The sequence below is a fragment of the Shinella sumterensis genome, assembly GCF_004514425.2.
Taxonomy (GTDB): Bacteria; Pseudomonadota; Alphaproteobacteria; order Rhizobiales; family Rhizobiaceae; genus Shinella; species Shinella sumterensis.
Genome location: NZ_MYFN02000008.1, coordinates 56,491 through 111,211 on the forward strand (window position 1 = coordinate 56,491; position 54,721 = coordinate 111,211).

A 54,721-nucleotide genomic window follows, 5' to 3' on the forward strand; every position below is an offset into this window, starting at 1 on the left:
TGCCGAGCCGTCCCGCCGCCTCGAAACTCCGCAATGCCGTCAGGGGCAGCCGTCCGCGCTTCATTGCATAACCTCAAGTCATTCGAAATCGACGATAAACTCGTTTGAGGCAGACAGGCAAGCGGGCGGACAATCCATGCACATTCAACGCATGGAGCATGAAGACATGTTCGACACCCTTCTCGACATCGCCATGGAGGTGGTTCGCCTTCTCACCTTCCAGCCGGGTCGCGCCCCTCCGATCCGCCGCAGGAAAGCCCCTGTTAACCACTCGGATACCGGCCCGGTGCGATAACGACCGCTCGAAATGATGCGGAAAGACCGAAACGACATGCCGATCCGAAATGCCATGCGACAGAGGCTGAAGCGCGCCGTCATCACGGGCGGGCTGGAGTTCGCGCACCTGGCCGAACGGGTCGGGCTGATGTCCTCGGCCCGCGGCATGGGGGCGATCTTCACGTTGCATCACGTCCGGCCGAAGACGCCACAGAGCTTCGATCCCAATGCGCATCTGGAAATCACGCCCGAATTCCTCGATATGGCCATCCGGCGCCTGACAGAGGAAGGCTATCAGTTCGTCGCGCTTGCCGACATGCCCGCGCGGCTCGCCATCGCGCGCGCCGGCGAGCGTTTCGCCGCCTTCACGCTCGACGACGGCTATCGCAACAATGCCGTTTATGCCCAGCCGGTCTTCACGCAGCACAGGGTGCCGTTCACCGTCTTCGTCGCGCCCGGCTTTGCCGGCAAGACGCATGGTATCTGGTGGGAGACGCTGACCGACCTTCTGCGCGCCGTGCCGCATCTCGAATTCGACTTCGGCTCCGGCCCGGTCACTCTGCCGCTCGCAACACCCATCCAGAAACAGGCCGCCTTCGACCGCTTCGCGCGCTTCATCCATTCCGAAACGGACGAGGCATCCGCGATCGACCGGCTCGATGCGGTAGCGAAGGCGCATGGCGTGGAGCCGCTCATGATCACCGAGCGGCTCGTCATGCGCGAACCCGAGCTGAAAAGCCTCGTGCTCAACCCGCTTGCCGCCATCGGCGCGCATACGATCAGCCACCGGGCGCTGGCGCGCCTGAGCGACGAGGAGGCGCGCGCGGAGATCGACCTTTCGGCCGAGCGCATCGCCGCCATCATCGGTCGCCGGCCGGAGACCCTCGCTTATCCCTACGGCGACAGGCCGTCCGTCTCGCCGCGCGAGCACCGTCTGGCGAAGGAACTCGGCTTCCGCGTCGCCGTGACGACGGAGCCCGGCACGCTCTCGGCCCGCTCCTTCGACACGCCGACGTCGCTGCCGCGCATCTCGCTCAACGGCCTGTACCAGAAGCCGAAATATGTGGGCGCGCTGGCCTCGGGCATTCCCTTCCGGCTGATGCGGCGCTGACGATCAGGGATACATGCGAACCTTCGTCCAGCCCGCGCCGTCTTCCGTGCGGCGGAACTCCACCCGGTCGTGCAGGCGGAAGGGGCGGTCGTGCCAGAACTCGATCGAGGCGGGTTTCAGGCGGAAGCCGGACCAGTGCGGCGGCCGCGGGATTTCGCCGATCGCGTAGCGCGCGGTGTATTCCGCCACCGCCTTCTCCAGCGCGAAGCGGCTTTCCAGCGGCCGCGACTGCTTGGAAGCCCAGGCGCCGATGCGGCTGCCGCGCGGACGCGAGGCGTAATATTCGTCGGCCTCCGCATCGCTCACCACCTCGATATCGCCGCGAATGCGGACCTGTCGGCGCAGCGTCTTCCAGTGGAAGCACATGGCGGCCTTGCGGGCAAAGAGAAGTTCCTCGCCCTTCCGGCTTTCGAAATTGGTGTAGAACACGAAGCCGCGCTCGTCGAAGCCCTTGAGCAGGACCATGCGCACATTGGGCATGCCCGTCGCGTCGACCGTGGAGAGCGCCAGCGCGTTGGCATCGTTGAGCTCGGTCTTGCCGGCATCGTCCAGCCATTGGCCGAAAAGGATGTAGGGTTCGTTTTCCTCGGTGAAGTCACCGCTTGTTAACGCATTGTCACTCATATTTAACTCAATGCCGATCTATCTAGCTGTATGAGGCAGGCTGGAGTGAAAGACATAACAAAAACGCGACCGTACACAAAGCGATACTGGGTGCGCGGCCTTGGGGTTCTTGCCGTCATGATGTCCGGCACCGTCCTTTCCGGCTGCATGAGCGGCCTTGACCTGTTTTCCGACAGCAAGGTCGACACGTCGCTGCGCACCAGCACCGTATCCAACGGCAACACGGAACGTCTGACCGACGAGATCACCGTGCGCAACGCCGTGTCGTCCGCAGACCTCGCCCGCACCGGCGGCAACGCGATCCCGTGGGCGAATTCCGCCTCCGGCAGCGCCGGCGTCATCAGTTCCATCGCCGAGAACCAGGACCGGTCCGGCCGCACCTGCCGGGATTTCGTGACCACGAAACATTCCTACCAGGGCATCGCCAACTTCACCGGCCGCACCTGCATGGGCAATTCCGGCGAGTGGATGCTCCTGGCCTTCGACCGCCAGGGATAACACTTTCTAAACCCTGATCCGTAAGGGCCGATTAGGACGTTCGCCACTACCATGGCGCCACAACGGAAACGGGTAGAAGTTATGCGTGATCCCTATTCGATCCTCGGCGTGAAACGCAGTGCCGGGCAAGAGGAAATCAAGGCGGCCTGGCGCTCGCTCGCGAAAGCCGTGCATCCCGACCAGAATCACGACGATCCGCTCGCCACCGTGCGCTTCACCGAGGCCGGCCGCGCCTACGACCTGTTGCGCGATCCCGACAAGCGCAGCCGCTACGACCGCCAGCAGCGCGAGGCGGAAATGCGCCGCATGGAGCAGATGCGCCGCCAGCAGGCCGAGCGCAAGGCGCGCAGCGAGCCGCCGCGCGCCGGCAACGAGGACGCGGAGGACATGATCGCCCGCATCTTCGGCGTCGATTCGCGCAACGCGCAGGCAGATGCCGGCGCGCAGCCGCGCCCGCAACAGCAGGCCCAGCCGCAGCAGACCCAATCGAACGCCGCGCCCGCGCAGGATGCCCGCAAGGCCGCGGACGAGAGCGACGAGGCCAATACCGCACCCGCCGCAGCGCCGGGCGCCACTCTCATTTCGGCAATTCTTCGCCGTATCCGCGGCAGCCGCGCCAAGATGGACAAGGCGCCCGATCTCGTCACGGATGTCAGCGTTTCCGTCGAGGACATCCTGAACAAGGTGCGCCCGACGATCGAGACGCCGGAAGGCCAGACGATCCGCATTCCCGTCGGCGCCGGCACGACGGACGGCCAGGTGATCCGCCTCAAGGAGGCCGGTTACCGCATGGAGGGCCTGCGCCGCGGCGATGTCGTCGCCACCGTGCGTGTGACGTCCGGCCGTTTCCGCGTCGACGGCTTCGATCTCAAGGTCGACCTGCCCGTCACGATCGAAAACGCGGTCCTCGGCTGCGAAACGACCATCGAAGGGCCGCTCGGTCCCCTTTCCGTGACGGTTCCGGAATGGTCCGGCTCGGACCAGACGATCCGCATTCCGGGCGAAGGCCTGATCATGGAGAACGGCGAACGCGGCGATCTCGTTGCCGAAATCCGCCTTCTTCTGTGGGACAAGCCGGACGCGAGGATGATCGACCTGATGCGCTCCCAGCGCGAAGGCCTCTACCTTTAAAACGATTTGTGACGATGCGGTGAAACATGCACCCATTGTTACGAATGCTAACAGTTCCTGAACCCGAGCGCGCTTGAACCGCATAGCCGCCTATGCCATAGGCAGTCTCGACTTTAGTTTCAGGGGGCATTCCATGGTTCAGGCATCTGGTCTGATGAAGGGCAAGCGCGGCGTCATCATGGGCGTCGCCAACAACCGTTCCATCGCCTGGGGCATCGCAAAAGCCATCCACGCACAGGGCGCCGAGATCGCCTTCACCTATCAGGGCGATGCGCTCAAGAAGCGCGTCGAGCCGCTGGCCGCCGAAATCGGCGCCGTCCTGGCCGGTGACTGCGACGTGTCCGACGAGGCATCCATCGATGCCGTCTTCGACAATGTCGAGAAGATGTGGGGCAAGATCGACTTCCTCGTGCACGCCATCGGCTTTTCCGACAAGGACGAGCTGACCGGCCGCTACGTGGATACGACGCCGGGCAACTTCGCCAAGACCATGCAGATCTCGGTCTATTCCTTCACGTCGGTCGCCCGCCGTGCGGAAAAGCTGATGACCGATGGCGGCTCGATGCTGACGCTCACCTATTACGGCGCCGAGAAGGTCATGCCGAACTACAACGTGATGGGCGTCGCCAAGGCTGCGCTGGAAGCCAGCGTGAAGTATCTGGCGGTCGATCTCGGCCCGCAGAACATTCGCGTCAACGCCATCTCGGCCGGCCCGATCAAGACGCTTGCGGCCTCGGGCATCGGCGACTTCCGCTACATCCTCAAGTGGAACGAGTACAACGCGCCGCTGCGCCGGACCGTCACCATCGAGGAAGTGGGCGATGTCGGCCTCTACCTGCTGTCGGACCTGTCGCGCTCGGTCACCGGCGAGACGCATCACGCCGACAGCGGCTACCACGTCATCGGCATGAAGGCGGTGGACGCGCCCGACATTTCCGTCGTCAAGGACTGACGCAGGGTTTTCAGCTTGCTCATTTACATGATCCGACACGGCCAGACCGCGTGGAACGCAGAGGGCAGGCTGCAAGGCCAAAAAGACATTCCGCTCAACGAGACCGGCCGCAAGCAGGCGGCCGGCAACGGTCTGGCCCTCAAGGGCTTGCTCGGCGACACCGTGTCCGATTTCGACTTCGTGGCAAGCCCGCTCGGGCGCACGCGCGAGACCATGGAGATCATGCGCGGCGCCATGGGCCTCGATCCCCTCGCCTATCGCACCGATCCGCGCCTCGTCGAAGTGTCCTTCGGCGATTGGGAGGGCTTTACGCTTCCCGAACTCAAGGAAAGCACGCCGGAGCGGGTCGAGGAACGCGCCCGTGCGAAGTGGAACTTCATCCCGCCCGGCGAAGCGGCGGAGAGCTACGAAATCCTCTGCTGGCGCATCGGCTCATGGCTCGCCGACGTGACGAAGCCCACGGTCTGCGTCAGCCATGGCGGCGTTTTCCGCGCCGCTTTCCGGCTCAATGGCATGGATGAGGAAGAGGCGGCCAATACGCCGATCCATCAGGATCGCATCCTGCGCATCGACGCCGCCGGCATGCACTGGCTGTGAGGCAGGGCCTTACTGAACGACCTCAAGGTCGTTGATGACGCGCTTGCCATCGACTTCCGTGTAGAACACCACGACTTTCACGCCCGGCGCCAGACCCTCGAAGTTGAATTCTTCTGGCGCCTGATACTTCTTGCCGTCATCCAGCGACAGGCTGAGACTGTTCGTATCGACACCGGTGATCGTCGCCTCGACATCCGCGCTTTCGGCGGATGCGGCAAGCGGCGACAGGAAGGTGGCCATGGCCATCAGCGCGGCGATCATCAAACGCATTCTGCGAACCCCTGGAAATGAATCAGTCTTCTTACCGGACACGTCAGATGCTCCCCAAATATGGCGAAATTCGCCCGCTTTTTGACTGCCCGTGACATGGATGGCCGGAAAGGCAGTGCGAATCAAGGCTCCCGCCGGCATCATCCCCGCTATTATCGGCAGCCCTGCCGGCATCCGCGCCGCGTCAACGCCGCCTGGAGCCGCAAAGCCCGGAATTCCAGCCGCTCATAAAGGCTATCTTAAGGGAAGACACCCTATTTTCCCTCGATAAACGAGGGCTTGCGCGTTGCCATCGACTGCCTCCATTCGCCACCGCATCGCATCCATCGCAGAATGGGCGCGGCCGTCACTCGTTCCCGCCGCAATCGCAGGCTGCGTCATTTTCGCTGCGACCGTCTTCTACGAGCGGCAGAACGAGCAGGTCTATCGCAACGACCTCCAGATGCGCGTATCCGGCGATCTCGCCCTGACGGTCGCGCGGCTGCGCAGCGAGATGAACAGCGACGCGGCCGCCCTGCGCAGCGTCGCGAACATGATCTCCGTCGCGACCGGCCATGCGGCGGAGCAGTTCAGTGGCATTGCCGGTCGGCTGATGCTGCAGAACCGCCATATCCGCCGCATCGGCCTCGCGCCCGACAGCAAGGTCAGCCATGCCTTTCCGACAAGCGGCAACGAGCGGTATCTCGGCACCGATTTCAATCGTTTCCCCTCCTTTCGCCACGCGGTGCAAAGCGAGCGCGGCCTTGCCGAACCCCGGATCTTCGGGCCCGTGGAATTCGCCAAGGGTGGCCGGGGCTTCAACCTCTTCGTTCCTGTCTTCACGCAGGTCGGCGGGCGGCAGCACCTGTGGGGCTATGTCGATGGCGTGATCGACGAGCGCAAGCTGCTCATCGATGCCGGCCTGATCACCGAAGGCCAGCGCGTGCGGCATGGAATCTCGCAACACGCCACGGACATGGAGCTGGCGATCCGCGACGTCAGCGTGCCCGACAACATCAACGATCCCTTCTTCGGCAATGCCGAGGTTTTCGAAAGCGATCCGGTGGTGCAGGTTCTGAGCTTTCCCGGCGGCAGGTGGGAGGTGGGGGCGATCCCCGCGCAGGGCTGGCACCATCCGCCGGAAAACCTGGCGCAGATCCGCCTCACCGCTCTCGCCAGCGCGCTGGTCATCATCATACCGATCTTCCTGACCGGCGGCCTCATTTCCGAACGCCAGCGCAACCTCGCCCGGCTCCGGGCCCGTGACCGGCAGGTGCAGACGCTTTCGCAGCGTCTCGACATCGCGCTCGACGCCTCCAAGATCGGCATATGGGAATACGATTTCATGAGCGGCGCCCGCCAGTGGGACGCCCAGATGCATCGCCTGCACGGCTTCTCGCAAAGCGTGGCGCTTACCGACGATCTCTGGAACGCCGCGTTGCATCCCGACGATATCGCACCCGCACTGGCCCAGATGGAGCTGATCCGCGCGGGCGCGAGCGATTACCGCGCGCAGTACCGCATCCGCATGCCGGACGGGTCATGGCGGCACATCCGAAGCATCGGCTCGCGCCTGGCGGCCCCGAACGGCAGCGAGACGCTGACCGGCATCTGCTGGGACGTCACCGAGGACGTCCTGCTGAACGAGGCCCTGAAGACGGCCAAGGAGCAGACCGAGGTGCAGAATGCCGAGCTGGCGCGCCTCACGCAACGTCTCGACCTCGCGCTCGACGCCTATCAGTGCGGCCTGTGGGAAAGCGATCTCGAAGACGGGTTGACGCTTTGGGACGAGCGCATGCACCAGCTCTACGGCGTTCCCAACACCGGCGAGCGCATTCCGCGCGCGGTCTGGCTGGCCGCGCTTCATCCGGACGATCGGGCAGAGGCTCTTCGCAAGGTGGCGGACACCACGCAGAGAGGCCTGCCTTACATGCGTACCGCCCGTGTCCTGCTGCCCGGCGGAAACATCCGTTACGTCCAGTCGGTCGGCAAGCTGCATGTCGAGGATGGCCGGCGCAAACTGGTCGGCCTTGCCTTCGACGTGACCGAAGACGTTCACATGACCGAAAGCCTGAAGGAGGCCAAGGAGCGCTCCGAGCGGCAGAATGCCGAATTGGAGCAGACGACCCGGCGCCTCGACCTGGCGCTCGATTCCTACCAGTGCGGCATGTGGGAAGCGGATCTGGATGGCGGACGCACCTTCTGGGACGTGCGCATGCACCAGCTCTACGGCCTTACCTTCACCGACGGCATCGTGACGCGCGAGGCATGGCTCGCCGCGATACATCCGGATGACCGCGACGCGATCGTGGACAATGTCGACCGGTGCACGGCGCTGGAGCAACCCTATGTGAACGAGGCGCGCGTCGTGCTGTCCAACGGCGAGCTCCGTCACGTCCGCTCGGTGGGCAAGGTTCACCATGGGCATGGCGGCAGCCGCAAGCTGATCGGGCTTGCCTTCGACGTGACCGAGGACGTGGTGCTGCGCGACCACCTCAAGGCCGCCAAGGCGCAGGCGGACGCCAAGAACATCGAACTGGAACAGGCGCGGGTGCGCATCGAGCACAATGCGCTGCACGATCCGCTGACCGGGCTCGGCAACCGCCGCAAGCTCGACGACGTGCTGACGGCGATCTCCAAAAGCAGCGAGACGGACGAGGCACAGGTCGCCATCCTGCATATCGATCTCGACCGCTTCAAGCAGATCAACGACACGCTGGGCCACGCCGCCGGCGACGCGCTGCTCGTTCACGCCTCGCAGGTGCTATCCATCTCCACGCGCGAAAACGACCTCGTCGCGCGCATCGGCGGCGACGAATTCGTCGTCGTGGTTTCCGACACCACCGATGAGAACTATCTGAGCGGGCTTGCGCGCCGCATCATCGCCCTGATGCAGCAGCCCGTCGATTACGAAGGCCATCTCTGCCGCTTCGGTGTGAGCATCGGCATCGCGTTTGCATCAGGACAGGCCATCGACACGGCGAAGCTGCTGGTCAACGCGGACATCGCGCTTTATCGGGCCAAGGCGCTCGGCCGCAACCGCCACGAATTCTTCACCGAGACGCTGCAGGCTGAGATCATCTCGACCAAGCGCATCGCCGACGACATTCTCGCCGGCATCGAGAACAACGAGTTCGTGCCCTACTACCAGCCGCAGATCGATGCCGGCACGCTGAAGCTTGCCGGCGCGGAGGCGCTGATCCGCTGGAACCACCCGCGCGATGGCCTGCTGACGCCCGATCGCTTCCTCAAGATCGCCGAAGACCTCAACGTCATGGCGACGCTCGACCGGATCGTGCTGGAAAAGGCGCTGCTGGATTGCGCGCGCTGGGCGGCCAAGGGCCTGATCATGCCCAAGGTGTCGGTCAACGTCTCGGCCCGGCGCCTGCGCGACGAAAGCCTGATCGACAGCCTCACCGGCCTGTCGATCCAGCCCGGCCAGCTCTCCTTCGAACTCGTGGAATCGATCTTCCTCGATGAGAGCGACGACGTGGTTCTCTCCAACCTCGCGCGCATCAAGGCGCTCGGCATCGACATCGAGATCGACGATTTCGGCACCGGGCACACCTCCATCGTGAGCCTGCTCAAACTGAAGCCCAAGCGGCTGAAGATCGACCGGCAGCTCGTCTCCCCCATTCTCAAGTCGCGAAACGAGCAGGCGCTGGTGCGCTCGATCATCGAGATCGGCCGCTCGCTCGGCATCGAGATCGTCGCGGAAGGCGTGGAAACGATGCAGCATGCCGAGATGCTCAGCATGCTCGGCTGCGATCTCCTGCAAGGCTATGCCTTCGCAAAACCGCTGTCGCGGGATGCGTTTCTCGCCTTCAGCACGGAGATGCGCTGGAAGATGGCATCGTAGGGTGTGAAACCCTTGTCCCGGCCGTGCCTTTTCCACTAAGAGAAGGCACACTTTCCTATCGGTCCGGTTCCGCTCATGTCGCACAACACTTTCGGTCATCTCTTCCGCGTCACCACCTGGGGCGAAAGCCATGGGGTAGCGCTCGGCTGCGTGGTGGACGGCTGCCCTCCCGGCATCCGCTTCACGCTTGCCGAAATCCAGGCGTGGCTCGACAAGCGCAAGCCCGGGCAGTCGCGTTTCGTGACGCAGCGCCGCGAGGACGACCTCGTCAAGGTGCTCTCCGGCGTGATGCTGGATGACGACGGCGAGACCATGATCACGACCGGCACCCCCGTCTCCATGCTGATCGAGAACACCGACCAACGCTCCAAGGATTATGGCGAGATCGCGCGGCGCTACCGACCCGGCCATGCCGACTATACCTATGACATCAAATACGGCATCCGCGACTACCGCGGCGGCGGACGTTCCTCCGCCCGCGAGACGGCCGCGCGCGTCGCGGCCGGCGGCCTTGCCCGCAAGGTCGTGCCTGGGCTGACCGTGCGCGCCGCGCTGGTGCAGATCGGCAAGCACAGGATCGACCGCAACAACTGGGATTGGAACGAGGTCGGCAACAACCCGTTCTTCGCGCCCGATCCGGCCATCGTGCCCGTCTGGGAAGACTATCTCGACGGCATCCGCAAGGCGGGTTCCTCCGTCGGCGCCGTCGTGGAAGTCGTGGCAGAGGGCGTGCCCGCCGGCATCGGCGCGCCGATCTACGCCAAGCTCGACCAGGACATCGCCTCGCTTCTCATGTCGATCAACGCCGTGAAGGGCGTGGAGATCGGCGAGGGCTTCGCCTCGGCGGAACTCACCGGCGAGGAGAATGCCGACGAGATGCGCATGGGCAATGACGGCAACCCGATCTTCCTGTCGAACCACGCCGGCGGCATTCTCGGCGGCATCTCGACCGGCCAGCCGGTCGTGGCGCGCTTTGCCATCAAGCCGACCTCCTCCATCCTCACCGAGCGCCGCTCCATCGATGCCGACGGCAACAATGTCGACGTGCGCACCAAGGGCCGGCACGATCCCTGCGTGGGCATCCGCGCCGTGCCGATCGGCGAAGCCATGGTCGCCTGTGCGATCGCCGATCATTACCTGCGCGACCGCGGCCAGACCGGACGCCTGGCGTAACCGGCCGGCCATCCTGGTGGCGGATGAGGGGCCGCGCTACGCGCCCTCGCCCTGCCAGCCGTCCAGATAGCGCACGTCCTCCACGCCCGCGAACCGGGCCACGCGCGCCAGTTCCGCCTCCAGCCGCTCCAGACGACCGGCGGAACCGCGGACCTTCGGCTCCCACCACAGGCGCCGGACGGCGAGAACGCCCGCCTTGCGGTCGGCCTTCATGTCGATCCGGCCGACAAGGCGATCGCCTTCGAGCAGCGGGAAGACATAGTAGCCATATTGCCGCTTCGGCTCCGGCACGAAGATTTCGATGCGGTAGAAATAGCCGAAAAGACGCTCCGTGCGGTTGCGGTCCCGGATCAGCGGATCGAAGGGCGAGAGGACGCGCAGGCGCGCAGGCGGCTCGGGCACATCACGCAGGCTTTCGGCCGAATGCGCGAAGGCATAGGCGGCGCGCGGCTTGCCGCCATCGGCGGTCTCGATCAAGACCTGACGCAACTCCGCCTTGTTGGCATCGACCCAGGCCTTCGCTTCCTCCGGCGTGACCAGCGCCCAGAAGGCGGCGATTTCGCCGTGGGTGGCAAAACCCAGCCGTTCCAGCGCGCTGCGGCAGGCCCAGTCGATGAAGACGTCATGCTCGACTGCGGGGTCATGGTGGTGCTGCGGCAGGACACGCTCGGCGAGATCATAGACCTTCTGGAAATTCTCGCGCCGCGCGATGGCCAGCTTGCCGGTGTGCCAGAGATATTCGAGCGCCGTCTTGTTCGGATGCCAGTTCCACCAGCCGCCGGACTTGTGATCCTCCACCTTGAGGTCGCGCGACATCACCGCCCCGCTTTCGGCGATGCGCCGGTAGGTCTCCTCGAAGGTCGCGTCGAACCCCTCGCCCTGCCATTTGCGCCAGTTCGCCAGGATGGACGCCTCCTTGCGGCGGAAACGATGCTTCCAGTAGCGGAAGAAGGCGCTGGGGATGATGGAGGCGTCATGCGTCCAGTGCTCGAAGAGCTCGCCGTCCTTCTCCAGGAGTTCGGCAAGGTGCTCGCGCCGATAGGTCTGGTTGCGCGAGAAGAGGATCTGGTGATGCGCCCGCTCGACGGTGGCGATGCTGTCCACCTGCACGAAACCGATATCGTGGATGAGCTGAAGCAGCCCCGTCTTGCCCAGCGCGCGGCCGGGCGGGCTGCTCAGCCCCTGTCGCGAAAGGAAGATGCGCCGGGCCTCGGCATTGGAAAGCAGAATCGTCATGGCCGGATCATAGACACATATTCCCGGTTTGTTCCACCCGGTTTTCTTTGCGCCCCGTCATGTTATAGGTCCCGTCGACTTTCGCGAACCGGGAACCTGCTCTTGGACATCGTCTTTTCCGCCGCCACGGTGGCCTATGGCGCGCGCATCGCGCTCCAGCCGCTGACGCTCACGCTGTCCGAACGGCGCATCGGCGTCGTCGGCCTCAACGGATCGGGCAAGACCACCATGGCGCGGCTGATCAACGGCCTCGTCAAGCCGACCGCCGGCACGGTGACGGTCGACGGGCTCGACACCGTTACGGACGAAGCGGCGGCGCGCGGAAAGACCGGCTTCATCTTCCAGAACCCGCAACACCAGATGATCCTGCCGATCCTTGCCGAGGACATCGCCTTCGGGCTGAAGAACCGCAAGCTCAGCAAGGCGGAGATCGCCGGGAAGACCGACGCCATCCTTTCCCGCTTCGGCATTTCGCATCTCGCCCGCCGGCGCGTGCATGAGCTTTCCGGCGGCGAGACGCAGCTTGGCGCCATTGCCAGCGTGCTCGTCACCGGGCCCGACCTGCTGATCCTCGACGAGCCGACCAACCAGCTCGACCTGAAGAACCGCGGGCTGATCGAGCGCACCATCGCCGGCCTGCCCGAACAGGTGCTCGTCATCAGCCACGACCTCGCTTTGCTCGAAAGCTTCGACCGCGTGCTTGTGTTCCACGAAGGCCGGCTTGCCGCCGATGATACGCCGTCGAACGCCATCGCCGCCTACCGGAACCTGGCGTCATGCTGAACGGGCTCGACATCGAGGGCAACTCGCCACTGCACCGCCTGCCGGTGCGCGGCAAGCTCATCCTGCTGTTTACCGCCGCGATCCTGCTCCTGCTGATCTCGGATTTGCGCGTTCTCGTGCCCGCGCTGGCGCTGGCCGCCCTTCTTTACCTCTCGACCGGCATCGGGCTTGGGGAAGCCTTCCGGCGCACGCGCTTCGTGCTGTTCACGGTGCTGCTCGTCGCGCTCGCGAACTACCTGTTCCATTCGTTGCACGAGGCGCTCGTCGTGTTCTGCCGGCTGTCGGCGCTGGTGTTGCTGGCCGCCGCGGTGACGGCGACGACGGGCATATCCGCCTTCATGGACGAGATCACGCGGCTGATTACCCCGCTCGAACGCTTCGGCTTCGTGCGGGCGGCCGATGTCAGCCTGGCGGTGGGCCTCGTCATCCGCTTCGTGCCGGAAATCTTCGCGCGCTACGGCGAGATTGCCGATGCGCACAGGGCGCGCGGCCTGCGTGTGCGGCCATTCACGGTGCTCGTTCCGCTGATCATCCTGACACTGAAGGATGCCGACACGATCGCCATGGCGATTGACGCCCGCGGTTTTCGGCGGCACTAAACCTTCTCTTTACCGTTTTTGGGGATTCGGACGTGACCACAAGAGACATCGTGCTTGTTGCCCTCTTCGCCGCCATCATGGTGGTTCTCGGCCTGCTGCCGCCGATCACGCTCGGCTTCATTCCCGTGCCGATCACGGCACAATCGCTCGGCCCGATGCTCGCGGGATGCATTCTCGGGGCACGGCGCGGTGCCGCTGCCATGTTGCTGGTGCTTCTTCTCGTCGCCATCGGCCTTCCGGTGCTTTCGGGTGGCCGCGGCGGGCTCGCAGTCTTTGCAGGACCGAGTGCCGGTTATATCTTCGGCTGGGTGGTCGGCGCCTTCGTCTGCGGCCTGATCTCAGAACGTCTCGTGAAGCAAGACCAGTCGGAACTGTCGCAGTTCCTGTCCTTTCTCCTGGCGTCGGTCGTCGGCGGCATCGGCATCGTCTATCTCTTCGGCATGCCGTGGCTTGCCTATATGAGCGGCAAGGCCTTTTTCGAAACGGCGGCGGCCTCGCTGGTCTTCCTGCCGGGCGACCTGATCAAGGCGTTCGTCGCCATGCTTGCCGCGCGCGCGGTGCTTGCCGGCTATCCGCTTCTGCCGCAGCGCGCCTGAGCCCATGCCGCTTTCCGGCGCCATCGAACGGCACGCCGCACGCAATCCGCAGAACCCGGCTTTCCATCTGGAGGACCGGGTTCTTTCCTATGGGGCTCTCGCCGCGACCGCCCGGGCCTGCCACGGCGCCTTCACGAGCCTCGCTTCGCAAGGCGAAAGCGTCATCGGCCCGACGACGCGCCTGATCGCGCTCGTTTGCGGCAACCATGCGCTCTTTCCGGCCGCCTTTGTCGCCGCCACGGCGGGCGACAATTGCGCAGCGCTGATCGATCCGCATCTGCCCGACGCGATGCGCGGCCGGATGCTGGAGACGCTCGCGCCCGATATCGTCGTCACGGCAAACGGCGACGGCCTTCTCGCCAACGCGCCCCGCACGGGCGCGTCGCTCCGCATCGTCGAAAGCGCGACCACCGCCGCGCCGCCCCTGCCCGAGGGGCGCGATGACGACCCGTTCCTCATCGTCTTCACGTCAGGCACCACGGCCGATCCGAAACCGATCATCCGCGACCGCCGCTCATGGCGCATCAGCCTTTCGGCGGGCGCCCCGTTCTTCGGCATTGATGCCGAAACGCACAGCTATGCCCCCGGCCCCCTCGCCCACGGGCTTGCGCTTTATGCCATGACCGAGACGCTGCTTGCCGGCGCGGCCTTCCATTCCGCAACGCATTTCGAGGCGACAAGCGCCCGCGAAACGATCCGGACAGGCGGCATTCGCCGCCTCGTGCTCGTGCCCACCATGCTGCGCCGGCTCTGCGAGGGGCCGCCGGTGGCGAGCGTCGAGACCATCACCGTGGCGGGCGCCAAGCTGACGGCGGGCGATCATGCGCTCAGCCGCCACCACTTCCCGCAGGCGGCGCTGCGCGAATATTACGGGGCGTCCGAGCTGGGTTTCATCACCGTCACGCGGCCGGATGCCGCCGCATCCTCGACGGCCGTGGGCCACGCCTTTCCCGGCGTCGCCGTCTCTGTTCTCGACGAGGCCGGCAATCCGGTGCCGGTGGGGGAGACGGGCACGATCTTCGTGCAAAGCCCGCTTGTCGCCACGGGTTATCTCGGTGCGGGCGACGGCGCGGGGCTCAAGCGTTTCGGCACGCGCGCGACCGTCGGCGACCTCGGCTTTCTCGATGCGGACGGAACGCTGCACCTGCTCGGCCGGTCCGGCGGCATGGTGCTTTCGGGCGGCAACAACATCTATCCGTCCGAGGTGGAGGCGGCCCTGCTCGGCCTGGCCTGCGTGCGCGCCGCCCATGTCTTCGGCCGCGACCACGCCGATCTCGGCAGCGAGCTTGTGGCCGTGATCGAGCCGTCGGCGGACGGCCTTGCGGCAGACGACCTGCGGGCGGCCATGGCCGCGGTGCTGCCGCGCTACAAGCATCCGCGCCGGATCTGGCTGTGCCCGGCAATGCCGGTCACACCGTCCGGCAAGGTTGAGGCCAAGACGGTGCGACAATGGGTTGCGGAGGACAGCGATGCGCTCGAACGCCTCGTCTGATCCCGCCCGCATTCCCGTCGTCGCGGCGGCGGTGCGCACGCCGATCGGCCGCATCAACGGCACGCTCGCCGCCATCGAGCCGGCAAGCCTTGCCGTACCGCTCATCCGCCGGATCCTGGCCGACACGGGCCTTGCGCCCGATGCCGTCGATGACGTGATCCTCGGCAATGCCGCCAACAGCGCTGGCAACCTCGCACGCCTCGCCGCGCTGGAGGCCGGCCTGCCGGTCGCCGTGCCCGGTCTCACGGTCGACCGGCAATGCGGTTCCGGGCTGGAGGCGATTGCGCTGGCCGCGCGGCTCGTGCAGGCCGGCGCCGGTCGCTTCTACCTGGCCGGCGGCACGGAAAGCACCAGCCGCGCCCATCTGCGCCTGCGCCCGCCGGCAATGCCGGGCGGCGTGCCGGAACCCGTGCCGCGCGCCCGCATGGCGCCCGATGCCATCGGCGACCCGGACATGGGGATCGCCGCCGAAAACGTCGCCGCCCATGCCGGCATCAGCCGCGCGCGGCAAGACGCCTTCGCGCTCGAAAGCCACCGCCGGGCGGTCGCGGCCCGCAAGGCCGGGCGGTTCGACGGCGAGATCGTGCCGGTCGAGACGCCCGGCGGCCTCGTGGCGCAGGACGAGTGCCCGCGCGAAAACACCTCGCTTGAGAAACTCGCCGGCCTGAAACCCGTCTTCCGGCCCGAGGGCACCGTGACCGCGGGCAATGCCTGCCCGGTCAACGACGGGGCGTCGGTCGTGCTCGTCACATCGCTTGCGGCGGCGCGGGCGCTCGGCCTGGCGGTGCTCCTGGAGATCGTGGACAGCGTCACCGTCGGCGTCGACCCCAACCTGCTGGGGCTCGGTCCCGTGCCGGCCGTGCACAAGCTTACGGCGCGCAATGCCGCCCTCGATGCCGCACGCGTGCCCTTCCTCGAATTCAACGAGGCCTTTGCCGCGCAGGTTCTGGCCTGCCTCGATTGCCTCGGCATCGATCCTGCCGCCGTCAATCGCGATGGCGGGGCGCTGGCGCTCGGCCATCCCTATGGCGCATCGGGCGCGATCCTCGTCACGCGGCTTTTCGCGCAGATGCGCGATGCGGCGGAAGGCACCCCGGCGCTGGCGATGATGGGTATCGGCGGCGGCATGGGCATCGCCACGCTTTTCCGAAAGGTATGAGGACCGACATGCGCAAGACGATCTATACCGGCGGCTGCCTGTGCGGTGCGATCCGCTTCGAAGCGACGGCGCCCGCGGAAAAGCCGCACACCTGCTCCTGCCGGTTCTGCCAGCAGCATAGTGGCGCGCCGACCGCCGCCTGGGTGGAGTTTCCGGCCGAGCGCGTGGCGTGGACGGGCACCGGCGGAAAGCCTTCGACCTGGCGTTCCTCCGATTATTCCAGCCGCGCCTTCTGTCCGGCCTGCGGCAGCTCGATCGGCGCCATCGACGACGACCCGGTCGTGGCGCTCCTCATCGGCGGCTTCGATGATCCGCGGGATCCAGCAGTTGCGCCGCAATACCATTCCTTCGAGGATTGCCGGCCGGACTGGCTTTCCGTCGAAACCGCCTCAGGCGAGGAATGACTTCAGCCAGTCGCGCACCCGCTGCGGCACGTTGACCGGCTGGCGGCTTGCGGGGTCGACGGCGACCCAGACGATCTCAAGGTCGGCCACCGGGCGCCCTTCGGATGAAATCGCCACGGTGAAGGTGAGCGAGGTCGCGCCGATCCGTGTCACCGCGACCTTGAACTGCGCGATGTCGTCCAGCTTCAGACCGTAATGGAAGGTGCAGGCGGACTTGCGCACGAAATAGACGGGGTCCTCCGGACCCTGCGGCCGATGGCGCCACAGGGCGGCGACCGCGGCCTCGGCATGGGCGTAATAGGCGGCATTGTGCATGTGGCCGTGCATGTCTATATCGCGGAACGGTATCCTGATATCGCTGGCCGTGATGTCTGCCGCCTGTTCCACGTCGTATCCCGGGGTTAGACCATGCTTCGTGCCGTTGTTAGAGCCTTCGGCGACCCCCGGCAAGTGATTGACCTCGAAGAGGCCGATCCCGCGGCACCCGGTCCCGGCGCGGTGGAAATCCGCATCCGGCGCGCGGCAATCAATCCCTCCGACCTCATCCCCGTCACCGGCGCCTATCGCAGCCGCACCACCCTGCCCTTCGTGCCGGGCTTCGAGGGCGTGGGCGAAATCATGGGCCTTGGTGCCGGTGTCACCGGCTTGTCCATCGGCCAGCGCGTGCTGCCGATCGGCGCGAGCGGGCTGTGGCAGCAGCGGCTCGTGCGGCCGGCGGTGTGGTGTTTTGCCGTGCCGGACGACCTGTCCGACGATCAGGCCGCCATGGCCTATGTGAACCCGCTTACGGCCTTTCGGCTGATCGATGCCGTGCAAGCGCATTTTAGCACCGCCGGCAATCGGCGCGTGGGCGTCACCGCCGCAGCATCCGCCATCGGCCGGATGCTGCTCGTGCTGCTCGCCGAGGCGGGCTTCCATCCCGTCGCGCTCGTGCGCAGCGCCGCAACGGCCGAACGGCTTGCCGAAACCTTTGCCGGCGAGATCGCGCTTGCGGCGGCGCCCGATCTCGATGCCGTGCTCGATGCGGTCGGCGGCGAGGCCGGCAATGGGCTGTTCCGGCAGATCAGGGCCGGCGGCGCGTTCATCCAGTACGGCGCGCTTTCCGGCGCGCAGCTTAACCCGGCACTGGTGGCGGAAAGGCGCGAGGCGGTGGCGTTCTTCTTCCTCTGGCTGCGCAACTGGGTGCATGCCGCCCCGCGCGCCGATATCGTGACCGCCTTTGCGCGCAGCTTTGCGGGCATCCGCGCCGGGGTGCTCGGTTCCGCCATCGACGGGGTGTACCCGCTTTCACAGCTTGCCTCCGCACTCGATCGCCAGGATGACCCGGCGCGCACCGGCAAGCTGCTTCTTGCGCCATGACCGTTGAAAAGGCGTGGACACCGGCCCATTTCCCGTGGACCGCGCCAACCGCAATGGATAGCTTCCGGCCATGACGACGTTCCTTTTCGAGAACCCGATCTTCCTCGAGCATCACACGCCCGAGGGCCACCCGGAGCGGTCCGACCGCATCCGCGCGCTGAACCTTGCGCTGGAGCATGAGCGCTTCGCCCCGCTGGTGCGTGAAAAGGCACCGCAGGCGAACGAGGATTTCGTGCTGCTCGCCCATCCCGAAAGCCATCTGCGCGCGGTGATGGACGCAATCCCCGAGGAAGGCATCAACCATTTCGAGGCCGATACCCATGCCAGTCCCGCAAGCCTTCAGGCGGCGCTGACCGGCATCGGCGGCGCGGTCGCGGCCGTCGACGCCGTCTTTTCCGGCAAGGCCCACAACGCCTTCGTCGCGGCCCGCCCGCCCGGCCACCACGCCGAGCGCGAGAAGGCGATGGGCTTCTGCTTCTTCAACAATGCCGCGATCGCCGCCCGCCACGCGCAGAAGGCGCATGGCGCCGAGCGCGTCGCCATCGTCGACTGGGACGTGCACCACGGCAACGGCACGCAGGACATCTTCTTCAACGATCCCTCCGTGCTGTTCTGTTCGACGCATCAGATGCCGCTCTATCCCGGCACCGGCGCGAAGGACGAGACCGGCGCGGGCAACATCGTCAATGCACCGCTTTCGCCCAACGACGGCAGCGATCATTTCCGCGACGCCTTCAAGTCGCGCGTGCTGCCGCGGGTCGCCGATTTCAAGCCGGACGTGATCATCATCTCTGCCGGCTTCGATGCGCATCACCGCGATCCGCTGGCGCAGATCAATCTCGTCGCCGACGATTTCGACTGGGCGACGGCGCGGCTGATGGAACTCTCCGAAAAATCGGCCGATCACCGCGTCGTCAGCCTGCTGGAAGGCGGCTACGACCTGGAAGGCCTTGCCGAATCCGCCGCCACCCATATCTATCGCCTGATGAGAGGCTGACCATGAACACCCCAACCCCCGCCACCGATGTTTCGGCGCTGTCCTTCGAACAGGCCGTCGAGGAACTGGAAAAGATCGTCGCGGCGCTGGAACGCGGCGACGTGCCACTCGACCGTTCCATCGAGATCTACGAGCGCGGCGAAGCGCTGAAGAAGCACTGCGAGACGCTGCTTTCGGCCGCCGAGAACCGCATCGAGAAGATCCGCCTCGACCGCGCCGGCAAGCCGCAGGGCACCGAACCGCTCGACGGCGCGTAAGCCTTCAGACCTGTGCTGCGACCGCGGCCTTGTCGATGATCGACCAGACGTTGCGGATACGCGCATCCTCGAATTCGTAGAAGACGTTTTCGGTGAACGACACCCTGCGGCCATTGACCGCCAGGCCGAAAAGGTCGCCCACCGGCGTGCAGTCGAAGAGCAAGCGGCTTGCCACGCGCGGTGGGTCGATCACCAGGAAGTCGATGGCGAAATGCAGGTCGGGGATTGCCTTGAAGTCGCCCTCCAGCATGGTGCGGTAGCCTGAAAGGCCGATCCGCTTGCCGTTATAATGCACATCCTCGTGGACGAAACTGCCGAGATCGGCCCAATCCTGCCTGTTGAGACAGGCAATGTAACCGCGGTAGAGCGCTTCGAGGTTCTGTCCGGTCATGATCGTCTCCTGCTTTCGGCGAATATGGCGTGGCGCGGGCCAAAAGCCAGAAATGGCCAAGGCTGACCACACCGTCAACAGCACGCGCCCTATCCACGCTCCGCCCCGCCCGCTAGCATGGAGCCCACGAACCAACGACAGGAGGGTGCCATGAGCTTTTTTCCCGGACAGGATCCCGAAGCCGGTGATGCGCCGGCCTGCGACGCGCTGGAGCTGCTGATCATTCCGCGCACCAGCGATATCGGCGGACTGGAGGTGCGGCGCGCCCTGCCGACGGCCAAGCGCCGGCTCGTCGGCCCGTTCATCTTCTTCGATCGCATGGGACCGGCGTTGCTGCGCGCGGGCGAGGCGATCGATGTGAAGCCGCATCCCCATATCGGCCTGTCCACCGTCACCTATCTCTTCGACGGCGAGATCAAGCATCGCGACAGCCTGGGCACGGAAATGGTCGTGGCGCCCGGCGATGTGAACCTGATGACGGCTGGACGCGGCATCGTTCATTCGGAGCGCTCGCCGGAAAACCTGCGCGGCCGGCCGCAGTCGATCTCGGGTCTGCAAACCTGGCTTGCCCTTCCGGACCATCTGGAAGAGGCCGCTCCGGTCTTTGCCCACACCACCAAGGCGGAGCTTCCGGCCTTCTCCGCCGACGGCATTACCGGCCGCACGATCATCGGCCGCTATGAGGGTCATGCCTCGCCCGTCAGCGTGCCGACCGATACGCTCTATACCGACCTGACGCTTGCACCGGGCGCTTCCGCGCCGCTTGCCGCGGACTGGGAGGAGCGCGCGGTCTATGTGCTCTCGGGAACGCTCGATGTGGCGGGCGATGTCTTCGCGTCCGACCAGCTTCTGGTTTTCCGCCCCGGCGACGCGATCACGCTCAAGGCCGGCCCGCAGGGCTGTCACATCATGCTGTTCGGCGGCGCGGCGCTGGGCTCCAAGCGCTATATCTGGTGGAACTTCGTATCCTCTTCCAAGGAGCGCATCGAGCAGGCCAAGGAGGAGTGGCGCACCGGCCGTTTCGACATCGTGCCCGGCGACGAGGAGGAATTCGTACCCCTGCCCGCAGGCTGACAGATTCGATTGCAAGAGTGCCAGGCAAAACGGGAGGAGATGCATGGCTGACAAGGCAACAAAACCGGACGGCGTCGTCCTTCTCTCAGGCGGCAACCCGCAGATCGCCAAGGGAGAAGGTGACGCGCCGGTAAAGGCCTACATCGCGGCCATGCCAGGCTGGAAGAGCGACGTCGGCCGCAAGCTCGACGCTCTCATCGAAAAGACCGTACCGGGCGTCCGCAAGGCGGTGAAGTGGAACTCGCCCTTCTATGGCGTGGAGGGCGAAGGCTGGTTCCTCAGCTATCACTGCTTTGCGAAATACATAAAGCTGACCTTCTTTCGCGGCACGTCGCTCGATCCCGTTCCGCCGGTGTCTTCCAAGACGGACGAGACGCGCTATTTCCATATCCATGAAGGCGAGGCGCTGGACGAACGACAGCTTGCGGCTTGGATTAGCCAGGCAAGCGCGCTTCCCGGCGAGCGCCTGTAACGCCATATCGAGGACAGCCGCGATGACCGAGGAAAAGAACGGGACCGAATCGCCTTCCGTACTGATCGACCGCCGGATTTCCGAACTGGCGGACTGGCGTGGTGAAACGCTGGCCAAGGTGCGCGCCGTTATCCGTGAGACCGACCCCGATATTGTCGAGGAATGGAAATGGCGCGGCGTGCCGGTGTGGGAACATGGCGGCATCATCTGCACGGGCGAGACCTACAAGGCCGTGGTCAAGCTGACCTTCGCCAAGGGCGCTGCGCTGGAAGACCCGGAGGGCCTGTTCAACGCCAGCCTGGAGGGCAATACGCGCCGGGCCATCGATCTGCGCGAGGGCGATGCGATCAGCGAGGAGGCACTGAAAGACCTGGTTCGCGCGGCCATCGCGCTCAATCGGGCATCGCGCAGTGCCAAAAAGCGGTGAGTGCCGCCGGGGCGTGTCTGCAAAATGCCCCAATGCGCGCAGAGAGTCCGCGCCTGTGACGGATTGAGCGGTATCAATCCGCCGAAAACCAATCTAGACTTGCCGAAAAGGTTGAAATCGCGCTCGGCATTCTGCATTTGACAGGCAAGCGCGGTTGCGAAACCGCATGCCCGGGCCGTGCCTCCGTGAGGGAGGCATCGCCGGCGGGCGCGACAACGAGGCATGAGAGTGACACAGACGCCAGCCACCCCCCTGCTTGACCAGGTCCGCATTCCCGCAGACCTGAAGGCCGTGGACGATCGCGACCTGCCGCAGCTCGCCAGCGAACTGCGGTCGGAAATGATCGACGCCGTTTCGCGCACCGGCGGGCATCTCGGCGCTGGCCTCGGCGTGGTGGAACTCACCATCGCCATCCACAAGGTTTTCGATACGCCGAAGGACCGGCTGATCTTCGATGTCGGCCACCAGTGTTACCCGCACAAGATCCTGACCGGCCGGCGCGACCGTATCCGCACGCTGCGCCAGGAAGACGGCCTTTCGGGCTTCACCCGCCGCGCGGAAAGCGAATACGACCCCTTCGGCGCCGCCCACTCCTCGACGTCGATTTCCGCCGGCCTCGGCATGGCGGTCGCGGCCGATCTTGCGGGCGAACATCGCAATGTCATTGCCGTCATCGGCGACGGCGCGATGTCGGCGGGCATGGCCTATGAGGCGCTGAACAATGCCGGCGCGCTCGATGCACGCCTCATCGTCATCCTCAACGACAACGACATGTCGATCGCCCCGCCGACGGGCGCGATGAGCGCCTATCTCGCGCGCCTCGCCTCCGGCCGCACCTATATGGGCTTCCGCGAACTCGGCAAGAAGCTGACGGCCTATCTCGGCAAGACGGTCGACCGCGCGATCACCCGCGCCGTTGAGCATGCGCGCGGCTATGTGACCGGCGGCACGCTGTTCGAGGAAATGGGCTTCTACCATATCGGCCCGATCGACGGCCATTCCTTCGATCACCTGCTGCCGGTGCTGCGCAACGTGCGCGACAATGCCAAGGGGCCCGTGCTCATCCATGTCGTGACGCAGAAGGGCAAGGGCTATCCGCCCGCCGAAGCCGCCGCCGACAAATATCACGGCGTCAACAAATTCGACGTGATCACCGGCGCGCAGGCCAAGGCGAAACCGAATGCGCCGGCCTATACCTCGGTCTTCGCGGAAGCGCTCGTGCAGGAAGCCGGCTTCGACGAGAAGATCGTCGGCGTCACCGCCGCCATGCCAGCCGGCACCGGGCTCGACAAGCTGGCGAATGCCTTCCCGGCGCGCACCTTCGACGTGGGTATCGCCGAACAGCACGCCGTAACCTTCGCCGCCGGCCTTGCCGCCGAGGGCTACAAGCCGTTCTGCGCGCTCTATTCGACATTCCTCCAGCGCGGTTACGACCAGGTGGTGCACGACGTGGCCATCCAGGGTCTGCCGGTGCGTTTTCCCATCGACCGCGCCGGTTTCGTCGGCGCCGACGGGCCGACCCATGCCGGCTCGTTCGACACGACCTATCTCGCGACGCTTCCGGGCTTCGTGGTGATGGCCGCCGCCGACGAGGCGGAGCTGAAGCACATGGTGCGCACCGCAGCCGCCTATGACGCCGGCCCGATCTCCTTCCGCTATCCGCGTGGCGAGGGCGTGGGCGTCGAGATGCCGGCGCGGGGCGAAATCCTCGAGATCGGCAAGGGACGCCTCGTCAAGCAGGGCTCCAAGGTGGCGCTGCTGTCCTTCGGCACCCGCCTGGCCGACTGTTTGCTGGCCGCCGAGGACCTCGACGCCGCCGGGCTTTCCACGACGGTTGCCGATGCGCGCTTCGCCAAGCCGCTCGACCACGACCTGGTCCGCCAGCTTGCCCGCCACCACGAGGTGCTGATCACCATCGAGGAAGGTGCGGTGGGCGGCTTCGGCAGCCATGTGCTGCAGTTCCTCGCCATGGAAGGCCTGCTCGACCACGGGCTGAAGGTGCGCCCGCTGGTGCTGCCCGATCTCTGGATGGAACAGGCCAAGCCCGACGCGATGTATGCCAAGGCCGGCCTCGACCGCGCGGGCATCGTGTCCACCGTCTTCAAGGCGCTCGGCCAGAAGGCCATCGGGGTCGGCGCGGCCGGCTGACCGGCCCCAGCCTCTCCCCGGCGAGACCGTGGCGCGTCTTTCTCCGGCGCGTCACCTTTTCTCAACCATGCCGTTTTGCAACCGCGTAACCACATCCCTTGGCCGTTCCGAAACCTCCGGCTGCTAGTGTCCCGTCAAAGACAAAAAAGACCGGACAGGGATTTTCACCATGCGTTACGTGCGTCTTGCGGTTCTCGCCGCCACCCTTTGCCATGCGCCGGCGATGGCGGCGGACGAGCGGCCAGTGCATGACCCGGCCATCGAGGCCGCGGCGATCGCCATCCTTCAGAAGAAGCTGCCGGATATCCGCAAGTCGCACGATATCGGCGAGGAACCCGTGATCGTCCGGCGCGAGCCGCCGCAGGCGACCTTGCAGGGTATTTCGGCGCTGATCGATCTCGATTCGGCGCGCGCCTTTCCCGGCCGCATCATCTGGCTGTGATTCCGGGGCTTGCCTCTTTTCGCGCAAGGCGTCATGAGAGGCGATGTCCGAACCCACCGAAACCATCCGCCTCGACCAGCTCCTGCTGAATGCCGGCCTCGTGCCCAGCCGCTCGCGGGCGCGCGATTCCATCGCGCGCGGCACCGTGACCGTCAACGGCCGCGTCGTCACCAAGCCGAGTTCCTGCTTTCCCGCTTCCGCCGTCATCGCCATCGACGACCCCGCGCAGGACTACGTGTCGCGCGCCGCGCTGAAGCTGACGGCAGCGCTCGACCATTTCCGTCTCGATCCCGCAGGCCTCGACTGTCTCGATATCGGCGCCTCCACCGGCGGCTTCACGCAGGTGCTGCTGGAGCGGGGCGCCGCTCATGTCGTCGCCATCGATGTTGGCCACGACCAGATGCATCCGAAGCTGCGCGCCGACGCACGTGTCACCAACCTTGAAGGCCTGAATGCGCGGGCGCTCACCCGCGATGACATTGACCGGGCTGTCGGCTGCATCGTCTCGGACGTGTCCTTCATCTCGCTGAAGCTCGCATTGCCACCGGCGCTCTCCTTCGCTGAAGCCGGCGCCTTCTGCGTGCTTCTCGTCAAGCCGCAATTCGAGGCGGGCCGCGAGGCGATCAGCAAGGCGGGGCTTCTGAAAGACCCCGACAGCGCGCCCGCGGTCGCTGCCGAGCTGGAGCGCTGGCTGGTGGAGGACATGGGCTGGAAGAGCCTCGGCCTCATCCCCTCGCCGATTGCCGGCGGCGACGGCAACGTCGAATTCCTGCTGGGAGGCGTGAAGCCATGACGACCGAGACGCTCACCATCGCGCGGCTCGGCAGCGGCGGCGACGGCATTGCCGACACGCCCGCCGGCCCGGTCTATGTGCCTTTCACCCTGCCCGGCGAGACGGTCGCCGTCGCGCGCGTCAAGAACCACGGCACCGTCATGTCCATGTCGGTCGCCTCGCCCGAGCGGATCACGCCCGCCTGCGTGCATTTCGGCCCTGACGGCAAGAACGGCACCTGCGGCGGCTGCACGCTGCAGCATGCGGGCGACGCGCTCTATCATGACTTCAAGCGCTCGCTCGTCGTCAACGCGCTGAAATCCAAGGGGCTGACGCCGGATGTGGCGCCGCTCGTCACGGCCGCGCCCGGCCAAAGGCGCCGCGTCACCTTCACCGCGCGCAAGACGGAAAAGGGCATGCTGCTGGGCTTCAACCAGGCCGGCAGCCACCACATCGTTTCCATCGAGCACTGTCCCATCGCCAGCGACGGCATCGTTTCCCGGCTGGATGCGATCCGCCAGGTCGCGGCGGCCATCGCCACCTCGGCCGAGCCGTTCCGCGTGACCGTGCTGGAAACGCTGACGGGCCTCGACCTCGCCTTCGAGGGCGTGAAGAAGGTCGGCTCCCGGGAACGCCATGCCGTGACCGAAAGCGTGCTGGCGCTGCGCGGTATCGCGCGCGTGACCAGCGACGGCGAAATCCTGATCGAGCCGATGAAGCCGGAGATCGAGTTCGGCGGCGTGCGCGTCTCCCCGCCGTCCGGCGGCTTCACCCAGGCGACGAAACCCGCCGAGGAGGCCATGGCCGACCTCGTGCTGGCCGCGCTCGGCAAGGCCAAGCGGGTCGCCGACCTCTTCGCGGGCTCCGGCACCTTCGCCCTGCGCATCGCGCGCCAGGCCAAGGTGCATGCGGTGGAAGGCGACGAAAAGGCGATCAAGGCGCTGGACCATGCCGCGCGCAACACGCAGGGCCTGAAGCCCGTGACCATCGAAAGACGCGATCTCTTCCGCCGCCCGCTGATGGCCTCCGAACTGAAGGTCTACGATGCCGTGGTCTTCGATCCGCCGCGCGCGGGCGCGGAGGACCAGTGCAAGGAACTTGCCCGCTCCGGTGTGAAGACCATTGTCGCCGTGTCGTGCAACCCGATCAGCCTTGCCCGCGACCTGGCAATCTTGACCGCCGCCGGCTACCGGATCCGCCTCGTGACACCCATCGACCAGTTCCTCTGGTCGGCCCATGTCGAGGCGGTTGCGGTTCTGGAAAAATAGGGTCGGCTCAACGGCGCGTCATGAACGCCTCGAAGGCTGCGCGCGCCTCCGGGCTCTTCAGCTGCGCGGAGAAATGGCCGAGTTCTTCATCGATGCGCGCAATCACATCCGACCGGTCGCCGCGAACCAAGTTGCGCGCAATGGCCAGCGCCTTCGGCGGCTTGGCGGCAAGGCGGCCTGCGGCAGCGAGCGTTTCGCGTTCGACGGCACCGGGCTCGACGACCGCATAGACAAGGCCTGCCTCCTTCGCCGCGCTTGCGGAAAAGCCGTCCCCGGCAGCCAGCAGCGCGAAGGCCCGTTGGTGGCCCATGAGGCGCGGCGCAAGCAGGCTGGAGGCCGCCTCCGGCACCAGCGCGAGGTCCACGAAGGGCGTGCGGAACTGCGTGCGGTCGGAGGCGTAGGTCAGGTCGCAATGCAGGTGGATCGTGGTGCCGATACCGATGGCAAGCCCGTCCACGCCGGAAACGAGCGGCTTCGTGTAGGTGGCGAGCGCGTAGAGAAAATCGACCGCCTCGCGCGCCATGGCGCCGCCCATCGCGACGGCCATGAAATCGGTGAGATCGTTGCCGGCGGAGAAGCAGCCGTCGGAGCCGAGGAAGACGGTGGCGCGCACGCCCTCGTCCACATCGCCCTCTTTCAGCGCCGCCGTCATGGCCTCGTACATCGCACGGGTGATGGCGTTCTTCTTGTCGGCGCGATTGAAGCGGATCACCTGGACGCCCGGTGCGGCCTCGGGACGCTCGATCAGGATATGGTCGGTCATGCTCTCTTCCTTTCAGCCCAGAACGGCGCGCGCTGCCGCGAGGCTCGCCGCGCCGCCGATCACCCGTTCGCGCAGCGCGGCGGTCTCGCCGATGACATTCTCCGCCGCAAAGCGGCAGAGCGCCGCGCGCTCCTCGTTGCGGCCATCGCCGCCATCGGCAAGCGCGCCCTTGGCGAGATAGGCACCGGTCAACACCAGGCCGAAGAGGCGCTGATAGGGCGTGGCCCCGGCAAGCGCCTCGACCTGCCGGCCTTCGGAGACGGCGGCGAGCAGCCAATCGGTGGCGGCTTCCAGGTCGGCAATGCTGGCGGTAAGCCGTTCGCCGGTCTCGCCCAGCGCCGGCATGTTGCTGGCAGCCGCCTTTGCGGCGATATCCCGCAATTCGGCTATGAAACCGCGGATGTGATTTCCCTCCGACAGCGGCAGCTTGCGCGTCACGAGATCGATGGCCTGGATGCCGTTGGTGCCCTCATAGATCGGCGCGATCCGCGCATCGCGGTAAAGGCGGGCGGCACCCGTTTCCTCGATGAAGCCCATGCCGCCATGCACCTGGACGCCGAGCGAGGCGACATCGACGCCGGCATCCGTGGCGAAGCTCTTGGCGACGGGCGTGAGGAGGCTCGCGCGTTCGGCCCAGTGCCTGGCATCCGCACCATGCGCCATGTCAACGGCGTGGGCGCAGGCATAGGTGATGGCGCGCGCACCCTGGGTCAGCACCTTCATGGTCAGCAGCATGCGAACGACATCCGGATGCTCGATAATGGGGCTCATGCCCGAACCCTGCCAGCCGGGCGCCTTGCCCTGCGTGCGCTCCTTCGCATAGGCGATGGCCTTCTGGGTGGCGGCTTCGGCGATGGCCACGCCCTGCATACCGACGGCGAGGCGCGCATTGTTCATCATGGTGAACATGCAGGCGAGCCCGCGGTTCTCCTCGCCGACCAGCCAGCCGATGGCGCCCGGTTCCTCCCCGAAGCGGCCGTCGCCATAGATCATGGTGCAGGTGGGCGAGCCGTGGATGCCGAGCTTGTGTTCGATGGAATGGCAGTAGGCATCGTTGCGCGGGCCGAGCGAGCCATCCTCGTTGACGAGGAACTTGGGCACCAGGAACAGCGAGATGCCGCGCGTGCCGGCCGGCGCATCCGGCAGGCGGGCGAGAACGAGATGCACGATATTGTCGGTGAAATCGTGCTCGCCATAGGTGATGAAGATCTTCTGGCCGAACAGGCGATAGGTGCCGTCACCGCGACGCTCGGCGCGGGTCTTCATCACGCCGAGATCGGAACCGGCATGCGGCTCGGTGAGGTTCATCGAGCCCATCCATTCGCCCGACACCATTTTCGGCAGATAGGTGTTCTTCAGGTGGTCGGAGCCGTGCGCCGTCAGGGCCTCGATGGCGCCGATGGTGAGTGTGGGGCCAATGGCAAAGGCCATGGAGCCGCTGTTCCACATTTCCAATGCGGCGACGTGCAGCATATGCGGCAACCCCTGCCCGCCGAAATCCGGCGACGCGGTCAGCGAGTTCCAGCCGCCGTCCGCCCAGGCCTTGTAGAGCGCCGGCCAACCAGTCGGCATCGTCACCGTGCCATCGGCAAAGCGGGCGCCCTGCGTGTCGCCGATCGCGCCGAGCGGAGCGATCTCCTCGCTCGCGAAGCGGCCGGCTTCGGCAAGGATGGCGTCGACGAGATCGTCGGTGAGGTCGCCGAGATGGCCGCCGTCGAGCGCGGGCGCGAGGCCCGCCACGTGCTTGAGGGTGAACGCAATCTCCTCGACCGGCGCCTTGTACATCTCTATCCTCCTCTGCGCGCGCTCAGCCGAAGCGCGGCTCCTTGGCGGGCAGATTATTGATTTTTACGTAAACGTCAATGTTTGGCCCGACCCGGCTTGCCGCGCTCGGCAAAAGAAAAGGCTGACCGGTCACCCGGTCAGCCTTTGTCTCGATACCCTTCGGCCGAGTGCGCTCACCGATAGGGCGAGTAGCACTGGCGGCGCGGGCCGTTATAGGGCTGGAACGTGTTGTCATAGGCGCGATACGAGCGGTAGCGGTTGGCGCACCAGCTGACATGGCTGCGGCCGCCGGAATAGACGCGCCGGTCGCGGGCGACGGAACTGCCCACCACCGCCCCCATGCCCAGGATGGCGAGCGGCACCCAGGCATTGTCGCGATGGCGATAGTAGCGACCATAATGGCGGCGATGATGCCAGCGGTCGCGGTAGTAACGCCCGTGGTGGCGGTTCCAGCCGCGATTGCCGCGCCAATGACGGTCGCCACGCCAATGGCGATTGCCGCGCCAGTGCCGGCGCGGATAGACGCGATGGTCGACGAGTTGGGCGCCGGTGCTGGTTTCGGCCGGCTGGACCTTCACGACCGGCAAGGGCATGGCGCCCACTGGCGCGACCGGCGTCGCGGCAAACAGCGCCGAAAGCGCAACGACAAGGCACTTGCTGGTCAGTCTCATGGCGTTTCTCCCTGGTCTCGCCGTCATCATAGGACGGCATAATTGCCAGCGGAACGCGAAAGACCGGCGATTGTTCCCGCCGCCAGGTTTCAACGTTCCTTAACCATGTCTGCCGCAGCATCGGGCTTCGCGAAAAACCAGCGATTCGCGAAGGAGCATCCATGCATTCCGCGCAGTTTTCCGGCCTTGCCGCCCTTCTCCTTTCGACGTCCCTTCCGTTTGCCGCGGCGGCCGCCGACGTCGAACCGTGGAAGAAGCCTGAGAACGCCATCGTCATCGACGCCTATGAGCTGAACGAAATCGACTGGTCCGACATGCTGACGGACAAGCGCATCGCGGGCTTCATCTCAAAGGCGTCCGACGGACTGCCGGAGAGCTACAGCTGCCAGGGCGACCATGGCGGCGATACGTTCGCGCACTGCAAGACCATGTGGCGCAAATATGCGGTCAGCCGCGAACTCTACGAGACGCGGCGGCTGCTCGCCCGCTCCAAGGGCCTGCTCTGGGGCGCCTACCACCTCGCCCGCCCCGGCAACCCGATCGAACAGGCCAATCATTTCCTCGACTATGCCAATCCCCAGGACGACGAGATGATGGTGCTCGATATCGAGGGGCTCGATCCGGACCGCTACATGTCGCTCGAAGACGCCCAGGTCTTTGCCGGCCATGTCCGCACGCGCACGGGCCGATACCCCGTGCTCTACACCAATCACATCACGGCGCTGCACATTGCCGCCAACCGTGACCGCTACCGGATCCTTTCGCGCCTGCCGCTCTGGTATGCCCGTTACAAGCCCGGCATCACCGGCAGCTTCCCGATGGGCAACTGGGACAACTACGCGCTCTGGCAATTCTCGGCCGCCGCCAACTGCACGAAGCGGCGCTGCCCCTACCGGGTGAAGGGCGCGCTGAACGACATCGACGTGAATGTCGCGCCGATGACGAAGGCGGCGCTGAAAGCCATCTGGGCCTTCGGCAGCCTGCTGCCGGAAAAGCCGTTCGAACCCGTCGACAATATCCTGACCGCTTCGATCCCCGCCGCAAGCCTGCTCAAAGCCACCGCCGAGGCCGCCGTTTCGGCGGGCGCGCAAGCGCAGACGAGTGGTGTCGTGACCCTTGCCGGCGGCACGGGGACCACCTTCTCCATCACCGTCTCAGGCGAGGCGAAAGCAGGTCTTGCCGCCGCTGCCGGCGTCATGGCCAAGCCCGGACATCGCCTGGTCGACGTGACGCCGCTGAACTATCAGGACCTCTGAGCTACCAGCCGCCGCCGCCACCGCCGCCACCGCCGCCGCCGGAGAAACCGCCGCCCGACGAGAAGCCGGAGGACGAGCTTTTCGGCGGATCCGGCAGCGAGGATTGCATGGTGCCGGCCATCGACCCGGCGAAATTGCCCATCCGGTCGGAGAAGCGGCCCGACGAGAAACCATCGCCATGATACCAGCCGGGCTGGTAGGCAGCGGCCGCCGCGCCCGCAGCCGCGGCCGACAGCAGCCAGCGGTCGAAGGTCTGCGACCAGGGTTTTTCCACGCCGAGCGCCACCGCATAGGGCAGCAGCGTCTCGAAATGGCGGGGGGACATTTCCGGCGCGCCGGCCATGTTCATGCGGTCCTTCTCGGCAAGCGTCAGATACTGGCGCAGTCCCTCGATGCCATCCATCATCCTGCGTCCGAGCGGCGTGGGTGCGCCCATCAGGAAGAAGAAGACGATATTGGCGACGACGATGCCGCCGACCGCAACGAAAAGCGGCATCTCGCCGGCCGCCTCGGCCTCGGCGAAGACCGCAAGCGCAATGCCTCCGAACACGGTCAGGAGCACGAAGCTGACAAAGGCGATCATGGCCACGGCGAGGATGCGCGCGCCGAGCGTTTTGGCCTGCCGCAGACTGCGGCCCAGCGCCATGGCGAAGATCGAAACGAAGACGGCGGCGAAGACCGGCAGGATGACGAGGGCAGCACCCTCCTCCGGCAGGGAGCCGAAGATCAGCAGCGCGACAAGGCAGGCGAGCGACAGGAGGATACCGCCGATCACCTGCGGCCAGTTCGCCAGATAATATTTGTGGCGGTGCTCCTTTTCCATGGCATCGCGGAAACTGCCGCCGAGCGTCTGCACCCGTTTGCCGTTCGCCTTCTCGATGACGAAATCGCCGCCATCCGACGGCAACGCGGCAAACAGGACAGCCTCGCCGGTGGGCAGCGCGCCGGAAGGCGATTTGCCCGTACGGCTGACGACGATGGATTTCTTGAGATCCTTCAGTTCGACGAGGCCCTTGACGGCAAGGCTGAGGAAAGCCGCGGCGACGGCCGTCCAACCCTGCCCGCCAAAGCCCTTGCCATCGATATAGTTGACGAGTGCCGGCGAAATGCCCTCCGGCGCATCCCAGCGCGGCACCATGACGCCGGGCGGCGGATCGCGCCCCACGGAAAGCCACGCCCAGAGATAATAGCCGACGACGAGCACGAGCCCGCCGAAGGAGAGGAAGAGATTGCGGTTGTCGCTGAAGAACAGCGCGCGCTCCTCCTCGGGCGTCGGTTTGTCGATGCTGCCCGCCGGCATCTTCACGGCGATCGTCAGGCCCTCATAGGGCGCGAGCGCCCGCGTCGTTTCGAACAGCGCGCGGTTGCCGCGGTTTTCGGCGCGCGCATTCTTGTCGCCGGAGCCGAACTCCCCGGTGAAGGCGGTCAGCTCCTGCGCCGTGACGCCCGCAGGCAACGTGACGGCAGCGCTCGCCGCGCGGATGGGGAAGGCCCATTCCGTGCCGGTCACGTTCCAGTAGAGCTCGTCATGGGTATCGAAGAAGCGGATCTGCCGCGTCGTCTCGTAGGTCAGCCGGTATTCGTGAAAGCCCGGCGACAGCAGCCTGTCGCTCGAGCCGAAATAGATGCGCACACCCCGGCGGATGGTTTCCGTGCGATAGGGCTCGGGCTGGCCGTCGCGCTCGACGCTCAGCACCTTGAACCCCACCTCGCGCCCGTGGCCACCGGCATCCGTGAAGGTGAGCGGGAAATCGCGATAGATGCCGCGACGGATCTTGTCGCCCTCGGCATGGACCCGCATCGTCTCCGTCACGGTCAGGACGCCGTTCTTGGCCACCGTGATGTCGGAATGGTAGCGGTCGAAATATTCTTCCGCCTGTGCGGCGCCCCCGACCAGCAGGCACAGCCACAACGTCAGGAAAGCCACGATCCGCGCCATGGGGGTCTCCGGTATCAGAACTTCACGCTCGGCACGGCCCTGTCGGCCGGGTTGTCGATCTCGAAATAGGGCGCCTTTTCGAATTTGAAGACGCTGGCCACGAGATTGGAGGGAAAGCTCTCGACCTTGACGTTGAGGTCGCGCGCCGCGCCGTTGTAGTAGCGCCGCGACATCTGGATCTCGCCTTCGATGGTCTCCAGCGTCTGCTGCAATTCGGCGAAGTTCTGGTTGGCCTTGAGGTCGGGATAGGCCTCGGCGAGCGCGAAGATGCGGCCGAGCGCCTGGCTCAGCATGCCCTCGGCCTGGGCGCGGCCGGCGACATCGCCCGCCGGCACCGCCTGCGCGCGGTTGCGCAGTTCCACGACCTTTTCCAGCGTTTCCTTCTCGTGCGCGGCATAGCCTTTGACGGTTTCGAGCAGGTTGGGGATGAGATCGGCGCGGCGCTTCAGCTGCACGTCGATGCCCGACCAGGCCTCTTCCTTCACCTGCCGCGCGCGCACGAGGCCGTTGTAGATGACGATGGCGTAGATGACGACCACCGCCGCAATTGCCAGACCGATCATGGGCTTCTCCGCTCCTTCATGGCGTTTGCAGCGACCTTAGCATCGAACGCGCGGCTGGAAAGCCCCTTGCGGACGATGCCGGCGGCCTTGTCACCGGGGGAACCGCGCGCGGCGGCACTTTGCCCGATAGTGGCTTCATCGCCAACCGAACCTTGAAGCCGCCGCCATGAAAGCCCTTGCCCTCATGCTCAACGTCCTCGGCTTCACCGCTCTCTTCCTCGCCTACACGATGGGTGCGGCGATCGACCGGCCGACGGGTGTGCGCCGCGCGCTCCAGACCTATGCCGGCCAGCTGCCGACCGGCGCCTTCCCGACGCTCAAGCCGGTCTGGGAACTGGGCGTGAAGGTCACGACCGTCGCCTGAGCCGAAAGAAAAAAGCCATCCGGCCTGGCGGATGGCTTTTTGCTAGGTAGCGCATTTGAGTGTCGCCCGGACGGCGTATCCGCTCTGTCGTCACCCTCGGGCTTGACCCGAGGATCCATCCACATCCGCTGAGTTTGCCGCGTGGATCCTCGGGCCAAGCCCGAGGATGACGGAGGAGACGTACAGTGGCGCCGGCAACAGAGAGACCGACCCTCAGGCCGCGTCCTTGTTCCAGTTCGCCCCGCCGGCATCCGTCAGCAGGAAAGCTTCGCCGCAGGCCTTGGCGAGCGTGCGCACGCGCAGGATATAGCTCTGGCGCTCGGTGACAGAGATCACACCGCGGGCATCGAGCAGGTTGAAGACGTGGCTGGCCTTGATGCACTGGTCATAGGCCGGCAGCACGCATTTATGCAGGGCGTTGCCATCGCCCGGCGCACCGGCGGCGAGCAGGGCCTGGCACTCCTTTTCCGCATCGATGAAGTGGCGGTGCAGCATGGCCGTGTCGGCATATTCGAAGTTGAAGCGGGAATATTCCTGCTCGGCCTGCAGGAAGACATCGCCATAGGTGATCTTCTCGTCGCCCTCGCGGCCATTGAAGTTCAGGTCGTAGACGTTGTCGACGCCCTGCACATACATGGCGAGGCGTTCGAGGCCGTAGGTCAGTTCGCCGGCGACCGGCGCGCATTCGATGCCGCAGACCTGCTGGAAATAGGTGAACTGCGAGACTTCCATGCCGTCGCACCAGCATTCCCAGCCGAGGCCCCAGGCACCGAGCGTCGGGCTTTCCCAGTCGTCCTCGACGAAGCGCACATCATGCAGGAGCGGGTCGAGGCCGATGGCGGCGAGCGAGCCGAGATAGAGCTCCTGAAGGTTCGACGGGTTCGGCTTCAGGATGACCTGGTACTGGTAATAGTGCTGGAGGCGATTCGGGTTCTCGCCATAACGGCCGTCCGACGGGCGGCGCGAGGGCTGCACATAGGCGGCCCGCCACGGGCGCGGTCCGAGCGCGCGCAGCGTGGTTGCCGGATGGAACGTTCCCGCACCCACTTCCATGTCGTAGGGCTGGAGCACCGCGCAACCCTTGTCCGCCCAGTAGTTATGCAAGGTCAGGATCAGCGCCTGAAAGGAGCGGGTCGGGTTCATGTGATCAGGCAGGGCGGCAGAGGTCATCGGTCATGTCCGGACATTCATAGAAGCTGGCGGACTGGTGCCACGATGCGCCGGAAGGGTCAAGGGAAAGAGGATTAGGCGTTGGGCAATAGGCAGTAGGCAATAGGTGTGAAATCGTCCGGCGAAATCTTGTACGAGCCGCCTAAACCCTACTGCCTACTGCCTATCGCCTCCCTTCAATGCCGCTCCAGCGAGCGGAAGAGGCCCGATCCGGCCGTCTGCGTGACGACCTGCACGCGTTGTGGTGCGAGGTCGGGCACCTGTGCGAGGCGGCGGCGTGCGCCGCCGGGAATGCGCGCGCCATACCAAGCGGCAAGCGCCGGCAGTTCTCCGTGAAGCGATCCCTTCGCCTGCCAGCCGAGCGCTTTCAGCGCGCTCGTATCGAGCGGCGGGCGGCTGGCATTCTTCGGGCGGCCGGCAACGAAGCTTACGCCGGCAACCGGGTCCTGCACCGTCTCCAGCACCATGCGCGCGACGGAGAGAATATCGACGGGGTCTTCGCCCGCGACATTGTAGGTGGCGTTTTCCGCGCCGTTGGTGACGACGGTGCGCAGCGCCGTGCAGAAATCCGCGATCGTCAGGAAGCTGCGGCGTTGCAGGCCGTCGCCATGTACCGGCAGCGGGCGGCCGACGGCCGCCAGTTCCAGGAAGCGCGGCAACAGCTTCTCCACGTTCTGGCGCGTGCCGATCAGGTTGACGGGCCGCAGCACGCGGATATCGAGGCCGAAGGAGCGGGTCAGGCCGGCGATCAGCATTTCGGCCGCGGCCTTGGAGGCGCCATAGGGATTGTCGGGCATCAGCGGCGAACGCTCGCCGGCCGGCGCGTTCTCGCCCGATCCATAGACTTCGGCCGAACTGATATGAATCATCAGCGGCACGCTGCGCCGTCCCATCGCCTCGACCAGCACCTGCGTGCCCAGCGCATTGGCGAGCGTGAAGCGCTCGGGAACCGAAAAGGCGCGTTCGACATGGCTTTCGGCGGCGGCATGCACCACCAGATCGGCCCCTTTCAGCACTTCCGTCACCAGGTCGAGATTGCAGACATCGCCTTGCTGGATCGTCACGCGCCCGGAGCGCAGGGCCGCATCGAGATGCGACATGTCGGCGGCATAGGTGAAGGCATCGAGCACGCGGATGCGCGCCATCGGACAATGGGCCAGAAGATCGTCGACGATATGGGAGCCGACAAAGCCGGCGCCACCCGTCACGACGATGGTGCGGATATGGTCGAGGTTGAGCGAGGCCATGGTGGTACTCCGATCAGCGCAGGCGCATTGCAATCCGCCTTCATGGCGGCCATGCCCTCAGGATCGGCCGTTACGCGCGCGGGCTCAACACGCGCCGGCGTTGCACAGCGATAAATGCGGAATTAACCTTACGAGGCTTGGTTAACGTGCAAAAACAACGCGTAAGCCTTGGTTCCATTGCCCCGGAACGGGATGAAACCGTGCCGAAACGCTACTCGTCGTCGCGGCGTACGCGGTATTCGCCCGTTTCGGGATCCTTGACGAGCGTGCCGGTCGCGCCGGTGCGGCGCTCCTCTTCGGTGCGGCGGCGCAGGCGGCTCAAACGCTCGGCGTCCGACACGAACTTGCGGTAGCCGTACCAGGCAAGGCCGACGACCAGAAGCAGAAAGATAATCTGGGCCATGCCCTCCCCCGTTGTTCTACGCGCCTTATCCGGTGAGGCCGAAGCGGCCCCACAGCGCCTTTTCTTCCGCAAGCTCGGCCACGGCCGAAACACCGGCCGACCCTATACGGTCTGCCATGTCGAGGGAAAGCCCCCCGACGCCGGGCGTCTTGCGTCCGAACAACCCCTTCGGGGTGGAAACGAGTTCGAGCCGCGTCGTCGGGCCATAGCGGCGCTTGAGTTCGGAGCGCATATCCGACAGCCCGTCGACAAGCCCGAGCGCGCGGCCGCGGCCACCCGTCCAGAACAGGCCGGAGAAGAGATCGGGATCATCCGCAAGACGCGTGCCGCGCCGTGCCTTCACCATGTCGATGAAGACCTGATGGATTTCGAGCTGCAGCGACTTCAGGTATTCGACGTCGCTTTCGCGCTCCGGCTGGAACGGATCAAGGATCGCCTTGTTGGAGCCGGCCGTGTAGACGCGCCGCTCCACGCCGATCTTCTTGAGCATCTCCGGAAAGCCGAAGCCGCCCGAGACAACGCCGATCGAGCCGACGATGGAGGTCGGATCGGCGAAGATTTCATCACCGGCGAGCGCGATCATATAGCCGCCGGACGCCGCCACATCCTCGACGAAGACAAGGACGTGCTTGTTCTTTTCAACCGCAAGGTCGCGAATGCGCTGGAAGATCAGCCGCGACTGCACCGGCGAGCCGCCGGGCGAATTGATGGAGATCGCGACGGCCGGCGCATCCTTGTAGGCGAAGGCCTTTTCGAGGGCGGGAGCGGCGCCCGCGAGGTTCAGCGCCGGGCGAAACTGGCTGCCGCCGGCCATGATCGCGCCATGCAGCCGGACGACGGGAACGACGACGCCCTCCTTGCGGAACTTCTTCGGCACCAGCCTCTTCAAAAATCCGGCCATGCGGGTCGTGTCTCCTGTTCTTTCGTCCGGCTGATGTATGCACGGGACGGCAAAACGCAATGGCGCGCCGGAAAATTCAGGGGCGGGAGAGGCGCGCATAACTTGCGCGGCCGTTGTTCAGATCGTTGACGAACGGGCTGAAGGCATGGCCGGGCCCGTCATGCATGACGAGCGGCATGCGCAGGTTCAGCCGGGCGCGCGAGCCCTTGATCGCCGTCACGAGGATACGCAGCGCACTCTCGCCGGCGCGGGGATGGATCGGCGTGATCTCGATGCCGCCGAAGCGCCGGCCGCAGGCGGCGATGATCTCGGCGATGGATTGCGGCCGGGCGATCAGCGAGAGCTGGCCGCCGGGCCTGAGGATGGCGCCGGCCGTGCGGATCCACCGCTCGAACAGGTCGTCCTCCATGGCGTGGGCCGCCGCCTTCAGCGCATCCGGCGCGCGGCGGTCCGCGGCATCGTTGAAGGGCGGGTTCATGATAACGTGATCGTGATCGTCATCGGCCAGGCCGGCCGCCACACGGGCCCGGCCGGTCAGCGTCACGTCCGCCTCGAGCACGCTGACACGGCCGGCGAAGGGTGCATTCTCTCCAAGCGCCAGCGACTTGCGGGCGAAGGCCGCCATGAGCGGCGAGCGCTCGACAAGCAGCACCTGCGCCTTCTCGATGCGGGCCGCGACGGCAAGGCCGGCCGCGCCTGCCCCCGCGCCGAGATCGGCGACACGCATGGACCCGTCGCCGCTAACCAGCGACGCCAGAAGCATCGCGTCCATGCCCGAACGATGGCCGACGCCCTTCGGCTGGACGACGTGGAAGCGGCCGTAATGGAAGGCGTCGACGGTTTCCTTGACCGGATTTTCCGGCGCGGGAGACGCCTCGCTCACGGGCGCAGCTCCGCGGCAAGCCCGGCGTCGCGGAGAATGCGGCGCGCCTCTTCCTCCCGGTCGCTTTCCACCAGGAAGCGGCGGGGCAGCATGCCAAGCGAGCCTTCAAGGATGCTCATCCCCTGATCGGCGATCAGGCAGTGGATGCCGGCCTCCTTCATCAGGCTCTCCGCGAAGGAGAGCAGAACGGCGTCGTTGGTGCGGATCAGTTCGATCATTCGGGTCTTTTCCAGCCTTAATTCCGGAGGCGGGACAATTCGCCTCTTGCCGCATGAGGCCCCGCTTTCTATTGTCTTTCAACAAAAATGAACAGGAGTCCGGGCATTTGGGCGTCGTGATACCGCTTGAAGAAGGCAAAAACAAACAGGCATCGGTGAAGCCGCTCGTCGACCTTACAAAAGCCGACATAGAACGGGTGAACCAGCTCATCCTGTCGAAAGCCGGTTCCGACGTGCAGATGATCCCCGAGGTCGCAAACCACCTCATCTCCTCCGGCGGCAAGCGCCTGCGCCCGATGCTGACGCTCGCAGCGGCCTCCATGTTCGGCTATGGCGGCGACCATCACATCAAGCTCGCGACCAGCGTCGAGTTCATGCACACCGCCACGCTGCTGCATGACGACGTGGTCGACGAAAGCGACCTGCGCCGCGGAAAATCCACCGCCCGCATGATCTGGGGCAACCAGGCAAGCGTGCTCGTCGGCGACTTCCTGCTCGGCCAGGCCTTCAAGATGATGGTCGAGGTTGGCTCGCTGGAGGCACTGGATGTTCTCTCGACCGCCGCCACCGTGATCGCCGAGGGCGAGGTTCTCCAGCTATCCGTCGCCAAGAACATGGAGACGACCGAGGACGACTATCTGGAAGTGATCCGCGCCAAGACGGCCGCGCTGTTCGCCGCCGCCGCCGAAGTGGGTCCGATCATCGCCAATACCGGCAAGGCCGAACGCAACGCGCTGAAGTCCTACGGCATGAATCTCGGCCTCGCCTTCCAGCTGGTCGACGACGCGCTCGATTATGGCGGCAAGGCCGCGGACCTGGGCAAGAACACCGGCGACGATTTCCGCGAGGGCAAGATCACGCTGCCGGTCATCCTGGCATGGCGTCGCGGCACGGCCGAAGACCGCGCCTTCTGGCGCGAGGCGATCGAGGGCGGCAAGAGCGACGACGCCAATCTGGAGCGCGCGTTCGGCCTCATCACCCGCTATGGCGGCCTGACGGACACGATCGCGCGCGCGCAGCATTACGGCATGATCGCCCGCGATGCGCTCGCACCTCTTCCGGCAAGTCCCTGGAAGGACGCACTGCTCGAAGTCATCGACTTCTCGATCGCCCGCGTGAGCTGACCGCATTCGGCCAAATCCGGCGTGGCAGGATTATCTTGCCGCGCCGCGCCAAAAAAGCCATTCTCTGCCGTCATGAGTCCATGACTGATTTGGGCGCTATCGTGGCGGGACGTGCCGCGCTGGGCGCCGGGGCGACCTTCATACCTTCCGGTGAAAGGCATTTTGATGCGGCATTTCTTCCTTCTTCGGCTTCTTTCCGGCGTGGCGATTGCTGCCAGCATCACGCTTGCCGGACCCCTGGCCGGTCCGTCCGCCGCTTATGCGCAGGACAAGCCCGCTACCGAGGCAGCCGATGAGACGCCGTTCGATCCGCTGAGCGTCAACACCTTCGCCGGCGCCTTCCTGGCCGCCCGCACCGCGGATTTCGACAAGGATTACGCGACCGCCGTCAAACTCTACAAGATCGCGCTGCAGTTCGATCCGACGAACAACGACGTCAAGCAGCGCCTTATGGTCACGCTTTTGATGAGCGGCGACTTTGCCGAGGGCGTCAAGCTGGCGGACACGCTGAAGAACGACCCGGCGGTCGAGCGCATCACCTCGACCGTTCGCGGCATGGAGGCGATCCGCAAGCGCGAATACAAGTCGGCGGAAAAGATCCTCGCCTACAAGGGGCCGAACGATCTCGACCGCATGATGAACGACCTCCTGCTCGCCTGGGCCAAGTTCGGCGACGGCAAGCCGAAGGAGGCGCTCAAGCTCATCACCGGCATGCAGGGGCCGGAATGGCTCGCCATCTTCAAGAACTACCATGCCGGCGCGCTCGCCGCCGCTGCGGGTGACAAGGCGACTGCCCGCGCGCGCCTCAACGAGGCGATCCTCGACCGCAACGGCGCGGGTGCGGCACCCGACACCTTCATTCGCGCCGTCATGGCGCTGGCCCGTCTGGAAGCCCGCGACGGCAACAAGCAGAAGGCGCTCGACGCCATCTCGGTCGGCGACAGCTTCGTCACCAGCTATGCGCCGCTGAAGGCGCTGCGCCAGAGCATCGAGGCCGGCGAAAAGCAGGACCAGCAGGTCCGCACCGCCGCTCAGGGCGCGGCCGCCGTGCTCTTTTCCATCGGCGGCGCACTGAACCGCGACGGGGCCGAAGACATCGTCGCGCTCTATCTCCAGGCCGCCCGCGCGCTCGATCCTGACAGCGACGACGTTCTGGTGCTTCTCGGCGGTATTGCCGAAAACCAGAAGAAGCCCGACATCGCCATCGATTATTACCGGGCCGTGCCCGAGAAATCGCCGATGCGCCGCATTTCCGAATTGCAGCTCGGCCTCAACCTCGCCGACACGGGCAAGGTGGAAGAGGCCAAGAAGCACCTCCAGGAACTGATCGATGCCGATCCGGCCGACCTGCGCAGCTATCTCGCGCTCGGCAGCGTCCTGTCCGACGCCAAGGACTATCGCGCGATGGCCACGCTTTACGACAAGGCCGTGGGTGTCATCGGCTCGGTCCCGACGCGCAATCACTGGAGCGTCTTCTTCCAGCGCGGCATTGCCTATGAGCGCCTGAAGGAATGGGACAAGGCGGAGCCGAATTTCCGCAAGGCGCTGGAGCTGAACCCCGACCAGCCGCAGGTGCTGAACTATCTCGGCTATTCCTGGGTAGACATGAACCGGAACCTCGACGAGGGCCTGGACATGATCCGCAAGGCGGTGAGCCTCAAGCCCGATGACGGCTATATCGTCGATTCGCTCGGCTGGGCCTATTACCGCCTCGGCCGCTTCGACGACGCCGTCGCGGAACTGGAGCGCGCCGCGGAGCTGAAGGCCGGCGATCCCACGATCAACGATCACCTCGGCGACGCCTACTGGCGCGTCGGCCGCAAGCTGGAAGCGACCTTCCAGTGGAACCGCGCGCTCGGGCTGAAGCCGGAAGACGCGGAGATCGTCAAGATCAAGGACAAGATCGAAAACGGTCTGGCCGATATCAAGCCTTCCGACCCGGCCTCGGCTGAGGCGAAGGAAGACAAGCCCGCGCAGAAGATCGCGCCGGAAGAAAAAGCCGTGGACCGCAAGTCCTGACCGCATGCCCGGCGACACCCTTTCGGGCTTTGCCGTTATCGAAGCGGCGCCCGCCAAGATCAACCTCGCGCTGCACGTGGTCGGCGAGCGCGGGGACGGCTATCATCTCCTCGACAGCCTGGTGACCTTCACAGCCTTCGGCGACCGCATCGCGCTGTCGCCAGCCGAAGAAGACCGCTTCACGCTCTCCGGCCGCTTTTCCGCTACGCTTGCGGCCGAGAACGACAATCTCGTTACCCGCGCGCGGGACCGCCTGCGTGCGGCGCTGGAAACAACCGGGCAATCTGCCCCGCCCGTGCATATCCATCTGGAAAAGAACCTGCCCATCGCTTCCGGTATCGGCGGCGGCTCGGCGGATGCCGCCGCGACGCTGCGCGGCCTGCTTGGCCTGTGGCAGGCGGACCTGCCGGGCGACCAGCTCGACGCCATCGCCATCGGGCTCGGCGCGGATGTGCCCATGTGCCTTGCCGGCCGGCCTTTGCTGGCGCGCGGCATCGGCGAGGACATCACGCCCGTGGCGCTTCCCGCGCTCTCCATGGTGCTGGCCAATCCGCTCGTCGGCGTGTCGACGCCGGCCGTGTTCCGTGCCCTCGCCTCCAAGCGGAATGCGCCGCTCGTTCTGCGGGATGCGTCCGTTCACTGGCTGGATGCCATTGCCGGCCTGCGCAACGACCTGGAGCCGCCCGCCCGACGCCTCTGCCCACAGATCGGCGAACTCGCGGACGGTCTCGCCGCGACGGATGCACGCGTGGTGCGCATGTCCGGTTCCGGCGCCTCCTGCTTCGCGCTATACAGTTCGGACGCGATGGCCGAAACGGCGGCGGCTTCGCTGAAGCAGCAACACCCCGACTGGTTCATCACCGCCACCAGCACGCTGGAGGGACACGATGGCACGCCTTGACGAGACGAGACCGTTCATCCCGGTCGGTATCGCGGTGCTGACCGTCTCGGATACCCGCACGCCCGAGACCGACCGGTCCGGGGACACGCTGGTCGCGCGCATCGCCGAGGCCGGCCACCGGCTCGTCGCCCGCGCCATCGTGCCCGACGATATCGCCGCCATCCGCACGCAGGTCGAAGCCTGGACGCGCGACGATGCGGTCGACGTCGTCATCACCACCGGCGGCACGGGCTTTACCGGCCGCGACGTGACGCCGGAGGCGCTGGAGCCGATCTTCGAGAAACGCATGGACGGCTTTTCGGAGGTCTTCCACCGCATCTCCTACGACAAGATCGGCACCTCCACGATCCAGTCGCGCGCGACGGGCGGCGTCACCAACGCCACCTTCATCTTCGTGCTGCCCGGCTCGCCCGGCGCCTGCAAGGACGCCTGGGACGGCATCCTCAAGGCGCAGCTCGACTACAGGCACATGCCCTGCAATTTCGTGGAAATCATGCCGCGTCTCGACGAGCACCTGAAGCGCTCGGCCGGCTGAACCGCCTCAGCCCGCCACCAGCTGCGCGCGGATCGCCCTGATCGCCCAGGCGGGCACGATCTCGGCAACGAGCGAAAAGGTCTTGGTGCCCTTTGCGATGTCGGACAGGGACATGCCCGTGCGCACGGCGGCCGCAGCCTGCCGCTTGCTGACGAGATAGCCCTGCTCGAGCGGCGAGAGGCGGCGCCCGAAGCGTTTCAGGAACGGCCTGCGGTGATTGCGCGAGCCGGTGAACCGCGCCGGGCCGGCACTGACCGAGACATGGTCGACGATGGCATCGACCCAGCCGGTCATCGGCCGCGCGCCGGGTTCGAGCAGGAGCAGCCAGTCGCCGCGCGCCGCGCGCACCACATCCTTCATGTCCCAGCTGGTGAGAAACCGGCACCCTGCGGCATCGGCCACGCGGGCGGAACCGTCGCGCGAGCCGTGATCGAGCACGACCACCTCCCGCACGACTCCCTCGACCGCGCCCGGCACGAGCGCCGACAGCGTCTGTGCAAGCTCGGCCTCGTTGTCCCGGCATTCGATGATGATCGTCAGCATATATCTCCCTACCGCATCGCAGCATCAATTTCCACCGTTGCAAGGCCGGCACATCGCCGCATGGTTAGGCGATATGGTTAGCGGGTGCGATTTTGTTCTTGCATTGTTCTCGTTTCGATTATAGGAATATAGTCATTGAACCGGGGCGAGACGCTCCGCCGGAGATAGCCATGAACGATCTTGCAAACCTCAGGCAGGGCGCCCTCGCGCCCGGCCATACGAAGGATGTTGCCGAAGCGCTGCTGGCTGATACGGGCATGCGCGTCGATGGAGAACGCCGGCGCGGCCGGGGCGCAGGGCTCAACTTCACCGGCCGCTTCGAGCCGGTGACGCGGGAGAGCTTCGACGACGGCTGGCAGACGCTGGAGGAGCTTCCGCCCTTCCGCACCGAAGTCCAGGTCGAGAAGCCGCGCACCATCATCACCCGCAACGAATCGCCGGATATTCCCTTCGACCGCTCGATCAATCCCTATCGCGGCTGCGAGCATGGCTGCATCTACTGCTTTGCGCGGCCCACCCACGCCTTCATGGGCCTGTCCGCCGGCCTCGACTTCGAAGCGAAGCTCTTCGCCAAGCCGGATGCGCCGAAGCTGCTCGAACGGGAATTGTCCAAGCCCGGCTACAAGCCGCGTGTCATCGCCATCGGCACCAATACCGATCCCTACCAGCCCATCGAGAAGGAATGGCGCATCATGCGCCAGATCCTCGAAGTGCTCGACAAGGCCAACCATCCGGTGTCAATCGTCACCAAGTCGGCGCTCGTCATGCGCGACGTCGACATTCTCGCCCGCATGGCGGCGCGCGGCCTTGCCTGGGTCGGCATGTCGGTCACGACGCTCGACCGCAAGCTCGCCCGCACCATGGAACCGCGCGCGGCGACCCCGTCACGCCGGCTGGAAGCGATCCGCGCGCTCTCCGATGCCGGCATTCCGACCGCCATCATGATGGCGCCGATCATTCCCGGCCTCAACGACCACGAGATCGAGAAGGTGCTCGATTCGGGCAAGGCGGCAGGGGCGATGGAGGCGAGCTATGTTCTCCTGCGCCTGCCGCTGGAGGTGAGCCCCCTCTTCCGCGAATGGCTGCTGCGCAACTACCCGGACCGCTACCGGCACGTCATGTCGCTCGTGCGCTCCATGCGCGACGGTAAGGACTATGACGCGGAATTCGGCAAGCGCATGAAGGGCGCCGGCCCCTATGCGTGGCAGATCGCCCGGCGCTTCGAGATGGCCAGCAAGCGGCTGGAGCTGACGCGGACGCGCCGCAACCTCTCCGGCGACCAGTTCGTTCCGCCCTCGGGCAGCGGCGTGCAGTTGTCCTTGCTGTGATGACGCCAGCGCGACGCGCACACGGGTTCGATGTCACCGGGACAGGCATCGTGCTCTTGAACTGAATGTGTGAGATCCGCGCCGCGCCGGTGCAGATCTTGCAAAACCTCTTCCGGTAGCGTCATCCCCTGGACGCGCCGGGTGTTCCTCCGACCGCCGCCCCTGTCGGAGGACTTGCAGGGAATCGGACGGATGTGCAAGGTCCCCGCATGGCCAAGAGCACATCCTCCGATTCCCGCCTTCTTTTCGATATGCCCGAAGGGCCCGATTTCTCGATGGAGATGGCGGCGAGAAAGCGCGGCCTCTGGCCGGTCGCCGGCACGGACGAGGCCGGGCGCGGGCCTCTCGCCGGGCCCGTCGTCGCGGCCGCTGTGGTGCTCGATCCGGACAACATTCCCGAGGGTCTTCACGATTCCAAGCAGTTGAGCGCCGCCAGGCGGGAAATGCTGTTCGCCCGTATCATGGAAACCGCCTTCGTATCCGTCGCCTCCAGCTCCTCGCGGCGCATCGATACGATCGACATCCGCAAGGCGAGCCTCGATGCCATGCGCCGCGCCGTCGCAGGCCTCGAAGTGGCGCCGAGACTGGTGCTGACGGACGGCCGCGACGTGCCGCCGGGCCTTGCCTGCGAGGGCCGCGCCGTCGTCAAGGGGGATGCGCTTTCCGTTTCCATCTCGGCCGCATCGATCGTCGCCAAGGTGATGCGCGACAGGATGATGGCGCGCGCGGAAGAGACCTATCCGGGATACGGCTTTGCCGTGCATGCCGGTTACGCGACACAGGTGCACCGCACCGCCATCGAATCGATCGGCCCCTGCCGCCTCCACCGCATGAGTTTTCGTCCACTGCGCAAGGAGTGATCCGCCCCCTCCGTCCAGACGCCGATCATCCGCTCCGGGCGGATATCTCGACGCGCGTACGCTTGGCTGCCATCCGGCAGAGGTGCGAAGATTTCGCGTCTGCCTGCCAGCATCGAGGCCCCAGCACAGATCGAGGCTCGGCACAGGCCGGACGCAAAAAAGGCCGGATCGCTCCGGCCTTTTCTAAGACATCGGTGATGGCGGCCTCAGTTGAGGCGGCTCTTCACTTCGCTGATCGCGTTGTTGAAGAGGGCGTTGCCGGTTGCGGCATCGGCCTTGGCGGCGATGACCTTCTCGGCGGCCGCGACGGCCAGGTCGACGGCGGCGGCGCGCACGGCATTGATCGCGTCGGCTTCCGCCTGCTTGATCTTCTGCTCGGAGAGCGCCGTGCGGCGGGTGACGTATTCCTCGGTCTTCTGCTTGGCGTCGGCGGTCAGCGCGCTTGCTTCGCGCTCAGCGGCCGCGACGATGCTTGCGGCTTCCGCCTCGGCATCCTTGCGCTTGCGCTGGTATTCGGCGAGCAGGTGCTGGGCTTCCTCGCGAAGACGCTTGGCTTCCGCCAGCTCGTTCTGGATCTTCTCGGCGCGGGCGTCGAGAGCCTTGGCCATCATGCCCGGAACCTTGAGATAGGCGATGAGGGCAAGGAACAGCAGGAGGCCGACAAAGGCATAGAATGTTGCGTCGAATGCCATGGTATCCTCCTTATTCGCCCGCTGCCGACTTCACGGCCGAAGCGATCTCGGCCTTGCTGGCCTTGGCGCCGATCAGCTGTTCGACGACGGCTGCGGTCGTTTCCTCGGCGATCGTGCCGACATCGGCAAGCGCCTTGGCCTTGATTTCGGCGATGCGCGTTTCCGCACCGGCGATCTTGTCCTGCAGCGAGGCTTCGATCTTGGCGCGCTCGGCGTCGGCCTTGGCCTTGGCTTCGTCGCGCGCTGTCGCGGCGATCGCGTTGCCCTTGGCGCGGGCCGCGGCGAGTTCCTGTTCATAGGAAGCGATCGCTGCGTCGGCTTCCGCCTTCAGGCGGGACGCTTCGTCGAGATCCTGCGCGATGCGGTCGTGACGCGTCTCCAGGATGCCGCCGATGCGCGGAATGACGACCTTCGACATGAGAAGGTAGAAGAGACCGAACGTGATCGCGAGCCAAAGGAGCTGCGATGCGAACGTGGTCTGGTCGAACGGGGGGAAGACGCCGGAAGCGTGCTCGCCGCCATGGGCAACACCCGTTTCGGTGTGCACTTCGCCTGCCGGCTGAGCCGCATGCGTATCCGCAGGGGTCTCATGCGTATCCGCAGGAGTTTCCGCCTGGGCGATTTCGAAGGGGGTGGACTCGGCCGATGCCAAGGTCACAGACATGCTGACCTCCAGGGGGGCACTCTCAGATCATGTACGGAACGTACGATGGACCACGGCCCTTGCGGGCCATGGTCCAGTCCTCAGCCGATATCAGACGGCGAAGAGGAGAAGGAGAGCGATGAGCAGCGAGAAGATGCCCAGAGCTTCCGTAACGGCGAAGCCGAATACGAGACGGCCGAACTGGCTGTCAGCAGCAGACGGGTTGCGCAGAGCGCCGGCCAGGTAGTTGCCGAAGATGTTGCCGAGGCCGAGAGCCGTGCCGGCGAGACCGAACGTGGCAAGACCTGCGCCGATGTACTTTGCTGCTTCCGCTTCCATGTTGAACTCCTTGAATGGGTTGTTGCGGCTTGTGAGCGGCGCCCGGAGGCACCGACGACTTTATTCCCTAGTGACCACCCGGATGCACGGCATCGTTGAGGTACATGCATGTCAGAACTGCGAAGACATAGGCCTGCAGGAACGACACGAGGAATTCGAGACCGGTCAGGGCGACGGTCATGAGAAGGGGCAGGATCGCACCGGCGACGCCGACGGCGCCAAGCGCGCTGAGCGAGGTGACGAAGCCTGCGAAGACCTTCAGCGTGATGTGACCCGCCAGCATGTTTGCGAAAAGACGGATCGAGAGGCTGATCGGACGCGAGAGGAACGAGATGACCTCGATCGAGATGACCAGCGGAAGAAGCGCACCGGGAACACCCGACGGCACGAAGAGCTTGAGGAAGCCGAAGCCATGCTTGTAGAAGCCGTAGACCACGACCGTGCCGATGACGAGCATGGCCAGCGCGAAGGTGACGATGATCTGGCTCGTGACGGTGAAGAAGTACGGCACCATGCCGAGCATGTTTGCCGTCAGCACGAACATGAAGAGCGAGAAGACGAACGGGAAGAACTTCATCCCGTGGCTGCCCGCCCCTTCCCTCAGCATCGAGGCGATGAACTCGTAGGACATTTCCGAGACCGACTGCATGCGGCTCGGCACCAGGCCGCGCTGGCCGGTGGTGAAATAGAGGAAGCCGATGCCGGCCGCGACGGTGGCGACCATGAACAGCGAGGCATTGGTGAACGAGAAATCGATACCGCCGATTTCGATCGGAACAATCTTGTTGACCAGGAACTGATGGGTCGGATCGTTGGACACCGCTTATCTCTCTCGCTTGCCCGCCTTGCGACGGAAGTCACCCACTATGCGGACCGCGTCGTCAGACGCCGTCCTTCTTATCGGTCTCGTCCCGTCCGCTGCCGGCCTTGCCGGGCTCTCGCCCGGCCAGCCTGTCGACCGGATGGGGCGAAGCCACCATGCCGGCGGCGCGCATGACGTTCAGAACGCCGGCACCGAAGCCGAGAAGGAGGAATACGATCATTCCCCACGGCCCTGTACCCGCAAAATGGTCCAAAAGATAGCCCAGAAGCGCCCCGACGATCACGGCAGCGACGAACTCGCTCGAGAGCTTCATGGCGACCGCATAGCCTGAACGGCTTGCTGCTGCCCTCGCCTCGGCGGCTTCTTCCGCCCCGTCTGACTTGCGCTTCTCCGCGAGTTCCGCGTCGAGCCGCTTCAGCCGGTCTTCCAGACTTCCCTTTTGATCGTCGGCCATGGCATCCTCCTGCTTGCTTCCGATGAGGCGTTCGCCCCAATGCGGACATATTGAAGGCTAGGATTCAAGCCATATCCGACCCCTTTCGAAGTCGGGCGCAACATAGTTTTAGGTGCCGGCATAGTCAAGGCGTGGCGGAGCTTTGCGCCGCAGCAAATATATATAATAAAATCAAAGGATTGATCGGAAATTCACGGGAAGCGCGACTCTCTGTCCCGGGAATCGCCTGCGCTGTGGCGCGGACTCACCACAGCAGCCAGCGGGCTCAGCTCCAGCCACCGCCATAGGTGCGGTAGAAGATGTGCTTGCCGATCTTTGCCACGCGCTGCATGGTCCGGCCCCACGGCGGCTTGACGTAGGTGGCGTGATAGTGGGTCGAGGAGCCGACCTCGTCGATCCAGATCTTGCCGGCCGTGACCGCCATGGCGATTTCCTTGGCCGTCTTCCAGTGCCAGGGCGACAGGATGAGATCGGGAATACCGTCGCAGGCGAAGGAGAACTGGCAGCGGTTGCGCCAGTTCTGGTTCTGGTAGACCACGCCGCAGATCGTATCGGGATAGGCGGGATTGCGCACGCGGTTGAGGATGACCTGGGCGACGGCGGCCTGGCCCTTCAGCTCTTCGCCGCGCGCTTCGAAATAGACGCCCTCCGCCAGGCACTTCTGTTCCTTCTCGGTGAAGACGCCCGGTGGCAGCGCGGTCGCGGCCCAGGCATGATCCTCCGGCGCGATTTCCGGGATGAAGCGGCCGGTCTCGTCCTTCGGCTTCAGGATCGAATCGAAGGGCGATTCCCGCGCATAATCCGGCTCGACGCGGGCATAGGCGGTCGCGAGGATATCGGCCTTGTCGCTGGTGACGAGATCGGCGATGACGGGCGATACGCCGGGGTTCTTGCGGACCGGCGTCTTCTTGTAGAACGCCGTGGCGATCTGGATTTCCTTGCCGCGAATGTCGGCCCGCGCGAAGACCATGCGCTGACCGTCGTTGAAGACCGGCGACAGAAGCGAGGACGTGCGTTCCAGGATCGAGCCGGCGGTGAAGTCCTTCGGCGGGCTGACCGGCATCACCGCGACGATACGGCCCTTCTTGTCGCGGCGGTTGATACGGTCCTCGTCGGGAATGCCACCCTGGCCCTTGTGTTCGCTGCGCAGCGCCGCCTTGCCGCCATCGGGCAGGTCGACACCCGCCCCGCTCTCGACGCCGCCGGTGATCATCGCATCGGCAAAGGAGATTTCGATTTCATGCACCGAGCCGGCGGGCGAACGGGTGAGCACCATGTTCTGGTTGCCGCCCTTGCGGTTGAGCCCCGCCAGATAGGTGGCAAGGTCGGTATGCGCGGCCTGGGTCGGCACGCTGGCGACGAGGCCGGCGGCCAGGACCAAAGGCATTTTCCATTCCCGCTTCAGATAGTCGAAGAAGCGGCCTGCCCCGGCATGACGAATGTTACGCTTACGCAACTGACTACTCCGCACGCATGTACGGGCGACCGCGCCGATGAACGACCGGCGTGCCTTGCTGCCCGGATATTTTTGTATGGGAGCCAAGCCGCGCCGAGGCACGGGCCCGAAGCGGCTCGCTGTCAGGGTAAAATGAAGCATTAACCTTGATGGTTGGTTAATGCTGATAAATGGTTGGAGGGAGGCACGGGCCTCCCCTTCACGTTTTTGTCAGAAGGTCGCGAATATGGCCGACCGGCGGCTCAGATGACGACGTGCGATCCGAGTTCCACCACGCGATTCGTCGGCAGGCGGAAATAGTCGGAAGGGTCGGTGGCGAGATCGGCAAGGGCGATGAACAGGCGGTCCTGCCACATGGGCATGCCGGACTGCGCATCGGGCACCAGCTTGCGGCGGCCGAGGTAGAACGAGGTCGACATGATGTCGAACTTGTGCCCCGCCTTGCGCATCACGCCGAGCGCCTGCGAGACGTTCTGCGTTTCCATGAATCCGAACCGCATCTCGATGCGCGAGAAGCGCTCGGAGATGCGCTCCACGGTAAAGCGGTCGGCCGGAGCCACGCGCGGCTTGTTGGCCGTCGTGATGGTCAGCACGAAGTTCTGCTCGTGCAGGACGTGGTTGTGCTTGATGTTGTGCAACAGGGCCGCGGGTGCGAAATCCGGATCGCTCGTCAGGAAGATCGCCGTGCCGGGAACCTGCACGGGGGCATGCGTGCTGTGCTTTTCCAGCGACTTCACGAAGGCCGACATCGGCACCTCGATGCGGCGCGTCTTGTCACGCAGGATGCGTGTGCCGCGCGTCCACGTCCACATGATCACCACCACACCGGCGGCGATGGCGACCGGGACGTAGCCGCCGTCATGGATCTTGAGCAGGTTCGCGCCGAGGAAGGTCAGCTCCAGCAGGAAGAGCGGCAGAAGCACCATGGCAGCGGTGAGAGGCTTCCAGTGCCAGCGTGCACGCAGGAATTCGAAGGCGAGTACCGTCGTCACGACCATCGCGCCGGTCACGGAGATGCCGTAGGCGGTGGCGAGCGATTCGGAGGAACCGAAGAGGAAGACCAGCAGCATGACGCCGAGTAGCAGGACGGTGTTGACGGCCGGCAGGTAGATCTGCCCGGTCTGCGTCTCGGATGTGTGGAAGATCTCCATGCGCGGCAGGAAGCCAAGATGGATGGCCTGGCGGGTAAGCGAGAAGGCGCCGGTGATGACCGCCTGGCTGGCGATGATCGTGGCAGCCGTGGCGAGGATGACCACCGGCAGCAGCGCCCATTTCGGGAACATCAGGAAGAACGGGTTGGAAATCGTTTCCGGCCGGGCCAGCACCAGCGCGCCCTGCCCGAGATAGTTCAGGGTGAGCGCCGGGAAGACCAGGCAGAACCACGCCCACTGAATGGGCCGGCGGCCGAAATGGCCGAGATCGGCATAAAGCGCTTCGGCCCCGGTGACCGTCAGGAAGACCGCACCCAGAACGACGAGGCCGAGATAGCCCTCCGTCGCCATGAAATGCACCGCGTAATAGGGATTGAAGGCCGCGAGAATCCCGAGATCATCGGAAATATGCGTGATGCCGCCGAGACCCAGCACAATGAACCATATGGCGGTGATCGGCCCGAAGAATTTCGAGACGGCGGCGGTGCCGAGCGACTGCACGGCAAAGAGCAGCACCAGGATGACCACCGATATGGGCACGACATAATCGCCGAAAGCGGGTGTTACGAGCGTCAGGCCCTCGACGGCTGACAGCACCGACAGCGCCGGCGTGATCATGGCGTCGCCGATGAAGAGCGCCGCGCCGGCCGCGCCCATGAAGAAGAGGATGGGTGCATGCTTGCCGGCCGTCTTCATCAAGAGTGCCAGCAGCGACAGCGTTCCGCCTTCGCCGTGGTTGTCGGCGCGCAGCAGGAAGAGCACGTATTTGATGGTGACGATGATCGTCAGCGTCCAGATCATCAGCGAGATGAGGCCGATCACCTCCTCGCGCACGAGGCCATCGCTGGAAACCGGACGCAGCGCTTCGCGGAAGGCATAGAGCGGGCTGGTGCCGATATCGCCATAGACGACGCCGACCGAGCCGAGCGCCAGAAGAAACATTGCGCGCGGGCGGCTTTCAGGATGCGCTGCGCTGCCGGTACTTGCGTGCATGGGACGATCAGGCGTCAAAGCCAGCCTTTCCAGCGGAAAAAGAAAAACGGAAGGATCGCCGACAGGACCATCGCCACAAGGGTGAGCGGATAAGCGTAGGCGACATGCAGTTCCGGCATGAATTCGAAGTTCATGCCGTAGATGGAGGCGATGAGCGTCGGCGGCAACAGCACCACCGAGGCGATCGAGAAGATCTTGATGATCGCATTCTGCTCGAGACTGATGAGACCGAGCGAGGCGTCCAGCAGGAATGTTATGTTGCCGGCAACGAAATTGGCATGCTCGGACAGCGACTGCACATCCCGCGTCACCGTGCGGCAGAGTTCCAGGCTGTCGCGATCGGACTGCAGCGCGGGCAGGCCATGCAGGAAGGTCAGGACGCGTGACAGCGACATCAGGCTGTCGCGCGTCTTCGCGATGAGCCGGTGCAGCGCGGAGACCTGCACCACCCGATCCTCCAGGTAGCGCGGCGGCCGGCGCGCAAGATGCCGCTTGTCCCCGAAGACTTCGAGCGAGAGCTTGTCGGCCCGCGTCACGGCGATCTCGAGAATTTCGGCGGTGCGGTCCACGATGGTCTCAAGCAGGCGCGTCACCATGACGGTGGGCGAGGAACAGCCGCCGGGAATGCGGCGCATGGCGGTTCGGAATATCTCGAAGGAGCGCGGCTCCGCATAGCGGACGGTCAGCAGCCGTTCCGGCGTCAGGATGAAGGCGACGTCGGTGAGGAACGGGAGGTCGCTTTCGGCCTTCACCATCAGCGACGCCGTCATGTAGGCGGCATTGCCATCCGTATAGAGGCGGCTGGAGGGCTCGATGTCCTTGAGTTCGTCGCGGGTCGGGATTTCGATGCCGAGCATGCGCTCGGCCAGCGCCTCGTCGGCACGGCTCGGCTCGACCAGATCGACCCACACGGCACCCGCAAGGGCCCCCGCGGCGGCGGAATCGGTCTCAGCGGGCAGGGCCTGCGCCGCGCCATCGGGACGGAAGACGGTGATCACCGGCGAATGGCTCCGAAACGGACCATCGCACACACTCCTGTTACATACCGGCCTGTTACATACCGGCGCGCGGCAGGCTGGGGATATTGCGCGGCGCAACATAAAAATCAAGGCCCCCTCCCCGACCGCACATCCGGCGGCCAGGATCGGAGGCCTTGATCATGGTGTCAGCAACCGCGAGCGGCGTCGGCCGGCCAGCCTATTCGAAGACGATGGCGGGCGCACCGCGGGCGCCCTTGCCCTGCACGGTTTCGAGTTCCTGCCAGACGCGGGTCGCGATCGCGCGATAGGTCTTCGCCGCCGCGCCCTCCGGGTTGGAAACCACGACCGGCGTTCCGGCATCGGAGGTCTCGCGGATGTCCATGGTGAGCGGCACCTCGCCGAGGAAGGGCACGCCGATGCGCTCGGCCTCCTTGCGCGCGCCGCCATGGCCGAAAATGTCGTAGCGGTTGCCGGTGTCGGGCGCGATGAAATAGCTCATGTTCTCGACGATGCCGAGCACGGGCACCTCGACCTTGGAGAACATGTTGAGGCCCTTGCGCGCATCGATGAGCGCAAGGTCCTGCGGCGTCGAGACGATGACGGCACCGGCCAGCGGCACCTGCTGCGCCATGGTCAGCTGGGCATCGCCCGTGCCGGGCGGCATGTCGACGACGAGCACGTCGAGCTCGCCCCAGGCGACCTCCCGCAACATCTGCATGAGCGCGGACTGGATCATCGGTCCGCGCCAGATCATCGCCACCTCCTCGTCGACGAGGAAGCCCATGGACATGACCTTGATGCCGTAGTTTTCCATCGGCTTGATGATGCGGCCCTCGATCTGCTGGGGGCGACCGGAGATCTTCAGGAGACGCGGCATGGAGGGGCCGTAGATATCGGCATCGAGAATGCCGACACGCAGACCGTTTGCCTTCAGCGCGAGCGCCAGGTTGACCGAGGTGGTCGATTTGCCGACGCCGCCCTTGCCGGAGGCGACCGCGATGATGGCGCCCACACCCGGAATGCCGGATTTCGCGCGCTGCGGAGGCTGACCCGGCGCGGCATGGGCGTGGCCAGCATGATCATGCGCAGCGCCGCGGCCGGGCGGCTGCGGGGCCGGAGCGCGGGCGGCAGCCGGACCCGACGCCGCGCGCTTGTCCGCCGTCAGCGCCACCATGGCGGCCTTGATGCCGGGGATTTCCTTGACGACCCGCTCGGCGGCGGCGCGCATGGGATCGAGCTCACGGGCGCGCTCGGCCGGCACGGTGATGGAGAAGTACGCCTTGCCATCGGAGATGAAGACATCGGAAACGAGGCCCATGTCGACGATGTTGCCGTCCATATCCGGGCCGCGCACCGTGCGCAGCCGTTCCA

59 protein-coding genes (2 of these 59 running past the window's edge) are annotated in these 54,721 nt (G+C 65.5%); 32 read left to right on the forward strand and 27 right to left on the reverse strand.

Translation table 11 applies throughout. The features are described from left to right. On the reverse strand, positions 1–64 hold the 5' end (the start) of the coding sequence (locus B5M41_RS15900) for a LysR substrate-binding domain-containing protein (RefSeq protein ID WP_134648884.1). The gene continues 836 nt to the left of window position 1, outside the view; the window shows 64 of its 900 coding nt (coding positions 1–64); it begins with the start codon at positions 62–64; the stop codon falls past the left edge of the window. A gap of 72 nt (positions 65–136) precedes the next feature. Here B5M41_RS15900 and B5M41_RS15905 point away from each other — a divergent pair, with 72 nt between their 5' ends. Together B5M41_RS15905 and B5M41_RS15910 are read left to right on the forward strand one after the other, a co-directional pair. Next, on the forward strand, positions 137–295 hold the full coding sequence (locus tag B5M41_RS15905) for a hypothetical protein (protein ID WP_167719010.1): 159 nt from the start codon (positions 137–139) through the stop codon (positions 293–295). A 54-nt stretch (positions 296–349) separates the two neighbouring features. Next, positions 350–1,387: a polysaccharide deacetylase family protein gene (locus B5M41_RS15910; protein ID WP_230640126.1), complete on the forward strand. Its 1,038-nt coding sequence runs from the start codon at positions 350–352 to the stop codon at positions 1,385–1,387. Positions 1,388–1,390: 3 nt separating this feature from the next. Here B5M41_RS15910 and pdxH read toward each other — a convergent pair whose 3' ends face one another. Then, entirely contained in the window at positions 1,391–2,011 is a 621-nt protein-coding gene (gene pdxH, locus B5M41_RS15915; RefSeq protein ID WP_134648886.1) for a pyridoxamine 5'-phosphate oxidase, read from the reverse strand. Positions 2,012–2,101: 90 nt separating this feature from the next. Between pdxH and B5M41_RS15920 the strand changes: the two genes are divergently transcribed. The 4 genes from B5M41_RS15920 (at position 2,102) to B5M41_RS15935 (ending at position 5,189) form a co-directional block, all read left to right on the forward strand. Next, positions 2,102–2,509: an RT0821/Lpp0805 family surface protein gene (locus tag B5M41_RS15920; RefSeq protein ID WP_230640128.1), complete on the forward strand. Its 408-nt coding sequence runs from the start codon at positions 2,102–2,104 to the stop codon at positions 2,507–2,509. 81 nt (positions 2,510–2,590) lie between these two features. Then, on the forward strand, positions 2,591–3,640 hold the full coding sequence (locus B5M41_RS15925) for a DnaJ C-terminal domain-containing protein (RefSeq protein ID WP_134648887.1): 1,050 nt from the start codon (positions 2,591–2,593) through the stop codon (positions 3,638–3,640). Between the two features lie 133 nt (positions 3,641–3,773). Beyond that, complete coding sequence (gene fabI, locus B5M41_RS15930; protein WP_134648888.1) at positions 3,774–4,592, forward strand: enoyl-ACP reductase FabI; 819 nt, start codon at positions 3,774–3,776, stop codon at positions 4,590–4,592. 15 nt (positions 4,593–4,607) lie between these two features. Then, a complete protein-coding gene (locus B5M41_RS15935; RefSeq protein WP_134648889.1) occupies positions 4,608–5,189 on the forward strand; it encodes a histidine phosphatase family protein in 582 nt (193 codons plus the stop codon). Positions 5,190–5,198: 9 nt separating this feature from the next. Here the strand turns inward: B5M41_RS15935 and B5M41_RS15940 are convergent, their stop codons facing one another. Next, complete coding sequence (locus tag B5M41_RS15940; protein ID WP_134648890.1) at positions 5,199–5,459, reverse strand: DUF1344 domain-containing protein; 261 nt, start codon at positions 5,457–5,459, stop codon at positions 5,199–5,201. A 286-nt stretch (positions 5,460–5,745) separates the two neighbouring features. Here B5M41_RS15940 and B5M41_RS15945 point away from each other — a divergent pair, with 286 nt between their 5' ends. Both B5M41_RS15945 and aroC read left to right on the forward strand, forming a co-directional pair. Continuing rightward, on the forward strand, positions 5,746–9,297 hold the full coding sequence (locus tag B5M41_RS15945; RefSeq protein ID WP_134648891.1) for a bifunctional diguanylate cyclase/phosphodiesterase: 3,552 nt from the start codon (positions 5,746–5,748) through the stop codon (positions 9,295–9,297). Between the two features lie 75 nt (positions 9,298–9,372). Then, positions 9,373–10,470 (forward strand): chorismate synthase, encoded by a 1,098-nt coding sequence (gene aroC, locus B5M41_RS15950; protein ID WP_134648892.1) that lies wholly within the window; start codon positions 9,373–9,375, stop codon positions 10,468–10,470. Between the two features lie 36 nt (positions 10,471–10,506). Here aroC and B5M41_RS15955 read toward each other — a convergent pair whose 3' ends face one another. Then, the gene (locus B5M41_RS15955; RefSeq protein ID WP_134648893.1) at positions 10,507–11,706 is read right to left on the reverse strand and encodes a winged helix-turn-helix domain-containing protein; all 1,200 of its coding nucleotides are present in this window, start codon (positions 11,704–11,706) and stop codon (positions 10,507–10,509) included. A gap of 102 nt (positions 11,707–11,808) precedes the next feature. Here B5M41_RS15955 and B5M41_RS15960 point away from each other — a divergent pair, with 102 nt between their 5' ends. The 6 genes from B5M41_RS15960 to B5M41_RS15985 are packed head-to-tail and all read left to right on the forward strand — an operon-like array spanning position 11,809 to position 16,739. Beyond that, positions 11,809–12,489: an energy-coupling factor ABC transporter ATP-binding protein gene (locus B5M41_RS15960; protein WP_134648894.1), complete on the forward strand. Its 681-nt coding sequence runs from the start codon at positions 11,809–11,811 to the stop codon at positions 12,487–12,489. Further along, positions 12,483–13,088 (forward strand): energy-coupling factor transporter transmembrane component T family protein, encoded by a 606-nt coding sequence (locus B5M41_RS15965; RefSeq protein WP_134648895.1) that lies wholly within the window; start codon positions 12,483–12,485, stop codon positions 13,086–13,088. Before B5M41_RS15960 ends, B5M41_RS15965 begins: the two co-directional genes overlap by 7 nt. A gap of 32 nt (positions 13,089–13,120) precedes the next feature. Then, positions 13,121–13,684, forward strand: coding sequence for a biotin transporter BioY (locus B5M41_RS15970; protein WP_134648896.1), 564 nt, complete (start codon positions 13,121–13,123; stop codon positions 13,682–13,684). 4 nt (positions 13,685–13,688) lie between these two features. Continuing rightward, entirely contained in the window at positions 13,689–15,176 is a 1,488-nt protein-coding gene (locus B5M41_RS15975) for a class I adenylate-forming enzyme family protein (protein WP_134648897.1), read from the forward strand. Further along, positions 15,154–16,335 carry a thiolase family protein gene (locus B5M41_RS15980; RefSeq protein WP_134648898.1) on the forward strand — a complete coding sequence of 394 codons (1,182 nt, stop codon included), beginning with the start codon at positions 15,154–15,156 and terminating at the stop codon, positions 16,333–16,335. Before B5M41_RS15975 ends, B5M41_RS15980 begins: the two co-directional genes overlap by 23 nt. 8 nt (positions 16,336–16,343) lie before the next feature. Continuing rightward, the gene (locus B5M41_RS15985; RefSeq protein ID WP_134648899.1) at positions 16,344–16,739 is read left to right on the forward strand and encodes a GFA family protein; all 396 of its coding nucleotides are present in this window, start codon (positions 16,344–16,346) and stop codon (positions 16,737–16,739) included. Here the strand turns inward: B5M41_RS15985 and B5M41_RS15990 are convergent. Beyond that, complete coding sequence (locus tag B5M41_RS15990) at positions 16,725–17,126, reverse strand: acyl-CoA thioesterase (RefSeq protein WP_230640129.1); 402 nt, start codon at positions 17,124–17,126, stop codon at positions 16,725–16,727. The two genes, B5M41_RS15985 and B5M41_RS15990, sit on opposite strands and share 15 nt — an antisense overlap. Positions 17,127–17,147: 21 nt before the next feature. Here B5M41_RS15990 and B5M41_RS15995 point away from each other — a divergent pair, with 21 nt between their 5' ends. From B5M41_RS15995 to B5M41_RS16005, 3 genes are all read left to right on the forward strand, one after another. Beyond that, the gene (locus tag B5M41_RS15995; RefSeq protein WP_134648900.1) at positions 17,148–18,098 is read left to right on the forward strand and encodes a zinc-dependent alcohol dehydrogenase family protein; all 951 of its coding nucleotides are present in this window, start codon (positions 17,148–17,150) and stop codon (positions 18,096–18,098) included. Between the two features lie 70 nt (positions 18,099–18,168). Then, positions 18,169–19,095 (forward strand): histone deacetylase family protein, encoded by a 927-nt coding sequence (locus tag B5M41_RS16000; RefSeq protein WP_134648901.1) that lies wholly within the window; start codon positions 18,169–18,171, stop codon positions 19,093–19,095. Positions 19,096–19,097: 2 nt separating this feature from the next. Beyond that, positions 19,098–19,352, forward strand: a complete 255-nt coding sequence (locus B5M41_RS16005) for an exodeoxyribonuclease VII small subunit (protein ID WP_134648902.1) — start codon at positions 19,098–19,100, stop codon at positions 19,350–19,352. 4 nt (positions 19,353–19,356) lie between these two features. Here B5M41_RS16005 and B5M41_RS16010 read toward each other — a convergent pair whose 3' ends face one another. Next, positions 19,357–19,743, reverse strand: coding sequence for an ester cyclase (locus B5M41_RS16010; protein WP_134648903.1), 387 nt, complete (start codon positions 19,741–19,743; stop codon positions 19,357–19,359). 150 nt (positions 19,744–19,893) lie between these two features. Between B5M41_RS16010 and B5M41_RS16015 the strand changes: the two genes are divergently transcribed. From B5M41_RS16015 to B5M41_RS16045, 7 genes are all read left to right on the forward strand, one after another. Then, positions 19,894–20,817, forward strand: coding sequence for a pirin family protein (locus B5M41_RS16015; RefSeq protein ID WP_134648904.1), 924 nt, complete (start codon positions 19,894–19,896; stop codon positions 20,815–20,817). A gap of 43 nt (positions 20,818–20,860) precedes the next feature. Next, entirely contained in the window at positions 20,861–21,289 is a 429-nt protein-coding gene (locus B5M41_RS16020; protein ID WP_134648905.1) for a DUF1801 domain-containing protein, read from the forward strand. Positions 21,290–21,311: 22 nt separating this feature from the next. Then, positions 21,312–21,716, forward strand: a complete 405-nt coding sequence (locus B5M41_RS16025) for a DUF1801 domain-containing protein (protein ID WP_134648906.1) — start codon at positions 21,312–21,314, stop codon at positions 21,714–21,716. A gap of 228 nt (positions 21,717–21,944) precedes the next feature. Next, positions 21,945–23,864, forward strand: a complete 1,920-nt coding sequence (gene dxs, locus B5M41_RS16030; RefSeq protein WP_167719012.1) for a 1-deoxy-D-xylulose-5-phosphate synthase — start codon at positions 21,945–21,947, stop codon at positions 23,862–23,864. A gap of 169 nt (positions 23,865–24,033) precedes the next feature. Next, positions 24,034–24,306, forward strand: coding sequence for a hypothetical protein (locus B5M41_RS16035; protein WP_134648908.1), 273 nt, complete (start codon positions 24,034–24,036; stop codon positions 24,304–24,306). 43 nt (positions 24,307–24,349) lie between these two features. Further along, entirely contained in the window at positions 24,350–25,099 is a 750-nt protein-coding gene (locus B5M41_RS16040) for a TlyA family RNA methyltransferase (RefSeq protein ID WP_134648909.1), read from the forward strand. Continuing rightward, a complete protein-coding gene (locus B5M41_RS16045) occupies positions 25,096–26,346 on the forward strand; it encodes a class I SAM-dependent RNA methyltransferase (protein ID WP_134648910.1) in 1,251 nt (416 codons plus the stop codon). The genes B5M41_RS16040 and B5M41_RS16045 overlap by 4 nt, the downstream gene beginning before the upstream one ends. A gap of 7 nt (positions 26,347–26,353) precedes the next feature. Here the strand turns inward: B5M41_RS16045 and B5M41_RS16050 are convergent, their stop codons facing one another. The 3 genes from B5M41_RS16050 to B5M41_RS16060 form a co-directional block, all read right to left on the reverse strand. Continuing rightward, positions 26,354–27,109 (reverse strand): crotonase/enoyl-CoA hydratase family protein, encoded by a 756-nt coding sequence (locus B5M41_RS16050; protein ID WP_134648911.1) that lies wholly within the window; start codon positions 27,107–27,109, stop codon positions 26,354–26,356. A gap of 12 nt (positions 27,110–27,121) precedes the next feature. Beyond that, positions 27,122–28,894 (reverse strand): acyl-CoA dehydrogenase, encoded by a 1,773-nt coding sequence (locus B5M41_RS16055; protein ID WP_134648912.1) that lies wholly within the window; start codon positions 28,892–28,894, stop codon positions 27,122–27,124. A 173-nt stretch (positions 28,895–29,067) separates the two neighbouring features. Then, entirely contained in the window at positions 29,068–29,565 is a 498-nt protein-coding gene (locus B5M41_RS16060) for a BA14K family protein (protein WP_230640133.1), read from the reverse strand. A 161-nt stretch (positions 29,566–29,726) separates the two neighbouring features. Between B5M41_RS16060 and B5M41_RS16065 the strand changes: the two genes are divergently transcribed. Continuing rightward, complete coding sequence (locus tag B5M41_RS16065; protein ID WP_134648913.1) at positions 29,727–30,821, forward strand: glycoside hydrolase family 25 protein; 1,095 nt, start codon at positions 29,727–29,729, stop codon at positions 30,819–30,821. A gap of 1 nt (position 30,822) precedes the next feature. Here the strand turns inward: B5M41_RS16065 and B5M41_RS16070 are convergent, their stop codons facing one another. Both B5M41_RS16070 and B5M41_RS16075 read right to left on the reverse strand, forming a co-directional pair. Beyond that, positions 30,823–32,760: a DUF2207 domain-containing protein gene (locus B5M41_RS16070; RefSeq protein WP_134648914.1), complete on the reverse strand. Its 1,938-nt coding sequence runs from the start codon at positions 32,758–32,760 to the stop codon at positions 30,823–30,825. A 14-nt stretch (positions 32,761–32,774) separates the two neighbouring features. Next, positions 32,775–33,323: a LemA family protein gene (locus tag B5M41_RS16075; protein WP_134648915.1), complete on the reverse strand. Its 549-nt coding sequence runs from the start codon at positions 33,321–33,323 to the stop codon at positions 32,775–32,777. Between the two features lie 166 nt (positions 33,324–33,489). Between B5M41_RS16075 and B5M41_RS16080 the strand changes: the two genes are divergently transcribed. After that, positions 33,490–33,687, forward strand: a complete 198-nt coding sequence (locus B5M41_RS16080; RefSeq protein WP_134648916.1) for a hypothetical protein — start codon at positions 33,490–33,492, stop codon at positions 33,685–33,687. Positions 33,688–33,900: 213 nt separating this feature from the next. On the opposite strand, the gene B5M41_RS16085 is transcribed toward B5M41_RS16080, so the two are convergent. From B5M41_RS16085 to B5M41_RS16110, 6 genes are all read right to left on the reverse strand, one after another. Further along, positions 33,901–34,857: a glycine--tRNA ligase subunit alpha gene (locus tag B5M41_RS16085; protein ID WP_134648917.1), complete on the reverse strand. Its 957-nt coding sequence runs from the start codon at positions 34,855–34,857 to the stop codon at positions 33,901–33,903. 176 nt (positions 34,858–35,033) lie between these two features. Next, complete coding sequence (locus B5M41_RS16090) at positions 35,034–36,104, reverse strand: dTDP-glucose 4,6-dehydratase (protein ID WP_134648918.1); 1,071 nt, start codon at positions 36,102–36,104, stop codon at positions 35,034–35,036. 211 nt (positions 36,105–36,315) lie between these two features. After that, complete coding sequence (locus tag B5M41_RS16095) at positions 36,316–36,507, reverse strand: hypothetical protein (RefSeq protein ID WP_134648919.1); 192 nt, start codon at positions 36,505–36,507, stop codon at positions 36,316–36,318. Positions 36,508–36,532: 25 nt separating this feature from the next. Continuing rightward, positions 36,533–37,408, reverse strand: a complete 876-nt coding sequence (locus B5M41_RS16100) for a S49 family peptidase (RefSeq protein ID WP_134648920.1) — start codon at positions 37,406–37,408, stop codon at positions 36,533–36,535. 76 nt (positions 37,409–37,484) lie between these two features. After that, positions 37,485–38,291 (reverse strand): tRNA1(Val) (adenine(37)-N6)-methyltransferase, encoded by an 807-nt coding sequence (locus B5M41_RS16105; protein ID WP_230640135.1) that lies wholly within the window; start codon positions 38,289–38,291, stop codon positions 37,485–37,487. Next, a complete protein-coding gene (locus B5M41_RS16110) occupies positions 38,288–38,509 on the reverse strand; it encodes a putative signal transducing protein (protein ID WP_134648921.1) in 222 nt (73 codons plus the stop codon). The genes B5M41_RS16105 and B5M41_RS16110 overlap by 4 nt, the downstream gene beginning before the upstream one ends. Positions 38,510–38,616: 107 nt before the next feature. Between B5M41_RS16110 and B5M41_RS16115 the strand changes: the two genes are divergently transcribed. From B5M41_RS16115 to moaB, 4 genes are all read left to right on the forward strand, one after another. Continuing rightward, the gene (locus B5M41_RS16115) at positions 38,617–39,633 is read left to right on the forward strand and encodes a polyprenyl synthetase family protein (RefSeq protein WP_134648922.1); all 1,017 of its coding nucleotides are present in this window, start codon (positions 38,617–38,619) and stop codon (positions 39,631–39,633) included. A 165-nt stretch (positions 39,634–39,798) separates the two neighbouring features. Then, positions 39,799–41,652 (forward strand): tetratricopeptide repeat protein, encoded by a 1,854-nt coding sequence (locus B5M41_RS16120; protein WP_134648923.1) that lies wholly within the window; start codon positions 39,799–39,801, stop codon positions 41,650–41,652. 4 nt (positions 41,653–41,656) lie between these two features. Continuing rightward, positions 41,657–42,553, forward strand: coding sequence for a 4-(cytidine 5'-diphospho)-2-C-methyl-D-erythritol kinase (locus B5M41_RS16125; protein ID WP_134648924.1), 897 nt, complete (start codon positions 41,657–41,659; stop codon positions 42,551–42,553). Beyond that, positions 42,540–43,088, forward strand: a complete 549-nt coding sequence (gene moaB, locus B5M41_RS16130; protein WP_134648925.1) for a molybdenum cofactor biosynthesis protein B — start codon at positions 42,540–42,542, stop codon at positions 43,086–43,088. Before B5M41_RS16125 ends, moaB begins: the two co-directional genes overlap by 14 nt. 6 nt (positions 43,089–43,094) lie before the next feature. Here moaB and B5M41_RS16135 read toward each other — a convergent pair whose 3' ends face one another. Beyond that, the gene (locus tag B5M41_RS16135; protein ID WP_134648926.1) at positions 43,095–43,631 is read right to left on the reverse strand and encodes a glycosyltransferase family protein; all 537 of its coding nucleotides are present in this window, start codon (positions 43,629–43,631) and stop codon (positions 43,095–43,097) included. Between the two features lie 170 nt (positions 43,632–43,801). On the opposite strand from B5M41_RS16135, the gene B5M41_RS16140 reads away from it, so the two are divergent. Then, the gene (locus B5M41_RS16140; RefSeq protein WP_134648927.1) at positions 43,802–44,959 is read left to right on the forward strand and encodes a PA0069 family radical SAM protein; all 1,158 of its coding nucleotides are present in this window, start codon (positions 43,802–43,804) and stop codon (positions 44,957–44,959) included. Positions 44,960–45,168: 209 nt separating this feature from the next. Next, on the forward strand, positions 45,169–45,819 hold the full coding sequence (locus B5M41_RS16145) for a ribonuclease HII (RefSeq protein WP_134648928.1): 651 nt from the start codon (positions 45,169–45,171) through the stop codon (positions 45,817–45,819). A gap of 206 nt (positions 45,820–46,025) precedes the next feature. On the opposite strand, the gene B5M41_RS16150 is transcribed toward B5M41_RS16145, so the two are convergent. The 9 genes from B5M41_RS16150 to B5M41_RS16190 form a co-directional block, all read right to left on the reverse strand. Then, on the reverse strand, positions 46,026–46,511 hold the full coding sequence (locus B5M41_RS16150) for a F0F1 ATP synthase subunit B (protein ID WP_134648929.1): 486 nt from the start codon (positions 46,509–46,511) through the stop codon (positions 46,026–46,028). 10 nt (positions 46,512–46,521) lie between these two features. After that, the gene (locus B5M41_RS16155) at positions 46,522–47,175 is read right to left on the reverse strand and encodes a F0F1 ATP synthase subunit B (protein WP_134648930.1); all 654 of its coding nucleotides are present in this window, start codon (positions 47,173–47,175) and stop codon (positions 46,522–46,524) included. A 90-nt stretch (positions 47,176–47,265) separates the two neighbouring features. After that, a complete protein-coding gene (locus B5M41_RS16160; RefSeq protein ID WP_117368645.1) occupies positions 47,266–47,493 on the reverse strand; it encodes a F0F1 ATP synthase subunit C in 228 nt (75 codons plus the stop codon). Positions 47,494–47,560: 67 nt separating this feature from the next. After that, positions 47,561–48,313 carry a F0F1 ATP synthase subunit A gene (locus B5M41_RS16165; protein ID WP_134648931.1) on the reverse strand — a complete coding sequence of 251 codons (753 nt, stop codon included), beginning with the start codon at positions 48,311–48,313 and terminating at the stop codon, positions 47,561–47,563. Positions 48,314–48,374: 61 nt separating this feature from the next. After that, entirely contained in the window at positions 48,375–48,770 is a 396-nt protein-coding gene (locus B5M41_RS16170; protein WP_134648932.1) for an AtpZ/AtpI family protein, read from the reverse strand. Between the two features lie 265 nt (positions 48,771–49,035). Further along, positions 49,036–50,157: a cell wall hydrolase gene (locus B5M41_RS16175; RefSeq protein ID WP_134649036.1), complete on the reverse strand. Its 1,122-nt coding sequence runs from the start codon at positions 50,155–50,157 to the stop codon at positions 49,036–49,038. A 311-nt stretch (positions 50,158–50,468) separates the two neighbouring features. Continuing rightward, complete coding sequence (locus tag B5M41_RS16180) at positions 50,469–52,370, reverse strand: potassium transporter Kup (protein ID WP_167719015.1); 1,902 nt, start codon at positions 52,368–52,370, stop codon at positions 50,469–50,471. Between the two features lie 14 nt (positions 52,371–52,384). Then, the gene (locus B5M41_RS16185) at positions 52,385–53,368 is read right to left on the reverse strand and encodes a magnesium transporter CorA family protein (RefSeq protein WP_413713175.1); all 984 of its coding nucleotides are present in this window, start codon (positions 53,366–53,368) and stop codon (positions 52,385–52,387) included. 199 nt (positions 53,369–53,567) lie between these two features. Next, positions 53,568–54,721, reverse strand: the 3' portion of a protein-coding gene (locus tag B5M41_RS16190) for an Mrp/NBP35 family ATP-binding protein (protein WP_134648933.1). It continues 28 nt past the right edge of the window; only the last 1,154 of its 1,182 coding nucleotides appear in the window; its start codon lies off the right edge, out of view; its stop codon occupies positions 53,568–53,570.

What these genes read in the sequence shown, in the direction of transcription:
- B5M41_RS15905 (WP_167719010.1), top strand. Translation starts at nt 137, where the DNA reads ATGCACATTCAACGCATGGAGCATGAAGACATGTTCGACACCCTTCTC.
- B5M41_RS15910 (WP_230640126.1), top strand. Translation starts at nt 350, where the DNA reads ATGCGACAGAGGCTGAAGCGCGCCGTCATCACGGGCGGGCTGGAGTTC.
- pdxH (WP_134648886.1), bottom strand. Translation starts at nt 2,011, where the DNA reads ATGAGTGACAATGCGTTAACAAGCGGTGACTTCACCGAGGAAAACGAA.
- B5M41_RS15925 (WP_134648887.1), top strand. Translation starts at nt 2,591, where the DNA reads ATGCGTGATCCCTATTCGATCCTCGGCGTGAAACGCAGTGCCGGGCAA.
- fabI (WP_134648888.1), top strand. Translation starts at nt 3,774, where the DNA reads ATGGTTCAGGCATCTGGTCTGATGAAGGGCAAGCGCGGCGTCATCATG.
- B5M41_RS15940 (WP_134648890.1), bottom strand. Translation starts at nt 5,459, where the DNA reads ATGCGTTTGATGATCGCCGCGCTGATGGCCATGGCCACCTTCCTGTCG.
- aroC (WP_134648892.1), top strand. Translation starts at nt 9,373, where the DNA reads ATGTCGCACAACACTTTCGGTCATCTCTTCCGCGTCACCACCTGGGGC.
- B5M41_RS15955 (WP_134648893.1), bottom strand. Translation starts at nt 11,706, where the DNA reads ATGACGATTCTGCTTTCCAATGCCGAGGCCCGGCGCATCTTCCTTTCG.
- B5M41_RS15965 (WP_134648895.1), top strand. Translation starts at nt 12,483, where the DNA reads ATGCTGAACGGGCTCGACATCGAGGGCAACTCGCCACTGCACCGCCTG.
- B5M41_RS15975 (WP_134648897.1), top strand. Translation starts at nt 13,689, where the DNA reads ATGCCGCTTTCCGGCGCCATCGAACGGCACGCCGCACGCAATCCGCAG.
- B5M41_RS15980 (WP_134648898.1), top strand. Translation starts at nt 15,154, where the DNA reads ATGCGCTCGAACGCCTCGTCTGATCCCGCCCGCATTCCCGTCGTCGCG.
- B5M41_RS15985 (WP_134648899.1), top strand. Translation starts at nt 16,344, where the DNA reads ATGCGCAAGACGATCTATACCGGCGGCTGCCTGTGCGGTGCGATCCGC.
- B5M41_RS15995 (WP_134648900.1), top strand. Translation starts at nt 17,148, where the DNA reads ATGCTTCGTGCCGTTGTTAGAGCCTTCGGCGACCCCCGGCAAGTGATT.
- B5M41_RS16000 (WP_134648901.1), top strand. Translation starts at nt 18,169, where the DNA reads ATGACGACGTTCCTTTTCGAGAACCCGATCTTCCTCGAGCATCACACG.
- B5M41_RS16005 (WP_134648902.1), top strand. Translation starts at nt 19,098, where the DNA reads ATGAACACCCCAACCCCCGCCACCGATGTTTCGGCGCTGTCCTTCGAA.
- B5M41_RS16010 (WP_134648903.1), bottom strand. Translation starts at nt 19,743, where the DNA reads ATGACCGGACAGAACCTCGAAGCGCTCTACCGCGGTTACATTGCCTGT.
- B5M41_RS16015 (WP_134648904.1), top strand. Translation starts at nt 19,894, where the DNA reads ATGAGCTTTTTTCCCGGACAGGATCCCGAAGCCGGTGATGCGCCGGCC.
- B5M41_RS16020 (WP_134648905.1), top strand. Translation starts at nt 20,861, where the DNA reads ATGGCTGACAAGGCAACAAAACCGGACGGCGTCGTCCTTCTCTCAGGC.
- B5M41_RS16025 (WP_134648906.1), top strand. Translation starts at nt 21,312, where the DNA reads ATGACCGAGGAAAAGAACGGGACCGAATCGCCTTCCGTACTGATCGAC.
- B5M41_RS16035 (WP_134648908.1), top strand. Translation starts at nt 24,034, where the DNA reads ATGCGTTACGTGCGTCTTGCGGTTCTCGCCGCCACCCTTTGCCATGCG.
- B5M41_RS16040 (WP_134648909.1), top strand. Translation starts at nt 24,350, where the DNA reads ATGTCCGAACCCACCGAAACCATCCGCCTCGACCAGCTCCTGCTGAAT.
- B5M41_RS16045 (WP_134648910.1), top strand. Translation starts at nt 25,096, where the DNA reads ATGACGACCGAGACGCTCACCATCGCGCGGCTCGGCAGCGGCGGCGAC.
- B5M41_RS16050 (WP_134648911.1), bottom strand. Translation starts at nt 27,109, where the DNA reads ATGACCGACCATATCCTGATCGAGCGTCCCGAGGCCGCACCGGGCGTC.
- B5M41_RS16055 (WP_134648912.1), bottom strand. Translation starts at nt 28,894, where the DNA reads ATGTACAAGGCGCCGGTCGAGGAGATTGCGTTCACCCTCAAGCACGTG.
- B5M41_RS16060 (WP_230640133.1), bottom strand. Translation starts at nt 29,565, where the DNA reads ATGAGACTGACCAGCAAGTGCCTTGTCGTTGCGCTTTCGGCGCTGTTT.
- B5M41_RS16065 (WP_134648913.1), top strand. Translation starts at nt 29,727, where the DNA reads ATGCATTCCGCGCAGTTTTCCGGCCTTGCCGCCCTTCTCCTTTCGACG.
- B5M41_RS16070 (WP_134648914.1), bottom strand. Translation starts at nt 32,760, where the DNA reads ATGGCGCGGATCGTGGCTTTCCTGACGTTGTGGCTGTGCCTGCTGGTC.
- B5M41_RS16075 (WP_134648915.1), bottom strand. Translation starts at nt 33,323, where the DNA reads ATGATCGGTCTGGCAATTGCGGCGGTGGTCGTCATCTACGCCATCGTC.
- B5M41_RS16080 (WP_134648916.1), top strand. Translation starts at nt 33,490, where the DNA reads ATGAAAGCCCTTGCCCTCATGCTCAACGTCCTCGGCTTCACCGCTCTC.
- B5M41_RS16085 (WP_134648917.1), bottom strand. Translation starts at nt 34,857, where the DNA reads ATGACCTCTGCCGCCCTGCCTGATCACATGAACCCGACCCGCTCCTTT.
- B5M41_RS16090 (WP_134648918.1), bottom strand. Translation starts at nt 36,104, where the DNA reads ATGGCCTCGCTCAACCTCGACCATATCCGCACCATCGTCGTGACGGGT.
- B5M41_RS16095 (WP_134648919.1), bottom strand. Translation starts at nt 36,507, where the DNA reads ATGGCCCAGATTATCTTTCTGCTTCTGGTCGTCGGCCTTGCCTGGTAC.
- B5M41_RS16100 (WP_134648920.1), bottom strand. Translation starts at nt 37,408, where the DNA reads ATGGCCGGATTTTTGAAGAGGCTGGTGCCGAAGAAGTTCCGCAAGGAG.
- B5M41_RS16110 (WP_134648921.1), bottom strand. Translation starts at nt 38,509, where the DNA reads ATGATCGAACTGATCCGCACCAACGACGCCGTTCTGCTCTCCTTCGCG.
- B5M41_RS16120 (WP_134648923.1), top strand. Translation starts at nt 39,799, where the DNA reads ATGCGGCATTTCTTCCTTCTTCGGCTTCTTTCCGGCGTGGCGATTGCT.
- B5M41_RS16125 (WP_134648924.1), top strand. Translation starts at nt 41,657, where the DNA reads ATGCCCGGCGACACCCTTTCGGGCTTTGCCGTTATCGAAGCGGCGCCC.
- moaB (WP_134648925.1), top strand. Translation starts at nt 42,540, where the DNA reads ATGGCACGCCTTGACGAGACGAGACCGTTCATCCCGGTCGGTATCGCG.
- B5M41_RS16135 (WP_134648926.1), bottom strand. Translation starts at nt 43,631, where the DNA reads ATGCTGACGATCATCATCGAATGCCGGGACAACGAGGCCGAGCTTGCA.
- B5M41_RS16140 (WP_134648927.1), top strand. Translation starts at nt 43,802, where the DNA reads ATGAACGATCTTGCAAACCTCAGGCAGGGCGCCCTCGCGCCCGGCCAT.
- B5M41_RS16145 (WP_134648928.1), top strand. Translation starts at nt 45,169, where the DNA reads ATGGCCAAGAGCACATCCTCCGATTCCCGCCTTCTTTTCGATATGCCC.
- B5M41_RS16150 (WP_134648929.1), bottom strand. Translation starts at nt 46,511, where the DNA reads ATGGCATTCGACGCAACATTCTATGCCTTTGTCGGCCTCCTGCTGTTC.
- B5M41_RS16155 (WP_134648930.1), bottom strand. Translation starts at nt 47,175, where the DNA reads ATGTCTGTGACCTTGGCATCGGCCGAGTCCACCCCCTTCGAAATCGCC.
- B5M41_RS16160 (WP_117368645.1), bottom strand. Translation starts at nt 47,493, where the DNA reads ATGGAAGCGGAAGCAGCAAAGTACATCGGCGCAGGTCTTGCCACGTTC.
- B5M41_RS16170 (WP_134648932.1), bottom strand. Translation starts at nt 48,770, where the DNA reads ATGGCCGACGATCAAAAGGGAAGTCTGGAAGACCGGCTGAAGCGGCTC.
- B5M41_RS16175 (WP_134649036.1), bottom strand. Translation starts at nt 50,157, where the DNA reads ATGCCTTTGGTCCTGGCCGCCGGCCTCGTCGCCAGCGTGCCGACCCAG.
- B5M41_RS16180 (WP_167719015.1), bottom strand. Translation starts at nt 52,370, where the DNA reads ATGCACGCAAGTACCGGCAGCGCAGCGCATCCTGAAAGCCGCCCGCGC.